The sequence below is a fragment of the Gordonia heveisoli genome (genome assembly GCF_030315745.1).
Taxonomy (GTDB): Bacteria; Actinomycetota; Actinomycetes; order Mycobacteriales; family Mycobacteriaceae; genus Gordonia.
The window spans coordinates 1-57,671 of sequence record NZ_JASXSH010000017.1 but is presented as its reverse complement, the minus strand read 5'-3'; the positions used below and the strand labels follow the sequence as shown (position 1 = coordinate 57,671).

General features: G+C 66.7%; 50 protein-coding genes (1 of these 50 running past the window's edge). 17 read left to right on the top strand and 33 right to left on the bottom strand.

Annotation, left to right across the window (positions count from 1 at the left end):
* The 3 genes in view from QSJ18_RS15110 to QSJ18_RS15100 are tightly spaced (at most 48 nt apart) and all read left to right on the top strand, a layout consistent with a single transcriptional unit that may run on beyond the window.
* Positions 1 to 1,005, top strand: the end of a protein-coding gene (locus QSJ18_RS15110; protein ID WP_286327383.1) for a branched-chain amino acid ABC transporter permease/ATP-binding protein. It extends 1,764 nt beyond the left edge of the window; 1,005 of the gene's 2,769 nt are visible here — the last part of the coding sequence; its start codon lies beyond the left edge, outside the window; it ends in the stop codon at positions 1,003 to 1,005.
* On the top strand, positions 1,002 to 1,769 hold the full coding sequence (locus QSJ18_RS15105; RefSeq protein WP_286327382.1) for an ABC transporter ATP-binding protein: 768 nt from the start codon (positions 1,002 to 1,004) through the stop codon (positions 1,767 to 1,769). Before QSJ18_RS15110 ends, QSJ18_RS15105 begins: the two co-directional genes overlap by 4 nt.
* A 48-nt stretch (positions 1,770 to 1,817) precedes the next feature.
* Positions 1,818 to 3,068 carry an ABC transporter substrate-binding protein gene (locus QSJ18_RS15100; protein WP_286327381.1) on the top strand — a complete coding sequence of 417 codons (1,251 nt, stop codon included), beginning with the start codon at positions 1,818 to 1,820 and terminating at the stop codon, positions 3,066 to 3,068.
* Between the two features lie 96 nt (positions 3,069 to 3,164).
* Here QSJ18_RS15100 and QSJ18_RS15095 read toward each other — a convergent pair whose 3' ends face one another.
* The 8 genes from QSJ18_RS15095 to QSJ18_RS15060 all read right to left on the bottom strand — a co-directional run bounded on the left by QSJ18_RS15095 (position 3,165) and on the right by QSJ18_RS15060 (position 12,786).
* Positions 3,165 to 4,322 (bottom strand): acyl-CoA dehydrogenase family protein, encoded by a 1,158-nt coding sequence (locus tag QSJ18_RS15095; RefSeq protein ID WP_286327380.1) that lies wholly within the window; start codon positions 4,320 to 4,322, stop codon positions 3,165 to 3,167.
* Positions 4,323 to 4,378: 56 nt separating this feature from the next.
* Entirely contained in the window at positions 4,379 to 5,530 is a 1,152-nt protein-coding gene (locus tag QSJ18_RS15090) for a thiolase family protein (RefSeq protein ID WP_286327379.1), read from the bottom strand.
* Positions 5,531 to 5,612: 82 nt separating this feature from the next.
* Positions 5,613 to 5,801 (bottom strand): ferredoxin, encoded by a 189-nt coding sequence (locus QSJ18_RS15085; RefSeq protein WP_286327378.1) that lies wholly within the window; start codon positions 5,799 to 5,801, stop codon positions 5,613 to 5,615.
* 42 nt (positions 5,802 to 5,843) lie between these two features.
* Positions 5,844 to 7,073, bottom strand: a complete 1,230-nt coding sequence (locus tag QSJ18_RS15080) for a CaiB/BaiF CoA transferase family protein (protein WP_286327377.1) — start codon at positions 7,071 to 7,073, stop codon at positions 5,844 to 5,846.
* A 114-nt stretch (positions 7,074 to 7,187) separates the two neighbouring features.
* On the bottom strand, positions 7,188 to 8,336 hold the full coding sequence (locus QSJ18_RS15075; RefSeq protein WP_286327376.1) for a thiolase family protein: 1,149 nt from the start codon (positions 8,334 to 8,336) through the stop codon (positions 7,188 to 7,190).
* A gap of 26 nt (positions 8,337 to 8,362) precedes the next feature.
* Complete coding sequence (locus QSJ18_RS15070) at positions 8,363 to 9,868, bottom strand: class I adenylate-forming enzyme family protein (protein ID WP_286327375.1); 1,506 nt, start codon at positions 9,866 to 9,868, stop codon at positions 8,363 to 8,365.
* A gap of 186 nt (positions 9,869 to 10,054) precedes the next feature.
* A complete protein-coding gene (locus tag QSJ18_RS15065; RefSeq protein WP_286327374.1) occupies positions 10,055 to 11,245 on the bottom strand; it encodes an acyl-CoA dehydrogenase family protein in 1,191 nt (396 codons plus the stop codon).
* 26 nt (positions 11,246 to 11,271) lie between these two features.
* Positions 11,272 to 12,786: a class I adenylate-forming enzyme family protein gene (locus QSJ18_RS15060; protein WP_286327427.1), complete on the bottom strand. Its 1,515-nt coding sequence runs from the start codon at positions 12,784 to 12,786 to the stop codon at positions 11,272 to 11,274.
* A 160-nt stretch (positions 12,787 to 12,946) separates the two neighbouring features.
* Here QSJ18_RS15060 and QSJ18_RS15055 point away from each other — a divergent pair, with 160 nt between their 5' ends.
* The gene (locus QSJ18_RS15055; RefSeq protein ID WP_286327373.1) at positions 12,947 to 13,705 is read left to right on the top strand and encodes an SDR family NAD(P)-dependent oxidoreductase; all 759 of its coding nucleotides are present in this window, start codon (positions 12,947 to 12,949) and stop codon (positions 13,703 to 13,705) included.
* A gap of 72 nt (positions 13,706 to 13,777) precedes the next feature.
* Here QSJ18_RS15055 and QSJ18_RS15050 read toward each other — a convergent pair whose 3' ends face one another.
* The 11 genes from QSJ18_RS15050 to QSJ18_RS15000 form a co-directional block, all read right to left on the bottom strand.
* Positions 13,778 to 14,563: a FadR/GntR family transcriptional regulator gene (locus QSJ18_RS15050; RefSeq protein ID WP_462476091.1), complete on the bottom strand. Its 786-nt coding sequence runs from the start codon at positions 14,561 to 14,563 to the stop codon at positions 13,778 to 13,780.
* Between the two features lie 85 nt (positions 14,564 to 14,648).
* Positions 14,649 to 16,301 (bottom strand): thiolase C-terminal domain-containing protein, encoded by a 1,653-nt coding sequence (locus tag QSJ18_RS15045; RefSeq protein WP_286327371.1) that lies wholly within the window; start codon positions 16,299 to 16,301, stop codon positions 14,649 to 14,651.
* 113 nt (positions 16,302 to 16,414) lie between these two features.
* Positions 16,415 to 17,221, bottom strand: coding sequence for a FadR/GntR family transcriptional regulator (locus QSJ18_RS15040; RefSeq protein WP_286327370.1), 807 nt, complete (start codon positions 17,219 to 17,221; stop codon positions 16,415 to 16,417).
* A 59-nt stretch (positions 17,222 to 17,280) separates the two neighbouring features.
* Positions 17,281 to 18,342 carry an acyl-CoA dehydrogenase family protein gene (locus tag QSJ18_RS15035; protein ID WP_286327369.1) on the bottom strand — a complete coding sequence of 354 codons (1,062 nt, stop codon included), beginning with the start codon at positions 18,340 to 18,342 and terminating at the stop codon, positions 17,281 to 17,283.
* Positions 18,343 to 18,503: 161 nt separating this feature from the next.
* Positions 18,504 to 19,568 (bottom strand): 4-hydroxy-2-oxovalerate aldolase, encoded by a 1,065-nt coding sequence (dmpG, locus tag QSJ18_RS15030; RefSeq protein WP_286327368.1) that lies wholly within the window; start codon positions 19,566 to 19,568, stop codon positions 18,504 to 18,506.
* Positions 19,565 to 20,470, bottom strand: coding sequence for an acetaldehyde dehydrogenase (acetylating) (locus QSJ18_RS15025; RefSeq protein WP_286327367.1), 906 nt, complete (start codon positions 20,468 to 20,470; stop codon positions 19,565 to 19,567). Before QSJ18_RS15025 ends, dmpG begins: the two co-directional genes overlap by 4 nt.
* A 51-nt stretch (positions 20,471 to 20,521) precedes the next feature.
* The gene (locus QSJ18_RS15020) at positions 20,522 to 21,307 is read right to left on the bottom strand and encodes a 2-keto-4-pentenoate hydratase (RefSeq protein WP_286327366.1); all 786 of its coding nucleotides are present in this window, start codon (positions 21,305 to 21,307) and stop codon (positions 20,522 to 20,524) included.
* A 190-nt stretch (positions 21,308 to 21,497) separates the two neighbouring features.
* Positions 21,498 to 22,001 (bottom strand): nuclear transport factor 2 family protein, encoded by a 504-nt coding sequence (locus tag QSJ18_RS15015; protein WP_286327365.1) that lies wholly within the window; start codon positions 21,999 to 22,001, stop codon positions 21,498 to 21,500.
* Positions 21,998 to 22,876 carry an LLM class F420-dependent oxidoreductase gene (locus QSJ18_RS15010; protein ID WP_286327426.1) on the bottom strand — a complete coding sequence of 293 codons (879 nt, stop codon included), beginning with the start codon at positions 22,874 to 22,876 and terminating at the stop codon, positions 21,998 to 22,000. Before QSJ18_RS15010 ends, QSJ18_RS15015 begins: the two co-directional genes overlap by 4 nt.
* A 13-nt stretch (positions 22,877 to 22,889) precedes the next feature.
* On the bottom strand, positions 22,890 to 23,696 hold the full coding sequence (locus QSJ18_RS15005; RefSeq protein ID WP_286327364.1) for an SDR family NAD(P)-dependent oxidoreductase: 807 nt from the start codon (positions 23,694 to 23,696) through the stop codon (positions 22,890 to 22,892).
* 144 nt (positions 23,697 to 23,840) lie between these two features.
* Positions 23,841 to 26,840 carry a hypothetical protein gene (locus QSJ18_RS15000; protein ID WP_286327363.1) on the bottom strand — a complete coding sequence of 1,000 codons (3,000 nt, stop codon included), beginning with the start codon at positions 26,838 to 26,840 and terminating at the stop codon, positions 23,841 to 23,843.
* Between the two features lie 233 nt (positions 26,841 to 27,073).
* On the opposite strand from QSJ18_RS15000, the gene kstD reads away from it, so the two are divergent.
* From kstD to QSJ18_RS14985, 3 genes are all read left to right on the top strand, one after another.
* On the top strand, positions 27,074 to 28,822 hold the full coding sequence (gene kstD / locus QSJ18_RS14995) for a 3-oxosteroid 1-dehydrogenase (protein WP_286327362.1): 1,749 nt from the start codon (positions 27,074 to 27,076) through the stop codon (positions 28,820 to 28,822).
* Positions 28,823 to 28,825: 3 nt separating this feature from the next.
* Positions 28,826 to 29,689, top strand: a complete 864-nt coding sequence (locus tag QSJ18_RS14990) for a MaoC/PaaZ C-terminal domain-containing protein (RefSeq protein WP_286327361.1) — start codon at positions 28,826 to 28,828, stop codon at positions 29,687 to 29,689.
* Between the two features lie 145 nt (positions 29,690 to 29,834).
* The gene (locus tag QSJ18_RS14985; RefSeq protein WP_286327360.1) at positions 29,835 to 30,266 is read left to right on the top strand and encodes a DUF6918 family protein; all 432 of its coding nucleotides are present in this window, start codon (positions 29,835 to 29,837) and stop codon (positions 30,264 to 30,266) included.
* Positions 30,267 to 30,281: 15 nt separating this feature from the next.
* Here QSJ18_RS14985 and QSJ18_RS14980 read toward each other — a convergent pair whose 3' ends face one another.
* Entirely contained in the window at positions 30,282 to 30,422 is a 141-nt protein-coding gene (locus tag QSJ18_RS14980; RefSeq protein WP_286327359.1) for a hypothetical protein, read from the bottom strand.
* A gap of 168 nt (positions 30,423 to 30,590) precedes the next feature.
* Here QSJ18_RS14980 and QSJ18_RS14975 point away from each other — a divergent pair, with 168 nt between their 5' ends.
* Positions 30,591 to 32,264: an MFS transporter gene (locus tag QSJ18_RS14975; RefSeq protein ID WP_286327358.1), complete on the top strand. Its 1,674-nt coding sequence runs from the start codon at positions 30,591 to 30,593 to the stop codon at positions 32,262 to 32,264.
* A gap of 115 nt (positions 32,265 to 32,379) precedes the next feature.
* On the opposite strand, the gene QSJ18_RS14970 is transcribed toward QSJ18_RS14975, so the two are convergent.
* The 7 genes from QSJ18_RS14970 to QSJ18_RS14940 form a co-directional block, all read right to left on the bottom strand.
* Positions 32,380 to 34,023 (bottom strand): AMP-binding protein, encoded by a 1,644-nt coding sequence (locus QSJ18_RS14970; RefSeq protein WP_286327357.1) that lies wholly within the window; start codon positions 34,021 to 34,023, stop codon positions 32,380 to 32,382.
* A gap of 77 nt (positions 34,024 to 34,100) precedes the next feature.
* Positions 34,101 to 35,273 (bottom strand): lipid-transfer protein, encoded by a 1,173-nt coding sequence (locus QSJ18_RS14965; protein ID WP_286327356.1) that lies wholly within the window; start codon positions 35,271 to 35,273, stop codon positions 34,101 to 34,103.
* Positions 35,273 to 35,701: a MaoC family dehydratase gene (locus tag QSJ18_RS14960; protein ID WP_286327353.1), complete on the bottom strand. Its 429-nt coding sequence runs from the start codon at positions 35,699 to 35,701 to the stop codon at positions 35,273 to 35,275. The genes QSJ18_RS14965 and QSJ18_RS14960 overlap by 1 nt, the downstream gene beginning before the upstream one ends.
* Positions 35,702 to 35,705: 4 nt before the next feature.
* On the bottom strand, positions 35,706 to 36,779 hold the full coding sequence (locus QSJ18_RS14955) for a bifunctional MaoC family dehydratase N-terminal/OB-fold nucleic acid binding domain-containing protein (protein ID WP_286327352.1): 1,074 nt from the start codon (positions 36,777 to 36,779) through the stop codon (positions 35,706 to 35,708).
* 34 nt (positions 36,780 to 36,813) lie between these two features.
* Entirely contained in the window at positions 36,814 to 37,977 is a 1,164-nt protein-coding gene (locus QSJ18_RS14950) for an acyl-CoA dehydrogenase family protein (RefSeq protein ID WP_286327351.1), read from the bottom strand.
* The gene (locus QSJ18_RS14945; protein WP_286327350.1) at positions 37,967 to 39,088 is read right to left on the bottom strand and encodes an acyl-CoA dehydrogenase family protein; all 1,122 of its coding nucleotides are present in this window, start codon (positions 39,086 to 39,088) and stop codon (positions 37,967 to 37,969) included. The genes QSJ18_RS14950 and QSJ18_RS14945 overlap by 11 nt, the downstream gene beginning before the upstream one ends.
* Before the next feature lie 108 nt (positions 39,089 to 39,196).
* Positions 39,197 to 41,380 carry an acyl-CoA dehydrogenase gene (locus QSJ18_RS14940; RefSeq protein WP_286327349.1) on the bottom strand — a complete coding sequence of 728 codons (2,184 nt, stop codon included), beginning with the start codon at positions 41,378 to 41,380 and terminating at the stop codon, positions 39,197 to 39,199.
* A gap of 131 nt (positions 41,381 to 41,511) precedes the next feature.
* Between QSJ18_RS14940 and kstR the strand changes: the two genes are divergently transcribed.
* Both kstR and QSJ18_RS14930 read left to right on the top strand, forming a co-directional pair.
* On the top strand, positions 41,512 to 42,177 hold the full coding sequence (kstR, locus tag QSJ18_RS14935; protein ID WP_286327348.1) for a cholesterol catabolism transcriptional regulator KstR: 666 nt from the start codon (positions 41,512 to 41,514) through the stop codon (positions 42,175 to 42,177).
* An 83-nt stretch (positions 42,178 to 42,260) separates the two neighbouring features.
* Positions 42,261 to 43,706 (top strand): phosphatase PAP2 family protein, encoded by a 1,446-nt coding sequence (locus QSJ18_RS14930; protein WP_286327347.1) that lies wholly within the window; start codon positions 42,261 to 42,263, stop codon positions 43,704 to 43,706.
* An 8-nt stretch (positions 43,707 to 43,714) separates the two neighbouring features.
* Here the strand turns inward: QSJ18_RS14930 and QSJ18_RS14925 are convergent, their stop codons facing one another.
* From QSJ18_RS14925 to QSJ18_RS14915, 3 genes are all read right to left on the bottom strand, one after another.
* A complete protein-coding gene (locus QSJ18_RS14925) occupies positions 43,715 to 44,692 on the bottom strand; it encodes an alpha/beta hydrolase (protein ID WP_462476090.1) in 978 nt (325 codons plus the stop codon).
* A 219-nt stretch (positions 44,693 to 44,911) separates the two neighbouring features.
* Positions 44,912 to 46,513 carry an HNH endonuclease signature motif containing protein gene (locus QSJ18_RS14920; RefSeq protein ID WP_286327346.1) on the bottom strand — a complete coding sequence of 534 codons (1,602 nt, stop codon included), beginning with the start codon at positions 46,511 to 46,513 and terminating at the stop codon, positions 44,912 to 44,914.
* 168 nt (positions 46,514 to 46,681) lie between these two features.
* On the bottom strand, positions 46,682 to 47,629 hold the full coding sequence (locus QSJ18_RS14915; RefSeq protein WP_286327345.1) for a helix-turn-helix transcriptional regulator: 948 nt from the start codon (positions 47,627 to 47,629) through the stop codon (positions 46,682 to 46,684).
* Between the two features lie 93 nt (positions 47,630 to 47,722).
* Here QSJ18_RS14915 and QSJ18_RS14910 point away from each other — a divergent pair, with 93 nt between their 5' ends.
* The 5 genes from QSJ18_RS14910 to QSJ18_RS14890 all read left to right on the top strand — a co-directional run bounded on the left by QSJ18_RS14910 (position 47,723) and on the right by QSJ18_RS14890 (position 52,635).
* The gene (locus QSJ18_RS14910) at positions 47,723 to 48,322 is read left to right on the top strand and encodes a TIGR03086 family metal-binding protein (RefSeq protein ID WP_286327344.1); all 600 of its coding nucleotides are present in this window, start codon (positions 47,723 to 47,725) and stop codon (positions 48,320 to 48,322) included.
* A gap of 76 nt (positions 48,323 to 48,398) precedes the next feature.
* The gene (locus QSJ18_RS14905) at positions 48,399 to 49,691 is read left to right on the top strand and encodes an MFS transporter (RefSeq protein WP_286327343.1); all 1,293 of its coding nucleotides are present in this window, start codon (positions 48,399 to 48,401) and stop codon (positions 49,689 to 49,691) included.
* A 37-nt stretch (positions 49,692 to 49,728) separates the two neighbouring features.
* Complete coding sequence (locus tag QSJ18_RS14900; protein WP_286327342.1) at positions 49,729 to 50,244, top strand: SRPBCC family protein; 516 nt, start codon at positions 49,729 to 49,731, stop codon at positions 50,242 to 50,244.
* Positions 50,245 to 50,380: 136 nt separating this feature from the next.
* The gene (locus tag QSJ18_RS14895; RefSeq protein ID WP_286327423.1) at positions 50,381 to 51,955 is read left to right on the top strand and encodes an LVIVD repeat-containing protein; all 1,575 of its coding nucleotides are present in this window, start codon (positions 50,381 to 50,383) and stop codon (positions 51,953 to 51,955) included.
* Positions 51,952 to 52,635, top strand: a complete 684-nt coding sequence (locus QSJ18_RS14890) for a DUF305 domain-containing protein (protein ID WP_286327341.1) — start codon at positions 51,952 to 51,954, stop codon at positions 52,633 to 52,635. Before QSJ18_RS14895 ends, QSJ18_RS14890 begins: the two co-directional genes overlap by 4 nt.
* A gap of 13 nt (positions 52,636 to 52,648) precedes the next feature.
* Here the strand turns inward: QSJ18_RS14890 and QSJ18_RS14885 are convergent, their stop codons facing one another.
* Entirely contained in the window at positions 52,649 to 53,146 is a 498-nt protein-coding gene (locus QSJ18_RS14885; RefSeq protein WP_286327340.1) for an HNH endonuclease, read from the bottom strand.
* 502 nt (positions 53,147 to 53,648) lie between these two features.
* On the opposite strand from QSJ18_RS14885, the gene QSJ18_RS14880 reads away from it, so the two are divergent.
* Positions 53,649 to 55,103: an acyltransferase family protein gene (locus QSJ18_RS14880; RefSeq protein WP_286327339.1), complete on the top strand. Its 1,455-nt coding sequence runs from the start codon at positions 53,649 to 53,651 to the stop codon at positions 55,101 to 55,103.
* Between the two features lie 5 nt (positions 55,104 to 55,108).
* Here QSJ18_RS14880 and QSJ18_RS14875 read toward each other — a convergent pair whose 3' ends face one another.
* The gene (locus QSJ18_RS14875; RefSeq protein ID WP_286327338.1) at positions 55,109 to 55,492 is read right to left on the bottom strand and encodes a hypothetical protein; all 384 of its coding nucleotides are present in this window, start codon (positions 55,490 to 55,492) and stop codon (positions 55,109 to 55,111) included.
* 92 nt (positions 55,493 to 55,584) lie between these two features.
* On the opposite strand from QSJ18_RS14875, the gene QSJ18_RS14870 reads away from it, so the two are divergent.
* Positions 55,585 to 56,646 (top strand): SGNH/GDSL hydrolase family protein, encoded by a 1,062-nt coding sequence (locus QSJ18_RS14870; protein ID WP_286327337.1) that lies wholly within the window; start codon positions 55,585 to 55,587, stop codon positions 56,644 to 56,646.
* 18 nt (positions 56,647 to 56,664) lie between these two features.
* Here QSJ18_RS14870 and QSJ18_RS14865 read toward each other — a convergent pair whose 3' ends face one another.
* The gene (locus QSJ18_RS14865) at positions 56,665 to 57,507 is read right to left on the bottom strand and encodes an enoyl-CoA hydratase-related protein (RefSeq protein ID WP_286327336.1); all 843 of its coding nucleotides are present in this window, start codon (positions 57,505 to 57,507) and stop codon (positions 56,665 to 56,667) included.
* Positions 57,508 to 57,671: the final 164 nt, after the last annotated feature.

Here is a 57,671-nt window from a genome sequence, read left to right as displayed (position 1 = left end):
GGCATCATGGGTGCGGGCGGCATCCTGTTCATCTTCCTCGACCGCGTCGCCAACATCGGTTCCTACTACCCGGTGATCACCGGCATCCTGCTGGTCATCACGGTCATCGCCCAGCCCGAAGGCATCGTCTCCGACATCTACAAACGCCTCGACCGGCTGCGCGCACGATTCGGCAAGTCCGAGTCGGCACTCGGCACGCATCTCGATGTCACGCTGTCCGACGCCGAGGTCTACCAGGGCAAGACGCCCGAGCTGGGCAAGGTCGTCCTGTCGGCCAAGGGAATCGGCGTCCACTATGGTGGCGTCACCGCACTCGACGACGTCTCCTTCGACGTCCGCGAAGGCGAGATCATCGGTCTCATCGGCCCCAACGGCGCGGGCAAGACCACCTTCATCGACGCCATCAGCGGCTTCGCGGCCGCCGACGGCACGGTGGCGCTGGCCGGTGAGCAACTGGAGCGTCGTCGCGCGTATCAGCGCAGCCGGGATGGTCTCGGACGAACATTCCAGGGCATCGATCTCTACGACGACCTGTCGGTCCGAGAGAACGTATCGGTCGGCACCACCGCATCGCGGCACCGCGGATCGCACACACCCCCGTTGGACGACACCGAGATGCAGAAGCTGTTCGAGGTCCTGCATCTGGACCGGGTCGCCGACCGCCCGGTGCGGGAACTGTCCCAAGGCCAGCGACAGCTCGTGTCGGTCGCGCGGGCCCTGGCCGGCCGCCCCCGTGTGGTGCTGCTGGACGAACCCGCAGCCGGGCTCGACAGCACCGAGAGCGAATGGCTCGGACATCGCTTGCGCGCCATCCGCGATGCGGGCACCACGATCATCATGGTGGACCACGACATGGAACTGGTCCTGGAGGTGTGCGACCGGATCGTCGTACTCGATCTGGGTAAGCGCATCGCGATCGGCACGCCCGACGAGGTCCGCACCAATCCCGAAGTCACCCGCGCATATCTGGGCGCAACCCACAGCGGACAGGAGCTGACCGTATGACCACCGTGCTGCGTTGCCGAGGACTCGACGCCGGATACGCGAAGGGCAGGCCATGTGTACGCCAGCTCGATCTTGAACTGAAGTCCGGTGAGGTCCTCGCCCTCCTGGGACCGAACGGGGCCGGTAAGACAACCGCGCTGCTGACCCTCACCGGGCTGCTGCCCAGCCTCGGCGGCACCGTCGAGATGGCAGGCAAACCCATCAGATCCGGCCATGCGCGCGCGGCGTCGCGGGCGGGTCTTGTTCTGGTACCCGACAACCGGGCGCTCTTCACCACGCTCACGGTGGAGGAGAACCTGCGGCTGGCGGTCAGCGGCAAACACAAGTGGAAGGATGAGCGCGACGTCATCCTCGGCTACTTTCCCCGACTCGGCGAGCGACTGAGAGTCGCGGCCGGAGCGCTGTCGGGCGGTGAACAGCAGATGCTGGCCATCGGCCGCGCGTTGGTGCAGCACCCCAAGGCGCTGCTCATCGACGAACTGAGCATGGGCCTGGCCCCGGTGATCGTCGAGAGTCTGCTGCCGATCATCCGGCAGGTCGCCGACGAGACCGGGACGGGTGTCATCCTCGTCGAACAGCACGTCGCTCTCGCCCTCGAAATCGCCGATACAGCACTGGTGTTGCGGCATGGCCACAACGTCTTGCAGGGCGATGCGCGCAGGCTGTCCGCGACTCCTGAACTCATCGAGCGCGCCTACCTCGGCGGGCACGGCGACACCGACGAACACTGGGAGCCGGTTCTGGCCACTCCCGACGTCTCCTGACCCCACCCAAGATTTCCCAGAGTAATGAGTCCGAAAGGGAACCCACAGATGAGAATCCCCAATAGCGCAGTTACTGCGCGAGTGTTCGCCGCGGCAGCCGCTGCGGCCATGCTCGTCACCATGACTGCCTGTAGCAGTGACGACGAGTCGACGGAGAGCGCCGATACCAGCGTCGCACTGCCGGCCGACGCCTTCCCCGGCACAGCGGCCACCGGCACGCCGATCAAGATCGGGCTCATCAACAACGAAGACGGACAGGCTGTTTCACAGCCGGAGAACCGTGAGGCCGCTGAGGCGGCGGCCACCTACGCGAACGAGAATCTCGGCGGGATCGCCGGACACCGGATCGAACTGGTCACGTGTAAACAGCAGGAGGATCCGACCTCCGCGGGCAATTGCGCCCGGCAGATGGTCGAGAACAAGGTGGCCGCCGTCGTCGTCACCAGCACCGGTCAGTCGCAGGTGATGACGCCGATCATCACCGGTGCGGGCATCCCCTACGTCACCTCCGTCGGCGGTGGCATCGCCGATCTGACCGGTGACAACTCCTTCGTCTGGACATCGGGAGCCAGTAGTTCGCTCGCGATGGCAACCCACGCCAAGAACAACGGCTACAAGTCGGTGGTGGCGTACTCGATCGAGAATCCGGCCGCCATCGGCGCCCTGGAGACGATTGCCAAGCCCGCCTTCAACGCCGTCGGTATCGACCTGAAGATCGTTCCGATCCCGTTCGGGCAGGCCGACGCGACCCCGCAGGTTACCGCAGGCCTCAAGGACAAGCCCGAAGGCGTGATCGTCTTCGGCGAGTCGACCGTCTGCACCTCGGTCCTGAAGTCCCTCAACACTCTTGGCTCCACCGCGCAGGTCATGACACCGCAGCCGTGCGCCGCCCCCGAGGTCGTGGAGTCGGTAGGTACGGCCGGCGTCGAGGGCATGCTGGTCTTCAGCAACGCCGACACCGTCTCCGACGACCCGGAGAGCGTGCTCTTCCGGGCGGTCATGCAGAAGTACGCCCCGAATACCTCCACCGCCGGATATGCGGTCACCGGCTATCAGGGCATGCTCGGACTGGTCCGGGCCACCGCCGGACTTACCGGCGAAGCCACTCCCGCCGCAGTCAGCAAGGCGATCAGCACCGCCGTCGCCGTGAAGCTGCCCGCCGGGGACGGGATCACCTTCACCTGCAACGGCAAGGCCGTCACCGGGATGAAGGCGGTGTGCAGCAACACGCTCATCGCGCTGACCATGAAGGACGGCAAGCTGACCAACCCTCAGAAGGTCACCTTGCTCGGTTCCTGAACCGACCGATACAAGGCTGCGGCGCCCGTGAGATTCACGGGCGCCGCAGTTTTCGTTGCCACCGCAGGTTAGGTCACGGGTGACGCGAAGGGTAGGTCACGGGTGACGCGAGGCGAGGTCGCGACCGATGATCTCCTTCATGATCTCGGTGGTGCCCCCGACAATCGTCTGGACCCGGGCATCGGCGTAGGCGCGTGAAATCGGGTATTCGTCCATGTATCCGTAGCCGCCGTGCATTTGCAGGCAGCCGTTGATGACCCGGTTCTGCAGTTCGGTGGTCCACCACTTGGCCTTCGCACCGAGGGTGGCGTCGAACTCGCCCGCATTCAACGCGTGGATGCCCTGCTCCAGGAAGGTTCGGGTGATCTCCACCTCGGTGGTCATCTCGGCCAGCTTGAAGCGGGTGTTCTGGAAGTCGATGATGCGCGTACCGAAGGCTTTGCGTTCACTCGTGTAGCGGATGGTCCAGTCGAGCGCGGCTTCCGCTGCGCACAGGGCACGCCAAGCGATGGACAGGCGCTCGAGCGGCAGTTGCGCCGTAAGGTGATGGAAACCGTGATCGAGTTCACCGACCAGGTTGTCCAGCGGCACCCGCACATCGGCGAAGGAGATCTCCGCGGTGTCCTGCGCGTGCAGGCCGAGCTTGCGGAGTTTGCGCCCGCGGCCGAAACCCGGCGTTGTGGTCGGGACCAGGATCAGCGACAATCGCGGCCGCCCGTCCTTCTCCCCGGTTCGAGCTGCGGTCAGCACGACGTCAGAGGAGAAGCCGCTAGTGATGAATGTCTTGGCGCCGTTGATGACCCACTCGTCACCGTCCCGGACCGCAGTCGTCTTCATGCCGCGCAGATCGCTGCCCGCGGCCGGCTCCGACATCGCGATCGAGGCGACCACGTCTCCGGTGGACATGCCGGGCAACCAGGCACGCTTCTGCTCGTCGGTACCCAGTTCGTTGAGGTAGGAGCCGACGATGTCCTCGTTGATGGAAAAGCCCGACGCCAGGGCGGCCGCGCCGACCCGGGCGAGTTCCTCCTGCACGACGCAGCGGAAACGATAGTCCACCGCGCCGCCGCCACCGTACTGTTCGGGGAAGCGCAAGCCCAGAATGCCGAGCGCGCCGGCCGACTTCCACACCTCGCGTCCGGTTTCGCGATCCTCTTCCCAGGTATCGAGATTCGGCGTCACGTCGCGGGCGACGAAGTCGCGCACCACCGACCGGAATGCCTCGTGGTCTGCGTTGTAAAAGCTCTGCGGCACAGCAGTTTCTCCTCTTCGGTGCATGCCGGGACGGCCGGGCGGCGACGATCGGCCGGTCAGTCGATGAGTTCGTACAGGGTTGCGTTGGCGGTGCCGCCACCCTCGCAGATGGCCTGCAGGCCGTAGCGGATCCCGTTGTCCCGCATGTGATTGATCAGACGGGTGGTGAGGATGGCGCCGGATGCGCCGAGTGGGTGGCCGACCGAGATCGCACCACCGACCGGGTTGACGCGGTCGGGGTCGGCGCCGAGTTCGATCTGCCACGCCAGCGGTACCGGCGCGAAGGCCTCGTTGATCTCCACCGCGCCGATGTCGTCGATGGACAACCCGGTGCGCGCCAGCAGCTTCTGGGTTGCCGGGATGGGGCCGGTCAGCATGAGTACCGGGTCGGCTCCGACGACCGTGCCTGCGACGATGCGCGCGAGCGGCTTGAGTCCGAGTTCCGCAGCCTTGGCCGAGGTGGTGATCATGACTCCGGCCGCACCGTCCGATATCTGAGATGCGTTGCCCGCGTGGATGACACCATTGTCGCGGAAGGAAGGCTTGAGTCCCTCCAGCTTCTCCGGAGTCGTACCGCGCCGCAGCCCCTCGTCGGTGGTGAACGTCCCGGCCGGGGTCTCGACCGGCACGATCTGCGAGTCGAAGGCGCCACGATCGATGGCAGCCGCCGACAGTTGGTGGGACCGGGAGGCGAACTCGTCGAGCATCAGCCGCGACAGACCCCACTTCTCAGCGATCATCTCCGCTCCACTGCCCTGGTCGAGCCCCTCGACGCCGTACCGGTCGAGCACCGTCTGGCCGTACGGGAAGCCGCTGGCACGGGTCGCGCCGAGCGGCACCCGCGACATCGTCTCGACACCACCGGCGACGGCGATCTCGTAGGCGCCGGAGATCACCGCGTGGGCGGCCGACTCGATCGCCTGCTGGCCGGATCCACACGCGCGGTTGATGGTGACGGCCGGTACCGACTCGGGCCAGCCCGCGGCGAGCACCGCGAATCGTCCGACGTTGCTGGACTGATCGCCGAGCTGGGTGACACAGCCCCACATCACGTCGTCGACGGTTTGGGGATCGATGCCGGTACGCCGGATCAGTTCCCGCAGGACCAGCGCCGACAGGTCCACGGCGTGGACCTCGGCAAGCGAGCCGTTGCGCTTGCCGATGGGAGTACGGACTGCTTCGACGATCACGGCGTCACGAGTCGACACGATGTGTTTCCCTTCTGCCTCGGCACATCAGCACCGGGCGGTTTCCCCTCAGAGTGTCCTGCGTCACCTTCCGACGCTAGCGTCAGCGGATGTGGATGGCCCGTTCGGGGCAGGATGCGACCGCTTCCCGAGCTTTGTCCTCCTGCCCGGGAGGGATCGCGATGTCGGCGTGCAGCGCATATCCGCTGTCGTCGAGATCGAACAGTTCTTCCGAGACCGCATAACACCGCGCATGTCCCGCGCACTTTTCCAGGTCGATGTGTACTTCCATCGGATTCTCCGTTTCGGCTGATGGGAGGGGGCGACAACGCCGCTATGTGACGGCACCGGCGATCTTGAGACCGAGCGATGCTTCCTCGTCGAATCCGAGTTCGGCGAGCACCTCGTCGGTGTGTTCGGCGAAGCCGGGAGCCCGCGTCATCTCGACGGGCTGGTTGTCGAATTTGACCGGGTTCGCGATGAGTTTCTGGGGGTTACCCTCGGCGTCGACGACGTCGGCGACCCGTCCGTTGGCGACGAGCGCCTCGTCGGTGCCGAGTTCCCACGAATCCTGGACGATCGCCCACTGACCCCGGATGTCCTTGAGTGCGGCCCGCCAGTGGTCGAGGGGTTGTGCGCCGATGATCTCGGCGAAGATGTCCATCGCCGCATGATGGTTGGTGTTGATCAGCGCGTCGGTGGCGAACCGTTCGTCGTCGATGAGTTCGTCATGGCCGATGGCCCGGCAGAACTCGGGCCAGTAGTGTCCGGCCTGCAGCATCGACAGTTGCAGCCAGCGTCCGTCGGAAGTTCGATACTGACCCGACAGCGGATTGGCCGCGCTCGCCGACCGCCGGTCCGCCGACTGGGCGGGCAGCGCTTCGCCACGGGCGAGTGCCATGTTGACGGTGAACTGGGTGGCCCAGGCGCCCACCGCGAGCAGTGAGACATCGATCTCCGATGTCTCACCGGTCTTTTCGCGTCCGTAGAGTGCGGCGGCGATGCCACCGGCGATGGTCATGCCGCCGATGTTGTCGCCGTAGGCGCCTGCGGGCATGAACGCCACCCGCTCGGAGCCGGCCGGGGTGACGCCGAAGGCGCTTCCGCCACGGGCCCAGAACGCCGTGGCGTCGTAGCCGCCCTTCTCGGTATCCGGTCCCTCCGAACCGAATCCACTTCCGGAGACGTAGATGATGTCAGGATTGATCTTGCGGATGTCCTCGAGGGTGATGCCGAGTTTGCGACGGGCCGCAGGCAGAAAGTTGGTCAGGAACACATCGCTGCGTTTGACGAGTTCTTCCAGGACGGGGCGGGCTTCGGGCCGCTCCAACGCCAGCCCGACGCTGCGTTTGCCCCGGTTGGGACCCTCCATGATCGGCGCGAAGGACGATTTCGTCGTGTCGTAGCCGAGCACTCGGACCAGACCTCGCTGGGCGTCCCCCTTCTCGGCGTGTTCGACCTTGACGATGTCGGCGCCCCAGTCGGCCATGACGGCGCCGGCCGCCGGCACGAAGGTGAACTGGGCGACCTCGAGAATTCGGACGCCTTCCATCGGGCGATGCATGTCGTCTCCTCGTTCCTGCACCGGGATCTGCGGTGCTGTCGTTCTCGGTTGTACGAGCTTTTGCCCACCGGGCGGGCGTGGTTCCCGGCGAGTGGGATCGCCGGGTTCACCCCGTCAGCGCGCCAGCAGCTCGATGATGGTCGCGTTCGCCTGGCCGCCACCCTCACACATGGTTTGCAGTCCGTAGCGAATTCCGTTGCGGCGCATGTGGTAGATCATGTCGGTCATGATCCGGGCCCCCGACCCGCCGAGCGGATGCCCGAAGGCGATGGCGCCACCGTTGGGGTTGAGTACCGCGTCGTCGGCCCCGATCTCGGCCTGCCACGCCAGCGGCACCGTGGCGAAAGCCTCGTTGACCTCGAACACCCCGATGTCGGCGACGTCGAGGCCCGACCGCGCCAGCGCCTTCTCGGTCGCCGGGATCGGACCGGTCAGCATGATGACCGGGTCGGCGCCGGTCACCACCGCGGTGTGGATCCGGGCGATCGGGTCGAGTCCGTACCGTGCGGCCGCCTCCTCGCTCATCACCAGGATGGCCGCCGACCCGTCGGAGATCTGCGATGCGTTTCCCGCGGTCACGACACCGTCGGCGGAGAAGGCGGGTTTGAGCCCGGCCAGCGTCTCGACGGTCGTACCGCGCCGGATGCCCTCGTCCGCGGCGACCACGCCATCGGGAGTGGTGACGGCCGTGATCTGGTCGGCCAGCCACCCGGCATCCTGTGCGGCGGCTGCTCGCTCGTGCGACCGGGCAGCATAGCGGTCGACATCGGCACGGGTGAAGCCCCACTTGTTCGCGATCATCTCCGCGCCAACGCCCTGGTTGGGGATGACGTTGTCGTAGCGGTCGCGATAGGCCTGACTGAACGGGCTGTCACCGACCGTTGTCGACGATCCCATCGGCACCCGGGACATCGACTCGACCCCGCCCGCGACGACGACGTCGTAATGTCCGGCGATCACACTGGCCACCGCGAAGTTGAGTGCCTGCTGCGACGACCCGCACTGTCGATCGACCGTCACCCCGGGGATGGACTCTGGCCAGCCCGCGGTCAGCACCGCGGTCCGGGCGATGTCGATGGCCTGCTCGGATACCTGCTGCACACAACCCCAGATGACATCCTCGACGATCTCGGGGTCGACCCCGGCACGCTCGGTCAGAGCGGTGAGGACGGTCGCGGACAGGTCCGCGGGATGGACCCCCGACAAACTCTTGCCGCGGCGTCCGACGGGGGTGCGGACGGCTTCGACGATGACTGCTGACATTTTCGGGGTTCTCCTTGATTCGCGGATCAGACCGCAGCGGCTTCGAGTTCGGCGACGAGTTCCAGCAACCGGCGGCGATCCACCTTCAGCGATGCACTGCGTGGCAGGGCTTCGACTGCGTGAATGACCACCGGAACCTCGTACGGGGTGAGGTGCTCACGCAGGAAGTCCTTGAGTTCGTCGGTGTCGACGGCCGTGGCCGTGTCGACGAGTTCGACGACCGCCACCGGAACCTGCCCCAGCCGGTCGTCGTCGCGTCCGTAGACGGTGGCGTCGAGGACCGAGTCGTGTTCGCGTAGTGCATTGGCGACGACCTCCGGCTGCACCTTGAACCCGCCGCGGAGGATGGCATCGTCGGCCCGTCCGTCGATGTAGAGGAATCCGTCGGTGTCGATATGTGCGAGGTCGCTGGTCCGCACCCAGTCCCCGGCACCGGTGCCGGTCTGACCGGAGCTGACCTCGAGCCGACCGGTCGCACCGTCACCGAGTGCCACGCCGGCTTCGTCGACAACGCGCAGTTCGACGCCGGGAAACGCACGACCGACGCTGCCCCGCTTACTCTTCCACCATTCGAGGTGCATCGGCTTGGTCCAGCCCGCCACCGCACCGGAGAACTCGGTGGCACCGTAGACGATGAGTACCGGGATCCGGTACCGCTCGATGAACTCGTCCGCGAGGTCCGGGCTGACGAAGGTGGTGCCCGCGGTGACCGCGCGCAGGCTGGAGATGCGTTCGGCCGGTACGTTCGCATTCAGAACCGAACGCATCGCCGCGGGCGGCAGGCTCGCGATCCGGGGCCGGTGCTCGTCTATCGCACCGACCCACCCCTCGACCGTGAACCTCGGCAACAGCACGAACGGCCGCGCCTCGGTCAGTGCCTGCAACACACCCCACATGCCGCCGATGTGCACGATCGCCAGCGTCACCAGCGCGACTCGACCAGTCAGCGGCGCCCGGGGTTCGCCGGCGGCGCCGGTGTGACCGTGGACGGCGGACATGGCCGCGTCGAGCTGCCGCCAGGTCAGCGGTACGCGTTTGGGCGGTCCGGTGGTGCCGGAGGTGAACATCTCGATGGCGACCGGATCCGAGGCCACGGCGACCTCGGTGCGACGGCCCGCCGCCGATCGAGCGGCCACCTCCTGGTCGATGGCGAACCCCGCGATACCCAGCTCTACCGCGGTGGCCGTGAACTCCGTTGAGTCCCAGAACTCTTGGGGGGCCAGTACGGCCTGCGGTGCGGTCGCCGCCAGGTCCGCCGTCACCCGCCCGATCGGCTGCATCGGGTTGAGGGTCGTGACGGTGCGCCCGTTGCCCAGCAGGGCGACCAACGCCGCGATCGTCTCCATCCGATTGCCGGCGACGACACCGATCCGAGCGCCTTCGGCCGCACCGATCGCGACGAGCGCCCGGTCGATGCGCTCGGCGAGGTGCCGGACCTCTCCCCAGGTGTACCAACGCCCGTCCTGCTGGATCATTCGAGCATCGTCGGAAGCCGTCCACAGCTCCCCGAGTGCCTGTCTGATTCCCGCCATACCGCCTCCGTTCGCGCGCCATCACCGTCGTGGGCGAAAGCGGTTCAGCGCTGCCTCATGTCGATGACACCGGTGCATGTCGCATAGGAGAACTCACCTCAACCCAACACCAAGGTATCTGACGTAGTTAACTAGGACAACCTATTGGCGCGTTGAGTGGGATGCAATCACCCGTCCGTGCGACGATCAGCGAGGGAGCCCCAGCCCGCGCTCGGCAATCAGATTCCGCATGATTTCCGAACTTCCGCCGGCGATCGTATAAGCACGCGCATAAAGGAATTCGTCTTGCCACCGGCCGCGGTCGACGGCGTGCTGGTCGCTACCGACCACAATCCCGGACTCACCGCAGAGATCCAGCGCGAAGGCCGCCACCTCGACGCCGAGCTCACTGAACATCAGCTTCGTCATCGGCGCATCGCTCACTCCCGGTTGCCCCCGCGACACCCGGGTGAGACTCGCATAGACCAGCGCCGACAACGCATGCGCCTGTGCGCTCAGGTCGCCCAGACGGTCGGCGATCGTCGGATCCTCGATCGCCGGACGCCCGTCGCGCTGCACTCGCCGGGCAAGGTCGACGAGATCCTCGATGTTTCGACGCACCCGGACCGCACTGGACGCGACCGCCGAACGTTCGTGCCCGAGACTCGAATTCGCGATCCGCCAGCCCCCGTTGAGCTCGCCGATCAGCGCCTCGGGGCCGACGACCACATCGTCGAGGAAGACCTCGTTGAAGTCGGCGGTCCCGGTCATCTCACGCAGCGGCCGCACGTCGACGCCCGCCAATGTCATGTCGATCAGAAAAGCGCTGATGCCCTTGTGTTTCGGGGCGTCGGGATCGGTTCGTGCCAGGAGATAGCCGAAGTCCGCCCACTGTCCGTTGGTCGTCCAGACCTTCTGGCCACTGATCCGGAACCGCCCATCGGGCAACCGGGTGGCGCGGGTACGCAACGATGCGAGGTCACTGCCCGACCCGGGTTCACTGAACAGCTGGCAGAAGATGTACTCCCCGGATCGGATCCCGGGCAGATAGGCCGCCTGCTGCTCGGAGGTGCCGAAATCGATGAGCGCCGCGGCCACCAGATTGGCCGCTCCCTGCACCGGCGCCGGCGCTCGATGACGGGCGATTTCCTCACCGACGACGACATCTCGCTCGAAGAGGTGATCGGGTCCGTTGCCGCCGTACTCGCGCGGCCACGATCCGCCGATATAGCCCGCCGCGAACAGCGTCCGGGTCCAGCCCTTGAGCAGGGCAAGCTCCTCGCGATCCTCGGCACTGCGCACGCCGGCCTTCGGTTCGATCCCCGGCGCATTCTGCTGCACGAAGTCCCGTACCTGAGCCCGGAAGCCGTCCAGTTCGCTCGTCGTTCCGTACTGCATGACCGACCGCCTCCCTTTCCCTCGGCTCAGACGCTCGGCGCCGCGGGCTCGGCCGTCGCCGCCAGCCGAGCCACCACATTCCGCCGGACCAGCTTGCCGGTCTCGGTACGCGGGACTTCGTCCCAGTAGATGATGCGATCAGGGGTCTTACTGCTGCGCAGCGCATCCCGCACATAGGCTCGCAGTCCGTCCGGATCCGGGATGGCCCCCGGACGCAGCACGACGACGGCCTCGATCCGCTGGCCCCACTCGTCGTCGGGGACACCGACGACCGCGACGTCGACCGCGTCCGGATGACGCAGGATGACATCCTCGATCTCGGCCGGGGCGATGTTCTCGGCGCCACGGATGATGGTGTCGTCTGCTCGACCGCCGACGAACAGGAAGCCGTCCTCGTCGAGGTAGCCCTGGTCACGTGTGTCGAAAAAGCCGCGCTCGTCCACCACGCGACCGACCCCGGCGTATTCGGCCGACACCTGTTCTCCTGCCACACAGATCCGACCGACCTCACCGGCACCGAGCACCGCACCCGACGAATCACGGATCTCGATCTCGACGCCCGGCAGCGCGCGTCCCACCGAACCCAGCCGGGCCCGGACGCGGTCATCGCCACCGGCCAGTGCCTCCCGATGATCGTCGGGACCGAGGACGGTGATCGTCGAACTCGTCTCGGTGAGTCCGTAGGCGTTGACGAATCCGACCTGCGGCCACAGCTGCAGCGCCCGCTCGATCACCTTCGACGGCATCGGTGCCCCGCCGTAGGCCAGGTTGCGCAACGACGGGATGTCCTTGTCCGCATCGGATTCCACGATGCGGGAGAGCATCGTCGGCACCACCAGCGCGTTGGTGACATGTTCGTCGCGGACCGTCTGCAGCCACTGCTCGGGGGTGAACTGTTCGAGGACCAGGGTGCGGCGCCCGGCATAGAGATTGCTGATCACATTCGCCACTGCCGCAATGTGGTACGGCGGAACACTCACGAGTGCGGCATCATCGTCGGCCGCGTTGGCGAATTCGACCGACCCGAAGACATACGAGGTCAGATTCTCATTGCGCAACAACACGCCCTTGGGGGCGGCGGTGGTGCCGGAGGTGTAGATGATGACCGCCGGAACCGAGGGATCGGCCGGTGCCGGATCCTCCGCAGGGGCTTGAGTGGCGTCCACTCGATCCAACCACTCCTCGGTGGTCACGACCTGCAAGCCGGCTCGCTCAAGGATGTGGGCGTGCTCGGGGTCGGCGATACCCAGCGCTTGCGGATGGTTGCCGAGCAGTGAGTCGAGTTGCTCGCGGCCCAGCCGGTAGTTGACCGGGACCAGCGGCACTCCGGCGCGTGCAGCCGCGAACATCGCGACCGGGAAGGCCGGGCCGTTGACCGCGAGGTAGACGACCGCATCCGCACCGGCTGCCCGGATGACCTCCGCACCGGACTTGGATTTGGCGTCGAGTCCCGCGGCGGTGATCCCGCCGGAGCGGCTGCCGATGACGACACGGTCACCGAATCCACCTGCGGCCATCTCCAGCAACAACCCGATGTTCATCGCAACTCCCCAGTCCTCGTCCACACCGATCTCGGCGTCCCGATCACCCGACATAGTTTAGTTAGTAGGATAAGTTAACCATAAAGCGGAGGGCCTCCGCGAGATCCATCCCAGATCTGCTCGCGCCCTTCCACACTCACCGAAGAGAGCAGTGAAAGCAATGGACATCCCAGGCAAGAAGGCCATGGTGGTGGGCGGCGCGTCGGGTATGGGTCGCGCCACCGCGCAGGCGCTGGCGCATGCCGGTGCCCGCGTCGCGATCCTCGACCGCGAGGGCAGTGACGGCAAGGATGTGGCGACGTCGATCGGCGGCGTGTTCCATGCGCTGGACATCACCGATTTCGGCGGCGCCGAAGAGGTCATCGAGGCAGCGGTCGCCGAACTCGGCGGCCTGCACATCGCGGTGAACACAGCAGGCGGCGGCAAGGTCCAGAAGACCTTGGGACGTCAGGGCCCCCACGACCTGGACCTCTTCCGCCAGGTCATCGACCTCAATCTGGTCGGCACCTTCAATCTGAACCGCTTCCAGGCGCTGCACATGAGCGCGAACGAACCAGAGGACGACGAACGCGGTGTCATCGTGAACACCTCGTCACTCGCCGCTTTCGAAGGGCAGATCGGCCAGGTCGCCTACGCCGCGGCCAAAGCCGGGATCGCCGGCAGCGCACTGGTGATGGCCCGCGACCTCGGTCCGCTCGGTATCCGCGTAACCGCCATCGCTCCCAGCCTGTTCTCCACCGGCGCGACATCGAAGTTCTCCGACGAGCAGGTCGCCCCGCTGGTCAAGGACGCTGCCTTCCCCAAGCGGATGGGCCGCCCCGAGGAGTACGCCAAGCTGGCCCTGGCCATCGTCGACAACCCGATGCTCAACGGTCAGTGCATCCGGCTCGACGCAGGCCAGCGGTTCGGCCCGCGCTGAGGCCCCCGCCCATCGTTCGTAGTACGACACCGCGGTTTTCGCGGTGTCGTACTACGAACACGCGATCGGGACCTAGTCGAGCAGGTCGCGCACACGCAGGTCTTCGCGGCCGAGCATGACGAACTGGCGGGAGACGACCATATGCTTCTGCCAATGGGTGAAGGCTCCCGCACCGTCGCGGGCACGCAGCAGCTTGATGAATTTGCGCTGCGACCGGACGAACAGTTTGAAGTTGGCCTCGTGCTGGGCCCGATCGGTGTTCACATGCTCCTGCGCGAAGGCGACGTGGTTGCGCTCGAAGATCTCGTGCACCATCCCCGAGACCAGTGCGAGAGTCGGACTCCCCGACAGCTGCACCATCCGAAGGTGGAATCGGGCGGTGGCACGACCGAACTGGCCTGCGGCGAATTCGGCGGGCACGACCTCGTCGACGAACTGTTCCAGCTCGTCGAAGGCTGATTCCGGCCCCTCTTCGGCGAGAAGCCGTGCGGCGGACGGCTCGACGGCCTCCAATGCCCGATACACGTCGGCGACGGTCGCGCCGGACAGTTCCAGCAGCAGGGACGCCGGGCGGGCCACGACCTCGGGACCGGGGACGCACACCTTCGCGCCGGATCGCGAGCCACGGCGAACCTCGACGAGCCGTTCGGCCTCCAGAACCCGGATGGCCTCGCGCAACGTCGGCCGGCTGACCGAGAACAGCTCCATCAGCTCGGCCTCGTTGGGCAGGTGGTCGTCGGGTTTGAGTTCTCCGTCGACGATCATGCCGCGAAGCTTGCGGGCGACGAGTTCGGCGGTCTTCGGCGTACGGATCCCACGATCGGCGTCGTTGCGCGGCGAGAACACCGGCACCACCATCGAGTTCTGGGTCACGTCGGCGTCCTCTCGTCAACAACGTTCACTTGTCTAAACTACCGCACCTACACAGCCGGCCCGGCGCGTGTCAGCTGCGTAGCAACAATGCACCCGATGGCACACCACCCCCGGCGGTGACCACTGCCAGCCGCGCATCGGCGACCTGGCGACCGACCGCCTGATGACGTAGTTGGAGCACGGCCTCTCGGAAGAAGCCGTAGCCATGCAGCCGTCCGGCCGACAACTGTCCGCCGTGCGGGTTCACCGGCAAGCGGCCCCCCAGTGCGATGGCCGCACCATCGCCGATGAAGTCGCCCGCTCCGCCGAACTCGCAGAATCCCAGCGCCTCCAGCCAGGACAGCGCGTTGAAGGTGAAGCCGTCGTAGAGCAGCGCGACGTCGACATCGTCCGGGCGGAAGTCGGTTCGGGTCCACAGGTGCGCGGAGGGTCCGAGTGACTGCGGCAGGTGGGTCAGCGTCCCCTGATCCCAGGACAGCGTCTCGGTGATCTGTGTGCCGACGGCTTCGACGAAGACCGCTGGATGCGGCCGGTCGACGGCTGTCTCCGCCGCCGACACGATGACCGCGACCGCACCGTCGACCGGCACGTCACAGTCGTAGAGTCCGAACGGACTCGAGACCATCCGCGCGGCGAAATAGTCGTCCAGTGTGATCGGATCCCGATACACCGCTTCGGGATTGGCCGCCGCATGGGTTCGCGCGTTGACCGCGATCGCGCCCAGCGTCTTACGATCACCGCCGTAGGTGTGGAAGTAGTTGCTGGCGCACAAAGCAATCCAGTTGGCCGGCGACATCGCGCCGTATGGTGCGCGATGTTCGAGCATGGCGGTGGCGCGCGCCGACGACGCCTCCCATCTCCCGTCGCGGACCAGCGCCGCATGACTGGACTCCCACACCGTGCGATAGCAGAGCACGTGTCGGCACAACCCGGACGACACCGCCAGCATCGCGGCCATGATCGACCCGTTCTGCCCGGGAAACTCGTTGCCGCCACTGACCCAGGTCGGACGGATGCGCAGCACTTCCTCGACGGCCATCGTGCCGCCTTCGGTCAGCCCGCCACCGATCGCCCCGCCCGGGTAGGTTGCCAAACCGTCGATGTCGGCGAAGCTCAGGCCCGCGTCGGCGATGGCCGCCTCGCATGCGTCGACGGTCAGCGACAGTGGATCGACCATGAGCCGACGACCGACCCGGGACTGCCCGATGCCGGTGATCGCCACGTCGGCCTCGAATTTTCGTGGAGATGCCATCGGCCGCACGCGCGTGGCGACATCCTCCGGTTCAGGTATCGGCCCCGGAACGGTCGCGTCGGGATCCAGTTCGAAGAGCGGGATCCAGATGTCGTCGGCCCCCTGCTCGAACACGACCCGGACGCGCGCACCGATGTGTACGGCGTCCGCCTCGCAGCCGACGATGTCGGTAGTCAGCCGGGCGGCCGAATCTTCTTCCAGCGCAACGATTGCGATGACGTAGGGCGGCTTCATCGTCGGCAGCCACTGCTGTTCGTTGACGGTGACCGCGACTACAGTACCCCGGCCGGACACCGGCGTCATGATCACGTCGCGACTTCGGCAGTGCGGACACATCGCCGGCCGTGGGTTCGTAAACCGGCCACACGCCTGGCATTTCGCGATCCGTAGTTTGCCATCGGCACCCGACGCCCAGAACTCCGCCGATCGCAGTGTCGGTTGGGGTAGTGGTCGACCCGACGCGCTCGTCACCGATCCTCCTGGTCTTCCGGTGGCGCCCAATCCGCCGAGGGCATTCACCGAGTTATATATCCAAGTTAGCGATTCCCGGGTCCCGTTGGGACCATCGGGGGATTTCGTCCCACTCAGTCGACAAGATTGATGATGGTATTCCGATCCTGGTTGCGGAAGGTCAGTTCCGCGGCGCGCAGCAGATGCTCACGCCAGTGGCGTTGTGCGCCGGCACCGTCGCGAGCTCGAACCAGCTCCAGCAGCGCCGCATAGTCGGCGATCACCTCGGCACCGGTATCCGGAGAACTCGGCCGGAAGTTGGCCGATCGCAGACTGATTCGATAGTGCGCACGCAGAATCTCCCCCAGCGCCCTGGCCTGCACGGCAAGCGTGTTGTTCCCACAGTTCTCGGCGATCAGTTCGTGAAAATTCCGCGTCAGGTCCACCCAGTCCACAAAGGCGGACGGCGAACCGAAGCCGGCCGCGGCGATGACCCGCATCGCAGCCAGACATTCCTCCAACTGCGCGAGTGCCGCGAGCGTATGCCGTTGTGCGAGTAGTCGTGCGCAGGTCGGCTCGAACTCGGTCCGCGCCTCGAGGAGATCGGCCATGGTCGTCTGCTTGATCTGCAGGTAGTAGCCGATCTGACGTGATGACGACGCGAGGTCGGGCATCTGCACCCGAGCACCGCCCCGGGCGCCGGTGACGACGACGATCAGACCTTCGCTCTCCAGAATGCGGAAGGCCTCGCGTAGGGTGGGCCGCGATACCCCGAAATCGGCGAGGAGTTCCTTCTCCGATTTGAGCATCGATCCCGGCACCACCTCGCCCCGGACGATCTGCCCGCGCAGGCGTCCGGCTATCTGTTCGGCGGCCTTCGGTGTCCGTACACCACCGTCGACGGCGAGAGTGCGGCGCAGTCGTTCCGGCTCGGTGGACACAACGACGAGCGTAGTGTGCCGCCCTCGTCGACGGCGCTCAGTGGGACGGGTGGCGCGGGTCAGCTCAGCGCGACCAGACGTCGGCGATGATCGGCGACCGAACCGTCGAGCAGTTCGTCGACCTTGATCCGGCGGATGAGCAGATGGACGTCGTGTTCCCAGGTGAAGCCGATGCCGCCGTGTACCTGCAACGCGAGTTGGGCCACCTGCGAGGTCGCCTTGCACGCGTAGGCGACCGCGGCCGACACGGCTCGCGCCCGGGTGCCCGCGCCGTCCGGGCCGTCCTCCTCGTCGAGTGCGACAGCCGCCGCCCACAGCACCGAGCGGGAGGCCTCGACGCCGAGCGCCATATTGGCGAGATGATGCTTGACCGCCTGAAATGATCCGATGGGCCGGTCGAATTGGGTGCGCTGCCCCGCATAGTCGACGGTCATCTGCAGCAGACGGTCGGCGGCACCGAGCGCATCGATCGCCCGGTGCGTGGCGAGCTGATCGGCCAGGCGGGACGATTCGCCCGCCGGGAGTTCCGCCCAGTCGGCGACGGTGCAGTCGAGGTCGGCGACACCCCAGGAACGGGTGAGATCCAGGGTGTCGAGCATCCGGATACCCGCGTCGGCCACCGGGATCGCCGCGGCGACGTCGGTCCCGTCGGCGGTACGCGCCAGCAGGACGATCCGCTCCGCATCGGCCAAACCGGCGGCCGGCGCCGTGGTTCCACGGAGCCGCAGACCGCCGCCGACCACCTCCACGGCCAGCGAATCGGTTCGTGGCGACAACACCGGGATGGCAACCTGCTCTCCGGCCGCCACCTCCGCCCAGTGCGGATCGTCGATGGCCTCGAGCGCCGCGGCGGCGATCGCCAGTTCTGCGACCGGAAGCGCGCTACCCGCCCATCCGTGCGCTTCCACGATCACCAGCAGATCGACGTGTGTGGCGCCGACCTCATCGGTCAGCAGGCTCGCCAGCCCGGATTCGACGACATGTTTGCGGGCGGCGGCCGGGATGGGGGCCGGGACATCGTCGATCGACTCTCGCCGGGCGAGGATCGGATCGTGTTTGACCAGCCAGGAGCGCTCGGCGTCAGCCAGGTCCTGCTGCTCCGTACTCAGCGCGAAGTCCATCCCGCTCTCCCGTCGAAAGGTTATTACACGTAGTTAACCATGTGGATCCGAGGCTCGAAAGCCCGGAACCACTCTTCGGGAACGCGGCACCCGCGACAACAAGAGAGGCCGATGCCGGATGGCGTGGGCCATCCGACATCGGCTCAACCGGTGCGGCGAATTCATACCCCGGCGTTGGCATCCTGCTTCTTGCGCAGTTCCAGGGCGATGTCGATGAGCTGATCTTCCTGCCCGCCGACCAGTTTGCGGTTGCCCGCCTCGATGAGGATCGCCGCGGCTGGGACACCGTACTTCTCGGCGTGGCCTTCGGCGTGCTTGAGGAAGGAGCTGTAGCAGCCCGCGTACCCCATCATCATCGCCGAGCGATCGACGAGACATTCCGACGGCATGACCGGACGGACCACATCCTGCGCGGCATCGGCGATCTTCATGAAATCGATACCGGTCTTGATGCCCAGCTTGTCGCAGACCCCGACGAATGCCTCCGTCGGCGTGTTACCCGCACCGGCACCGAACCGGCGGATGGAGCCGTCGATCTGCTGTGCGCCCGCACGGATCGCGAGAATCGAGTTGGCCACCGCCACATCGAGATTCTCGTGACCGTGGAAGCCGATCTGGGCATCGTCGCCGAGTTCGGCGCGGACCGCGGCCACCCGGTCGGAGACCTGTTCGAGTACCAGCGCACCCGCCGAGTCGACGACGTAGACGCACTGACAACCGGCGTCGGCCATGATGCGGGCCTGCTTGGCGAGCACCTCGGGCGGCTGGCTGTGGCTCATCATCAGGAAGCCCACCGTCTCCAGCCCGAGGTCACGTGCCAGCCCGAAATGCTGGATGGACACGTCGGCCTCGGTGCAGTGGGTGGCGATGCGGCAGATCTGCCCACCGTTGTCCTGGGCGGCGCGGATGTCGTCCTTGGTGCCCAGGCCGGGCAGCATCAGGAAGGCGATCTTCGCCTGCTTCGCCGTCTCCGCGGCAGCCTTGATCAGCTGCTGCTCCGGCGTTTTGGAGAATCCGTAGTTGAACGACGACCCGCCGAGACCGTCACCGTGGGTCACCTCGATGACCGGCACGCCTGCCGCGTCGAGCGCACCGACGATGCTGCGGACGTCCTCCTCGGTGAACTGGTGACGCTTGTGGTGGCTGCCGTCGCGCAACGACGAGTCGGTGATCCGGATGTCGAGAGTGTCGGAGAACGTGCGCGCGTTCGACATGAGGTCGCTCATACCAGTGCTCCCAGCTTCTTTCGGGCGATCTCCTCGCCCACCTTGGTTGCGGCCGCGGTCATGATGTCGAGGTTGCCCGCATACGGCGGCAGGAAGTCGCCCGCACCTTCGACCTCGACGAAGATGCTGACCCGTGCCATGCCGCCGTTGATGGCGCTCGGCGGATCGAACTGCGGGTCCTGCAGCAGCCGGTAGCCGGGCACGTACTCCTGGATATCCTTCTCCCGCTGATGGATCGACGCCGCGATCGCATCGATGTCAGCATCCTCGGGGATCGCGCAGAAGATGGTGTCGCGCATGATCATCGGCGGATCGGCGGGGTTGAGGATGATGATCGCCTTACCGCGTTCGGCGCCACCGATGGTCTCGATACCACGGGAGGTGGTCTTGGTGAACTCGTCGATATTCGCGCGGGTACCGGGGCCTGCCGACTCCGAGGAGACCGACGCGACGATCTCCGCATAAGGGACCGGTACCACCGAAGAGACCGCGTGCACCATCGGGATGGTGGCCTGGCCACCACAGGTGATCATATTGGTGTTCGGCGCGTCGAGATGTTCACGCAGGTTGGCCGGCGGGACGACCGCCGGACCCACGGCCGCGGGAGTCAGGTCGATAGCGGTGATGCCCGCGGCCTCGTACTTGGGCGCGTACTCGCGGTGCACATAGGCCGAGGTCGCCTCGAAGATGAGGTCGGGCTTCTCCTCGGAGGCGAGCAGTTCGTCGGCACCCCCGCTCATCGTGATCAGGCCATGATCGGCGGCACGCTTCATGCCCTCGGACGCGGCGTCGATGCCGACCATCCATCGCGGCACGATCACGTCGGATCGTTCCAGCTTGTACATCAGGTCGGTGCCGATATTGCCCGATCCGATGATTGCGGCGGTGAGCTTGTCAGCCATCCGCGCCTCCTCAGGTTCGTGTGGTTGAAGTCTGTCGAAAACTGTTTGCTGTCAGGTGAAGTCGAGGGTGACCCGACCCAGGTCGGCGAACTCCGCGACGAAGTGGTCGCCGGACGCGATATCGAAGGCCTTGGTCGCGGTGCCCGGCAGGATCACGTCACCCTTGCGGAGCTGCACCCCGAACTTCCCCACCGTGCGGGCGAGAAAGAACACCGAGTTCAGCGGATTGCCCAGCACTGCAGAGGAATTGCCCTTGGCCACGATCTCGCCGTTGCGTTCCAGCGTCGCGTCGATGTTGCCCACGTCGAGGTCGGCCAGCGGCACCCGCTCCTGACCCAGGATCCACCCGCAGGACGACGCGTTGTCGGCAATCGTGTCCGGCAGCGTGATCTTCCAGTCCTTGATCCGGGAGTCGATCAGCTCGATCGACGGGACCACCCACTCGATCGCGGCGACGACGTCCTCGTTGGTGCAACCATCCGACGGCAGATCCTCCCCCAGGATGAAACCGACCTCGACCTCCACCCGCGGGAAACACAGCGTCGCGGTGTCGATCGGCCGATCTTCGAAGTACTTCATCTCGTCGAGGAGATGACCGTAGTCGGGTTCGTCGACGTTCATCATCTTCTGCATCGCCTCGGAGGCGAGTCCGACCTTGTGGCCGACGATCTTCGCACCGGCATCAAGTCGACGGCGGATGTTGATCAGCTGGATCTCATAGGCGTCGACGACGTCGAGATCATGTGAGTCCGACGGCCTGTCGATGGCCTGCGCCGTCCGCTCCGCCTGCCACAGGTCGGCCGCGATACTCTCGCGAATTGCCTGGTCGACCGCCATTTCTGCCTCTCCTTAACGGGGTGAACGTGTTCTAGTTTAGGGCATGGGGTCACGATTGGGGAGGGACCGGCCACCGTTGGGGCGGACCGTGCGCTCGCCAGCGACCCTACGAGGATTCAGCACCGCGCGAACGGCACCTGTCCACACACCGGGACGCCAAAGTCATCGGCACGACATCGGCACGCCGGACTCATCCGGCCCGATCCGGCCACGGCACCGACTCCCCACGCACCGCGGCCGCGCCGAGCGCGTGCGCGAATTCCTCACCGTCGAGCGCACGGCTGGTGCGGGCCACCGCTTCCCAGCCGTCCGCTGAGCGGGACAACTCCCAGTGATGGGCGGTCGCCCGTGCCACCCCGAAACCGTCGGGCCGATGCACGATCAGCAGGGAGTAGCCCGCCGCGGTGGCCGCGTCACCGGAGACGGTCACATGGACCGGCCCCTGGAAGTGGGCACAACCGCGCGCGATGAGGGTGCGATGGGGATCCGAGCGAACCATCTCGGCGATCTCGCCACGCCCCTCCATGCGGTAACCGTCGACGTCGTAAACACCGTCCGCCGACCACAACCCGGCCACCTCGTCGGCCGCTCCGTCATCGACGAGCGGACCGTAGGAGGAGATCAGGTCACGGATGGCGCGTTCGTCCTCGAGTGCCCCCAGCCGGGCTTCGAGTGCGGCCAGTCGATCGTTCATGACGCCACCCCCGGGCGGATCGGTGCGGTCAGGTCGACGAGTTCGGCCAGCGCGGCCAACTGTTCGCGGTAGTGCCCGGCCGAGGTGGCGCGCAGGCCTGCCGCGACGGCGGTGGCACCGGCCTGCGACAGGGTTCCGAGCCGGTGACGGGTACGGTCGGCGTCGGCGATCGGATCGAGATCGCTCGCGGTGAGGACGACGTCGAATCCAGCCGGGAGTTCACGGTCGGCGAGCATCGCGGTCAGCTCGGTCCGGCCCAGCGCGAAGGGCACCCAACCATCGCCGAGTTCAATTGCGCGGCGCAGGGATCGGGCACTGCGCCCACCCACCCAGAGCGGCACCCGCGGCGCGAGAGCATGTGGTCGTACGACGATGTCGTCGAACTCGTAGAACTCGCCATGATGACTGGGCTCGGGCTGGGACAGTGCCGCCCGGAGCGCGACCATCGCTTCGTCGGCCCGTGCGCCGCGACCGTCGAACTCGGCGCCGAGCAGATCGAATTCGGCACGCAACGACCCGACCCCGACACCCAGGACCAATCGCCCACCAGAGATCAGGTCGAGGGTTCCGTAGCGCTTGGCGATCTCCAGGGGATGGTGATAGCCGAGCACCAGCACCTGGGTGGCGAACCGGATACGACTGGTCCTCGCGGCGAGGAAACCGAAGGTGGACAACGGATCCCAGTAGGTTCCTCCCCGAGTGGCGGCCACCTCGGTCGGTACCGCGACATGTTCGCTGCAGGTGAGGAACTCGTAGCCGAGCGCGTCCGCGTCGGCCGCGATACCGGCGAGTTCGGCGATACCCGCGTCGGCCTCCCAATCGGCATGGGCGCCGGGGAACAGGGTGACGATCGGACTCACGATCCCCACCCGCATCGAGGCCCCCGACTCAGCCGGCATGTGTCGTCGCCTCACGCGGCAGCAGCTTCTTCATGTGCTCATGCGTACCGAGGACCAGTGCCGCCCGGTCCGGACCGCTCTGACGTTGCGCCTGCCGGGCGTTGTCACCGGCGACCCACACCGGCCCGTCGGCGAGGTGCGCGAGCCCTTCCCGCGCGACGTCGTCGGGTTCGGCGATCTTCATTCCCGGGATGTCGAAGTTGAGTCCGGCGCGTTCCATCGCCGGGGTCCGTGTGACGCCGAGGACGAGTTCGAGCACATCGACGCCGTGGTCCCTCAATTCGAGCCACAACGACTCGGCGAAGATCCGGCTGAAGGCCTTCGATCCGCCGTACACGCTCTGGGCATAGCCGCCCATATATCCCGACAGCGAACCGACGAGCAGGATGCCACCGCGACCGGCCGCCCGCATCGCGGTGCCGAAGTGGTGGGTCAGCGCCAGCGGGGTCTTCACGTTGAGGTCGATGGCCGAGACGAAACCGTCGAAGTCGCGGTCCAGGAATCCGCCGCCATGACTGTTGGCACCCGCGTTGTAGATAAGCAAGCCGACGTCGAGATCGGCGGTGGCGGCGATGATCCGTTCGACCGCGTCGTCGGCCGTGAGATCAAGGGACAGGGCGCGAACCTCGACCCGGTCGGCGAGTTCGTCGGCGACCTCGGCCAGCGGACCCGGTTTGCGGGCGATGAGCACGAGGTTGATCCCCGCGTCGGCAAGTCGGCGGGCGAAGGACGCCCCGACACCTTCTGAACCGCCGGCGATAACCGCCCACGGACCGTACTTTCCGAGATCACCCACGTCGCACTCCTTGCCACTCGAGACCGCCGAACTCCGGACGGAGCGTCGGCGAGCGAGGCGAGCGGGACGGTGACGTGCACGAGCCGCGCCCACCCCGGAGCCAATAGTAGAACACGTTCTAATTTTGCGTGCGGGGGGGTTTGCCTATGAACCGGACGCCGTGCGGCCGGCTGCGACTCTGATCCGCCGCGAGCGGCTACGTTGCGCCCACCACCTCGACCCGTCATGCGGTCTCGCGATGGCGTCGGCTCCCATCACCCGGCCCAGCTCGGTATAGGCCGCGAACTGCGCCTCCCCGAACCACTGGTCGGTCGTGGAATCGTGCGGGAAAATCGGATTGGCCGCCGCATAGCGCAGCATCCACCCGGGACATGTCGGCGTCAGTACCGACTTGAGGTAGATGAGCGTGCCCGTGCGCTGATCGGGCGGCAGACCGGACGCGGCCGGAAAGCGGATCTCCCCGACCACGACCGGACTCTGCGCGATACGCCCCTTGAGCTTGTCGCCGACGCCACCCACGCCCTCGGGCACGTGGTCCCCCGGGACCACCGCGGCCAGATCGTCGACATGCAGATCGATCTCGACACCGAGTTCGAACCTGGCCAGCCGTATCGCCTCGTGCAGGGTCGTCAGCGTGGCCGGCGGATCCCCCGACGCGTCCACGCAATAGATGAGGCGGCAACGGCGACGCAACGCCTCGACCAATCCGAGGTTCTCGTAGTGCCCGCCATCGGTCACCTGCACCAACCGAGCCAGTGAGTTCTTGATGCCGTAGATCTCACGATAGAAGTAGGACGCCGCCCGGAACAACGGTAACCGTTGCGGCACAGTGATATCCCGTAGGGCGTTGGGCAGCGCGTGCGCCGCCTGCGCCGCGCGTACGAACTGCGGATTGGGCAGCCAGGTCCCCAGCCGGGCACCGGACACCGCGAGGAACTTCTCGAACCATGCACCCTGCCGCCCCATCGACGACGCGAACGCCGCCCCGCTCGTCGCCATCGCCGCCTGCACCGTCAGATCGCGGGAGATCCGCGGAGTCGCGCGCCGAATCATCTCCGAGGTGCGCACGTACCCGACGTCGGGGCCACCGAGGTAGTCGGCCGTCATCGTGTACGAGAACGCGTTGAGCCCCGGCGGAGGCTTGTCGACGCCGGCGACTGCGGCCGCACCGCAGAATACGAACTCAGGCTGACCGGGGAGGGTCTTGCCGTATGTGTCCAGAAAGGTATCCACCTCGTATCGGTACGGCGCGGCGGCACCCCTGGCACGACGCACCGCAAAGGTCCGGGCGAGCTGACGACGGTAGAACGGATGCAGGCTGACCGAGGTGACGTCGAAGAGACCGAAGACGACGGTTCCGAACAGCGCCACGCCCACCACCCAGATGAACGCCTGCTCACGCCAGATGATCGACCATCCCATCTGTCGTGCGGCGATGTCGTAGAAGATCGCCCCGGCAGTTCCGAAGGTGATCAGCCACGCCGCGGCGAGGACGACCAGCGACAGCACCGTCGTCACCAGCGGCACGACCCCGCGTGGAACCGCACCCACCACCACCCCGGACTGCCCATCCCGTTTCACCAGCTGCTTGAGGCGCGCGATCCAGCTCACCCGCTTCTTCCAGAACATCGCGACGAGAGCACCACCGAACTGCAGGACGAAGATCAGCGTGAAGCCGCCTAGGTATCCGCCGGTCCCCGGGCCGCCCGACGACGAATGGGTCATATTCCATCCGGTGCGCATGATCGCCGGTATCGCGATCGTCGCGAACGCGATCGCGAAGACGAATGCGCCGCAGGCCTGCACGACCCGCAGGCCACGTTGATTCCGGCGCGTCGCCCGTGTTCCGGTGCCGACCAGTTCTGCGCTGGTCGCGTACAACATGCCCAACGCCCCGATCGCAATGGTCACCGCGATCGCGATCCCGACCGCATAGATGCGATCGTCGATCACCCAGGCCCCGGGCGACCTGGGTGCGATCGCATTGATCGGAATGACCCGCAGCACAACGCCGCTCAGCGTCCCTATCAGGACCGCAGGCGCCAACAGGGTGACCATGGCGATGAACAGATTCCGCAGGATCACACCGAGTGCCGTCAGGAAATTGCCCGCGGAATCACCGAGGAAGCTCGAGTTGCGCCGAATGTGCTCGAACTCCGGCGAACCTTCCGTGAATCGTTCCGACAGGAGTGCCGACGACGGTTCGGCGCAGCCGTCATCGCGCCCGGCCAGCAGATGCGCACCCGCACTGTACCCGCCACCCGAGACGGAGATGATGTAGTCGAACGAGTCGAGAGCCTTACGCGGCACGGCCTGGTCGTCGGCGTCGGCGGTCACCACCTCGCTCTGCCCCAATGTCTGCATCACCCCCATCGCGACGCAGGCCGCGCGAATCCCACCGCCGGACAGGCAGAGCGCCGCACCCAGTTGCCCGGCGGCAGGACGGCCCAGTCCGGGTACCTCGTAGGCGCGCGCCCAGCCCTGTTGGTCGTCGGGTGCGGTACCGCGATCGAGACCATGCACGATCAGCGTGCCCGGCACATCGACGCGATTGCGAGCGAGGAAGTCGGCGAGACGCCGAGGCACCGGCGGCCGACCGGTCGCGCAGTACCGACAGATCTGTCGCGCCACCACGACGACGACACCGAAAACGACCGGCAGCACCGCCAGCAACGCCACGTACTTGATGACGGCCGCGACCGCCATCGCCATCCGCCAGTCGGTGAAATAAAAGGCGACCTGAGTGAGGTCCGCGGCCAGTGCGACCGAAGCCAACGCGAGCGCACCGAGAGCCAGGTCACGCATGATCTTGGTGAACGCGTAGACGTGCACCATCACCGCGCTGACACCGAGCAACACCGCCCAGGCAGCGGCGGCGACGATCTCCCACCAGATGACATGCGAGACGTCGGGTGCGGGGGTGTCCGGATTCAGCTGGTAGACCGCCAGATGCCGATGATCGGTCGAAATCGTCGCCCCGACGATGACAGCGACCGCGCAGGCCGCGAACAGCAGGAACAACAGCACCGGCCAGAACGCCGACCGGTCCCGCATCCGGTCGACCCAGCGAGTCGCCGGCTGCGATGGCAGGTCCGCCGCGGGGCCGGCCGCCGGCCGACTCACACGGATATCGCCGCGCGTCATGATCAGTCCCATCGTCGGGTGCGGCCCCCGCACCCTCCATCGTCAACCCTGGTCAACCGGCCGACACGGGTAATGCGCTACTCGACTTCGGCGAACGACACCGACATCGTCGCCGACCCGTACCCAGGTCACCGGGGAATACGTCCGCACTACCTACTGGCGAACCATTTCTGAAACGTGTTCTAATTCGTGGGTAGAACACGTTGCACCCCGTGGCGCATGAAGGGACACCCATGGCCGGCTCCACCGAACCAGCACAGCAGGATGACAGCAGCGCGACCGAGACCTACGACGTCATCGTCGTCGGAGCCGGTGGCGCCGGGCTGAGCGCAGCGATCACCGCCGCGAACAAGGGCCTCAAGACCGTCCTGATCGAGAAATCGCCCTACTGGGGCGGTTCGACGTCACGCTCGGGCGGCGGCGTCTGGATCCCCGGCAACTCGGTACTCCAGCGTGACGGCGTACCCGACGATCGCGAGCAGGCGCGCGAGTACGTTCACGCGATCATCGGCCCGCATGCCCCGGCCGACCGGATCGACGCCTACATCGACCGCGGCCCGGAGGCCCTCGACTTCCTCATCGCGCACGCACCCCTCGACCTGGAGTGGGTCAAGAACTACTCCGACTACTATCCCGAAGCCCCCGGTGGCCGTCTCGGCGGCCGCTCGGTCGAACCGCGCCCGTTCGACGCCCGCAAACTCGGCGACGACCTCAAGACGCTCCATCCGCAGTACACCAAGGCTCCGCTGAACATGGTTGTGCTGCAATCGGATTACCGCTGGCTCAACACCGGTCTCCGGCACTGGCGCGGTCCGCTGCGGATGGCCAAGGTCGGCGGCCGGTTCTTCTGGGCGCGTAGCCGCGGCAAGAAGCTCATCGCCATGGGCGCCGCCCTCACCGCGGAACTACTGCTCGGTCTGCGCTCCGCCGGCGTCCCGCTGCGCCTGAACACGGGGCTCGTCGACCTGATCACCGAAGACGGTCGGGTGACCGGCGTCGTCGCCGAATCCGATGGCAAGCGATTCGAGATCAACGCCCGCCACGGCGTGATCCTCGCGTGCGGCGGTTTCGAGCACAACGCCGAGATGCGCAAGAAGTACCAGCGCGACCCGATCGGCTCGGACTGGACCACCGGCGCGCCGAGCAACACCGGCGACGGGATCGAGGCGGGCCTCAAGATCGGCGCCGCCGTCTCGCATATGGACGACGCCTGGTGGGGCCCGACGATCCCCCTTCCACGCGGCCCGTGGTTCGCGTTGTCGGAGCGTTCGGTGCCCGGCACCTTCATCGTGAACACGCGTGGCGATCGGTTCATGAACGAATCGCTCCCCTACGTCGAAGCCGTCCATCAGATGTACGGCGGCGAATTCGGTCAGGGCGACGGGCCGGGTGAGAATGTCCCGTCCTGGCTGATCTTCGACCAGCGCTGCCGCAACCGCTACCTGTTCGCGGGTATCAACGCACGTCAGCCGCTTCCGAAGAAGTGGTACGAGTCGGGTGTCGTCGTCAAGGCCGGCACCATCGCCGAACTCGCCGAGAAGATCGGCGTGCCGGTCGAGAAGCTGATCGCCACCACCGACCGGTTCAACGGGTTCGCGCGCAAGGGCGTCGACGAGGACTTCGGTCGCGGCGACAGCGGCTACGACCACTACTACGGCGACATCACCAACAAGCCCAACCCCAGCCTCGGCCAGGTCGCCAAGGCGCCGTTCTACGCGGTCAAGATGGTGCCCGGCGACCTCGGCACCAAGGGTGGCATCGACGCCGACGCCGCGGGCCGCGCACTGCGCGCCGACGGTTCGGTCATCGACGGGCTCTACGCCGCGGGCAACACCAGCGCACCGGTGATGGGCCACACCTATGCCGGCCCGGGCGCCACCATCGGGCCCGCGATGGTCTTCGGCTACCTCGCCGCACTCGACTGCGCGGACAAGGCGGCCACCACCAAGGCCGACGCGACGGCCGGCCCGAAGGGAGCCTGAGTCATGCCCATCGATCCCAGTGTCGCGCTCGGGGCGGAGCTGCCCGAGGTCACCTTCTCGTGGACTGCGTCCGACGTCGCGCTCTACCACCTCGCGGTGGGTGCCGCCGCCGACCCGATGGATGCGGCCGGGCTCGCCTACGTGCACGACTCGGCACCCAAGGTCCTCCCGACCTTCGCCACCGTCGCACCGAGCTTCCACGCAACCGAACCGCCGAAGGTTTCCTTCCCCGGCGTCGACATCGACCTCGCGAAGGTGGTCCACGGTAGTCAGCAGGTCACCGTCCACCGGCCGATCCCGGCCGACGGCAAGGCCACCACGCGTACCCGTATCGCCGAACTACAGGACAAGGGTGCGGCCGCGGTCATCGTTCAGGAGTCCGTGACCACCAGCGACGAGGACGGTCAGCCGCTGTGGACGTCGCGCTCGTCGATCTTCGCCAAGGGCGAAGGCGGCTTTGGCGGCGAACGCGGCAGTTCGGCGAAGGTCGACTATCCCGACCGGGCACCCGACCACCGGTTGCGGGCCACCACCCTGCCCCAGCAGGCCTTGCTGTACCGCCTCTGCGGCGACCGCAATCCGCTGCACTCGGATCCGGACTTCGCCAAGGGCGCGGGGTTTCCGCGCCCGATCCTGCATGGGCTGTGCAGCTACGGCACCGTCTGCCGGACCGTCACCGACGCGCTTCTCGACGGCGATGTCGGTGCGGTCGGCGACTTCGCGGCATCGTTCGCGGGCATCGTATTCCCCGGTGAGACGCTGAACGTCAACGTCTGGGAGGACGGGGCGCGCCTGCTGATCACCGCCACGGTCGCCGAACGCGACGATGCGCCGGCGCTGGGCAATGTGGTGCTCACACGAGCCTGACCGACTGTCGAACCAGTTGGTTGCGGCCCCACCCGGATTCCGGGTGGGGCCGCAACCAATAAGTGCCGCTAAGCTTCTCGTGCACCACGCGGAGATTCACTCCGCGCATCTTTGCCGAACCACCACTGAGGGAGAACCCACCGAGATGAGCGATTCGCTGACGCCGTTGCTGGAGAACAACCGCCAGGCCGTCGTCGCCGACCTGGTCGGCGTGATCGAGGCCGAGGTCGCCGACCAGAAGGGACTGAGCGGTACCGCGGTCAAGGCCGGTTTCGCCGCTGCGCAGAAGGTCAAGCCGGGCGTCGTCCATCACGCCACCGATGTGCTGCTGCCGGACTTCTTGACCGCACTGGCGCCGTTCTGGGACAGCAAGCCTGCCGGTGTCGCGTTCGGAGATCACCTCGCCGCCAACGGCGATGCCGCGGCCGAGGCCCTGCTGACTGTCACCGACGATCAGGCCGAGTCCGCGAAGCCTGCGCTGGCGAAGATCTATGGATCGCTGCGCGGCAAGGCAAAGACGTATGTCGTCGCCGCACTGCCGCGGGTCGGTGCCGCGATCGAGCGACACGCGGCCTGATACCGTTCGCCGCCCTCAGGCAGCGGAGGTCACGATGAGCAGCAATGCGACGACCACGCCGACGAGGGCGGCGAGCATCGACAGCACACGCCAAACATGTACCCGCGCAGGTGAGCAGTCGGTACGTTGAGAAGGAGCGACCTGGGGTGAGGCCATGACCTGTCACCACTTTCGGTTATCCGGAGCAACGGGGGCCGCGGGTTCCACGGTCACCGCGTTGGTACTGCAGTGATCAATGTGTCACATGTTGCACTCTGAGAGTGAGATGTGAGACACGCGTGTCGGATAACGAAACAGCATCATGATGATACAGGGGATTCCGCGATGAACCAGAAGACCGATGACCGGATGGATCTACGGTCCGCATGGCTCATCTTCATCTCCTGCTGTGCGGTGAGCATGGTCGTCGCCGCGATGGCCGCACTCAACACCGCGCTTCCCGACATCGCCATCGCCACCGGCGCCGACTCCGGTCAGATGACGTGGATCATCGACGGGTACACCCTGGTGATGGCGGCACTACTGTTACCCGCCGGTGCGATCGGCGACCGCTTCGGCCGACGCGGGGTCCTCATCGTCGGCCTCATCCTGTTCGCCATCGCCTCGCTCCTGGCCATCTGGGTATCGGGGCCGACCCAACTGATCGCCACCCGCTGCTTCGCCGGTCTCGCCGCCGCACTGATCATGCCGACGACACTCTCGCTGATCACGTCGGGAGTGCCACCGACCAAACGGCCGTTCGCGATCAGCGTCTGGGCTGCGATCGCGGGGGCCGGGGCGGTCGTCGGGCTCTTCGGCACCGGAGTCCTACTCGAATTCTTCTCGTGGGAATCGATCTTCATCGCCTTCGCCGGCTCCGCCACTCTGATGGCCGCCCTGTGCCTGACGATCGGCACCTCCAAGGACCGGCATCCCGATCCCTTCGACTTCCCCGGCTCGGTCACCTCGATCATCGCGGTCGCCGCGATCGTGCTGGGACTACTGGAGGCGCCTCACCGGGGCTGGGACGACGCCCTGGTCATCTGCGGCCTGATCCTCGGCGTGGCCTGCGCGGCGTTGTTCGTGTTCATCGAACTGCGTCGGCGCCATCAGCTGCTGGACGTCCGACTGTTCACCAACCGGGCCTTCTCGGCAGGCTCGCTGTCGGTGTCCTTGCAGTTCTTCGCCTCCTTCGCGATCTTCTTCCTCTTCCTCCAACGACTACAGCTCGTCTTCGGTTACAGCGCACTACAGTCGGCGATCGGCCTGATCCCGATGGTCACCGCGACCGTCGCCTTCGGACTGCTCGGCAACTGGGTGGCAGTGCGATTCCACTCGCTGCGTTTCGTTCTCGGTGGCGGCATCCTGCTCGCCGGTATCGGCATGATCCTGCTCGGCACCGTCGACTACCACACCTATTGGGGATCTATCTGGTTGATCGCGCTGTGCGCCACCGGTATCGGCCTGGCCACCGCCCCGTCGACGACGGCCATCATGTCCAACACCCCGCTGGACAATCAGGGCATCGGTTCCGCGGTCAACGACACCGCACGCGAACTCGGCGCCGCCATCGGCATCGCCCTGGCCGGGTCGATCCTGGCCGCCGGATACACCTCCCGCATCCGCGAGACCGCAGACCTCGCCCGCGCACAGCTCACCGCGGCCGGCCAACCTCAGGCCGTGGCCGACGAAGCCGCCGAACATATTTCGAGGTCACTGGCCGAGGCCACCGAGGTAGTCGCCCAGTTGCCCGCACAGGCCGCCCCGCTCGCACAGCGCATCAGTGAAGGTGCGCAGCAGGCCTTCATCGAACCGATGAACCAGGCCTGCATCGTGCTGGGTTCAGTACTGGTGGTCGGCGCCCTGGTGCTGTTGTGGATCACGCCACGGCGGGTCACCGAGATCGACGAGGAAATCCTCGACGAGATCCCCGGCGACACCGATGATCCCGACGACGCCGACGACGCCGACGACGCCGTGGCGCGGGATCCCGAGGAGATCGGCGACCGCATCAACTGATCGGCCGCACAAGGACTCCCCGCGCGAGGCCCCGCTCCTCAGCGCATCACGACAACAGCGCCGCGTCGGGCCTTCGGTCCCGACGCGGCGCTGTCTCGTCGCTATATGTGGTGGATCAGGCGGGTGCGCCGGCGGATTCGGCCGCGTCGGCCGCAGTCGCCTTCGCCCAGCGGTAGTCGGCCTTACCTGCCGGGGTTCGCTTGACCTCGTCGACGAAGACGATCGTGCGCGGCACCTTGTACCCGGCGAGCGTCTGGCGGCAGAAGTCCTGGATCTCACCGAGACTCGGCTCGGTGGCACCGTCGGTCAGCCGGGCCACCGCAGCGACCCGCTGCCCGTACTTGGGATCCGGCGCGGGCACGACGAGCGCATCGGCCACCGCGGGATGTGCGTGCAGGACCGCCTCCACCTCTTCGGCGTAGACCTTCTCACCGCCGGTGTTGATGCATTGCGAACCGCGGCCAAGGAAGACGATGCTGCCGTCGGCTTCCACGGTGCCCATGTCACCCAGTACCGAGATGCGGCGGCCGTCCGGCAGCGTCGGGAAGGTCTTGGCGCTCTTCTCCGGATCCTTGTAGTAGCCCAACGGCACATTGCCGATACGTGCGATGTAGCCGACTTCGCCGGACCCGGCCTCGATCTGGTTCAACCGCTCGTCGACAACCATCATCCGCTCCGACGGCGGCGACTTCAGACGACCATTCTCGTCCAGTTTGATCTCACCGTCATTACCGGACTCCGACGCCCCGAAGTTGTCTCGCAGCACCAGATCCGGCTTGACGGCGAGCATCCGCTCACGCACGTGCTGCGACCACAGGGCACCGCCGGAGGTGATGGAGAACATCGACGACAGATCGACCTCATCCTTGCGGCGTTCCATCTCCTCGACCAGCGGCATCCCCATCGCGTCACCCACGATGAGCACGATGTTGACCTTCTCCGACTCGATCTCGTTGACTATCGCCTCGGCGTCGAACTCGCGCTGGATGACCAACCGCGAACCCAGGTTGAAGAAGGTGAACAGCGAGTATGAGGCGGCTCCGTGCATCAGCGGCGCGGTCAGCGCGAAGGCCAACCCCGGGAAATCCTTCACCGCAGTAGCGATCTCGTCGAGATCCTTACGTGGTTCACCGTACGGATTGCCGCCCGAGAGCGGCTTGCGGAAGAAGTCGTCGTGCTGCCACATGACTCCCTTGGGGAAGCCGGTGGTTCCACCGGTGTAGATCAAGTACAGCTCTTCGCCGTTGCGCTCCTCGAAATCCCGTTCTGCCGACAGCTTCTCAGAATCGGTGAAAGCGATGATCTGAACCTTGCGACCGTCCGGGAGTGCGGCCGCCGCCGCGGTCAGCTCGTCGACGATCTCGCCGATCACGAAGACGACCCGCACAGTCGGGTTGTCGGCGAGGACGGCTGCCACACTGCGCTGGTGTTCCGGCAACTCGACGACGATCGCGGCCGAATCCGAGTTGTCGAAGATGTACTGGAGTTCGGCGTTGGTGTAGCGGTAGTTGACGTTGACCGGCACCGCCCGGATCTTCAGCAGCCCGAGCAGACTCGTGACATGTTCGACACTGTTCTTCAGGAAGAGTGCGACGTTGTCGAAGGCCCCGATGCCGGCACCCGCCAGTAGATGGGCGACCTGATTGGACATCTGGTCGAGTTCGGCATAGCTGATCTGGCGTCCCTGGTAGCTGACCGCGATCCGCTCGGGGACCGAATCAGCCACTGTCTCAAAGACATCGGCGAGGTTGAATTTCATCGTGAGATCTCCTTATCGACCCGGGGGCGTCGATTGTGAAACAACTACTGGGAAGCGGACTGACAATGGGGTCGAGTTCATGCTGTTAGCACCAAGCCACTTGTCGGAACACCGGTTCCGGCGGTGACCACAACGCGCTGGGCGTCGGGAACCTGATTGACCGAGTCTCCGCGCAACTGCCGGACAGCTTCGGCGATGCCGTTCATACCGTGAATGTAGGCTTCGCCGAGCTGGCCGCCGTGGGTGTTGAGCGGCAACCGGCCACCGACTTCCAAAGCGCCGGGTTCACGGACGAAATCCTTCGCCTCACCGCGGCCGCAGAAGCCGAGCTCCTCCAACTGCATCAGCGTGTATGGCGTGAAGTGGTCGTAGAGAATGGCCAGGTCCACGTCGTCGGGTCCCAGCCCGGATTGGGCCCACAACTGCCGACCGACCAGCCCCATCTCCGGCAGGCCCGCGAGATGATCACGGTAGTAACTGGTCATGATGAACTGATCGTCGGCGCTGCCCGCGGCCGCCCCGGCGATGATCGCCGGACGATGCGGAAGGTCCTTGGCGCGTTCGGCGGAGACCACCACGATCGCCACGCCGCCGTCGGATTCCTGGCAGCAGTCGAGCAGGTGCAACGGCTCGGCGATGTAGCGAGACTCCTGATGCTGTTCCAGGGTGATCGGCTTGCCGTAGAAGAAGGCGGCCGGGTTGGTGGCCGCATGCTTGCGGTCGACGACGGCGATCTGCCCGAAGTCCGCGCTGGTCGCACCGTAATCGTGCATATAGCGTTGGGCGACCATGGCCACGAAGGCAGCCGGGGTGGACAGCCCGTGCGGGTAGCTGAACGCATTGTCGGTGCCCGAGGAGTTCTCCTGGTTGGCGACCGCGCTGTTGACCTGGCCGAACCGCAGGCCAGACCGTTCGTTGAAGGCACGATAGGCGACAACCACGTCAGCGACGCCCGTGGCCACCGCCATCGCCGCCTGCTGAACGGTGGCGCAGGCCGCGCCGCCGCCGTAGTGAATCCGCGAGAAGTAGGTCATCTCCCGGATACCCACCGCCCGGGCGACGGCGATCTCGGCGTTGGTGTCCATGGTGAAGCTGACCAGGCCGTCCACGTCGGCTGGAGTCAACCCTGCGTCGGCGATCGCGGCGGACACGGCCTCGGCGGCCAGGCGGAGCTCGCTGCGGCCGGAGTCCTTGGAGAATTCGGTCGCGCCGATTCCGACGATCGCGGCCTTACCCGACAACGTGCCCATCAGCCCGCCTCCCCGATCACGGCACCGAGAGTGAGCTTCACGGTGGAGATCACATGCTTACCCAACGAATTGCTGCCCGTCACCGCGATCGTGACGACGCCGTCTTCGGCGATCTCGGTCACCTCGCCGACGAAGGTCACCGAATCGTAGGAATACCAGGGCACACCGAGTTTCAGTGCGATGGAACGGATCCGGGCATGGGGACCGGCCCAGTCGGTGATATAGCGCTCCACCAAACCGGTGTCGGTCAGGATGTTGACGAAGATGTCCTTGGATCCCTTGGCCTGGGCTAGGTCCCGGTCGTGATGGACATCCTGGAAATCTCTGGTGGCCAGCGCGGTGGCCACGACGAAGGTCGGTGTCGCCTCGATGGTCAGCGGTGGCAGTACATCAGCAACCGCGACAGGAGGCATGGCAAGACTCGTCATCGCGTCAGTGTCCTTCGGTCGCATCGGATTCGGCCGGCGTCCAGGCGTACAGGGTCCAGGCCGGATTTCCGGTGGCCTCGTCGGCGGGAAAGTCCAGGAATGTTGTGGTGACCGGCATGCCGATCGCCACCCGAGCCGGGTCGACGTCACGCAGCTCGCCGAGCAGCCGGACCGGATTCGCCAGGGACGCACCGGTTGCGTCGCGGTCCAGTTCGACCAGTGCCACCACGAACGGCAACTGACGTCCGGGCACCTTGGGGGCGCGGTGGACGACGAAGCTGTACACCGTGCCGGTACCCGCGGCGACCACATAGTCGGTCTCGGGGACGACTCCGTCCGCGGCGCGCGGCTTCCAGGTGGCGGGGATCGGCGGATGCCGTAACGAACCGTCCGCGGTCTGCTGGATGCGTAGTTCGTGTGCGGCGACGCCGTCCCAGAAGAATGCGGTGTCACGCGAGACGCTCGGCTTGAGCATTCGACTCGGATCGAGATCCTCGGGTACCGGGTCGAGTGTGCGCTCCGCCGCCTCCGACGTGGCCGAATCCTTCGCCGCCGGACGGAATTTCAAGATCCGGAACCGCATCTCGGCGACCACCTCGTCACCGACCGACCACACGTTGCGGGTGGTGAAGAACCACCCCTCGCCCAGGGCGGTGTTCTTGGGTCCGACGACCTCGACGAGTTCGGCCGAGATGGCGACCTCCTCGCCCGGACGCGTGTACCGGTGGTATTCGGTGTCGCAGTTGGTCGCCACCACCGAGGTAAAGCCGGCGGCGTCGAACAGTTCGGTGGCCCGCCCCAGCGGATCGTCGTCGGCCCGCACCCCGTGCAGACCACGCATCGTCCACACCTGCGCCATCGCCGGCGGGGCGACGATGCCCGGATGCCCGGCCGCGCGTGCCGCGGATTCGTCTGTGTAGATGGGGTTCTCATCCCCCATCGCCTCGACCCAGTTGTGGATCATCGGCTGGTTGATCGGATCACGACCGGCCTTGGGCGCGCTCGACCCGGAGTCCATGATGACCTGCGCGGCGGCGCGGATCTGCTCGGCGTCGCTGCGATCGTCGATGACGCTCATCGGTTGTCGTCCTCCATCGGTACCGTCCTCCGCATCAGCGCTTCGCCCGGGGTAGACCCAGACCCGCGGTCGCGATCATGTCGCGCATGACCTCGTTGACACCACCGCCGAAGGTGATGACCACATGCCGCTTCTGCTGGACGTCGAGCCAGTCCACCAGAGCCGCCGTCTCCGGGTCGGTGAAATCGCCGTAACGGCCGATGATCTCGTTGACCATCCGGCACACCGTCTGCACCCGCTCGGTCGCGAACACCTTGGTCGCCGCGGCGTCGGCCATCGAGATGGCCTCACCGGTCGAGGCGACCTGCCAGTTGAGCAACTCGTTGATGCGGGCGTAGGCGTCGATCTGAGCCAAGGCGCGCCGCACGTCGGGATGTTTGGCGATGACCGTGCCGTCCGGACCCGGGCGCTGTGTCCACTCCCGGATGCGGCCGGCCAGACCATCGATGCGTCCGGCCGGTCCGAGCATGACGCGCTCGTGGTTGAGCTGGGTGGTGATCAGCTTCCAGCCGCCGCCCTCCTCGCCCACTCGCATCGAGATCGGCACGCGCACATCGTTGTAGTAGGTCGCGTTGACGTGGTGGGCACCGTCGGCGGTGATGATCGGAGTCCAGCTGAACCCCGGGTCGGTGGTGTCGACGATGAGGATCGAGATGCCCTTGTGTTTGGGGGCCTCCTTGTCGGTGCGCACCGCCAGCCAGATGTAATCGGCGTCATGCCCGCCGGTGGTGAAGATCTTCTGGCCGTTGACGACATAATGGTCGCCGTCGCGAACCGCACTGGTCGTCAGCGACGCGAGGTCGGTACCGGCCTCCGGTTCGGTATAGCCGATCGCGAAATGCACCTCACCGGCCAGAATGGCGGGCAGGAATTTCTGCTTCTGCTCTTCGGTGCCGTGGACCTGCAGGGTCGGCCCGACGGTCTGCAGGGTCACCGACGGCAGCGGGACGTCGGCGCGAACCGCTTCATTGGTGAAGATCTGCTGTTCGATGTCACCGAAACCCTTGCCGCCGTATTCCTTCGGCCAGCCGACACCGAGCCAGCCGTCGCGACCCATGCGGCGAATGACCTCCCGGTAGGTGGGTCCATGGCGCTCGGTGAGCATCGTCTTCGCCTCGTCCGGCGAGACCAGATCGGCGAAGTAGTGCCGGATCTCGTCACGCAGCGCGCGCTGGGAGTCGGTGAGATCAATGAACATCGGACACCCCGGTGGAGTTGGCGGCGGGCGAATCGGAATCGGCCTCCAGCACGTCGGCGAGTTCGTCGAGGCGGACGGCTCCGCCCCCGGCCAGACGCGCGAGATCCTTGGCGATGGAGAAATAGCGGTGCAATGGATAGGAGATGTCCACGCCGACCCCGCCGTGCAGATGCGTCATGGTGCGGGTGGTGGCGGGCACCTCGTCGGCGACCCAGTAGGTGCCGATGGCCAGATCCTCACTGGGATCGAGCCCTTCGGAGAGCCGCCAGGCCGCAGCGGTGGTCGCCAGGTTCAGCGACCGGCCGACGACATAGATGTCGGCCAGCTGCTGCCCGACCGCCTGGAACAGCGCGATCGGTTTGCCGAACTGTTCGCGCGTGGACACGTGGTCGGCGGTCAGCCGGGTGGCTCCGGATACGAGGCCGTCGGCGTAGGCACACAGGACCAGTCGGTACCGGTCGCGCAGCACGGCGATGTCGGTGCCGATGACATCGTCGTCGGCGACCTCGACATCATCGAAGGTCACGGTGAATTCGCCCCAGCCGCTGGACGCGGGCGTGCGGGTGATGCGCACGCCCGGAGCGTCCGCGGACACCACGACGATCCCCGCGTCGCACGCGACGAGCAGGAGCGAGGCCCCGGCCGCATGCAGCACGCCGACCTTGGTCCCGGTGAGGCGACCGCCCCGCAGCGTGGTGCGCGGGGTGCCGCTGAGCGCATCGCCGTGTTCGCCGAGCGCGATGGCCGCGAACCCGCCACCGGTGAGGGCGGCACCGAAACGCTGCCACACCGCACCGTCGACCGCGGCGAACACCCCGGCCGCGGTGAGGGTGCCGAGGGCCGGGGTGACCGCGGCCGCCTCGCCCATCCGGCGCAGCAATGGGAGCACGCCGAGGATCCCGACGTCGTCGCCGTCGAACTCGGCGGGCAGGGGCAGCACCATCAGCCCGGCGTCCACCAATGCCTGCCAGAGCGCGCCGTCGAAACCGCCGTCGGGCACAGCCTCGCCGCGCCGTCCGAAGGTCGACTCCCAGTCGGGCGTGTGACGGGCGAAGACGTCGTCGGCGACGTCGCGGACCGCGATCGCGGTCCCGTCCAGGGCAAAGTCCACCCGGAGCCTCCTCGCTGAAGAATTAGAACCTGTTCTAGTTGTATCAGACTATCCGTGCACCGGCCGATTTCGGGTGCTTATCGGCACTTTCCACGCCGCGTTGAGCACTCACCCACGGGGCAAACCGAGAATGCGTTCCGCCGCCGCCGTGCGCAAGATCTGGGTCGTGCCGCCGGCGATCGACAAGCACCGGTTCTGCAGGACCGTGTCGGCGGCATCGGTGGCCGCCAGCCCTTCGGCACCCAGCAGAGCCAACGCGACCTCGGGCACCGCCTGCCGGTGCTCGACACCGATCAACTTCCGCACACTCGCCACCGCGCCCGGATCATGGCCGGCCAGTCGCTGCGTCACCGCACGGGCATCGAGGACCCGGCCAACGTGTGCGTCGGCGACCAGTTCGCCGATCTCCCCCAACTCGCCACCGGTCAGCTCCCGATCCATCCCGGCCACCTGACGCAGCAGCGACTCCATCTCCTTACCCAGCCCGGAGCCGCCCATCGCCACGCGCTCATTCGCCAGCGTCGTACGGGCCAGTCGCCAGCCGCCGTTGACCTCGCCGACCACGCAGTCGTCGGGAACGACAACGTCGTCGAGGAACACCTCGTTGAAATTCGCCCGCCCGGTCATCTCCCGCAGCGGCCGGATGTCGAGGCCAGGCGAGGCCATGTCGATGAGGAAGTAGGTAATACCCTTGTGTTTCGGCGCGTCGGCATCGGTGCGGGCGAGGCAGATCGCCCACTGGGCGTTGTGCGCCTGCGACGTCCAGATCTTCTGTCCGGTCAACTTCCAGCCGCCGTCGACGCGTACCGCCCGGGTCCGCAGCGCAGCCAGATCGGAACCGGCCTCCGGCTCGGAGAACAGCTGGCACCAGACGATCTCACCCGCAAGCGTCGGCGCCACGAATCGCTTCCGCTGAGCGTCGGTGCCGTGTTCGAGAATCGTCGGGATGGCCCAGCCCGCGATCACCAGATCGGGCCGGTTGACCCCGGCAGCGTCGAACTCGGCGTCGATGAGCAACTGCAACGCGGCGTCGGCGCCCAAACCGTAGGGTGCCGGCCAGTGCGGGGTCAGATAACCGGACTCGGCCAGCAGCCGACGCTGATCGTCGCCACCGGCTGCCGCGATCGCCGCCACCTGGGCGCGCACCTCATCCCGACGACCCTCGACCTCGGACAGGTCGAGGGTGAACCGCCGCCGGATACCGGCCAGACCGTCTTCGGCGAGTGCCACCCGCTGTGCGTGCCCCCGCCCCAGAGTCACCTGCGCCGCGAGCGCCGAGCGCAGATAGAGATTGGCGTCATGTTCGAAGGTGAATCCGATGCCACCGAGGATCTGGATGCAGTCCTTGGTGTTGGCGACCGGTTCGACGGCCACGACGACGTCGGCGGCCAGTCGGCTGACCCGCAACTGATCGACGGCATCGGCGGCACCGCCGGTGAGCACATCGTCGATCGCACCGGCCAGATCCCAGGCCACCGCGGTGACCCGTTCACTGCGGCACAGCATCTGCGCACAGATGTGCTTGATCGACTGGAAAGAACCGATCGGCACCCCGAACTGGGTGCGAACCTTGGCGTAGTCGACCGCGGTGTCGAGAGCCCAGCGGGTCACCCCACTCTGATAGGCCGCGATCGTCGCCGACAGCAGTCCGGCCGCGAGTTCCGCGTCGGCGGCGTCGATGCCGAGCAGGTCGGCGACCGCGATGCCCTCAACCGCGACCCGCGACACCGAGGCAGTGCCGTCCAAGGGCGCCTGCGGCACGACTTCGGCGACCCCGACACCCGGCGGGATGACCCACCAGCCGACGACATCGGCGACCGACAGCCGGGTCAGCACGGCGGCACCGTCGACATATCCGGCGACCAGGCCGAGGTCGACCCGACCGTCGGCGAGGCGGGGAACGTCGTCGCCCGCATAGGCGCGAACGGGCGTCACCGCGACGAGTTCACCGGCGGCGAGTCCTGCCACCAGAGACTCGGCGCGGTCGTCATCGGCCCGTCCGAGCAGGATCGCAGCGGCCACCGTCGAGCCCAGCGGCCCGGGGACGAGGCTGGAGCCGCACTGTTCGAGCATCGCCGCGACGTCGGCGAACTGCGCGCCGAGTCCGCCCCGGTTCTCGGCGACCGCAGCCGCAAAGACCCCGAATTCGGCGAGCTGGCCGAGCAGTCCCACCCACTGGTCACGCGGCTTGTCGATATCCGACCGAACCAGTTCGGTTGTCGTCACCCCATCGGCCCAGGTGGCGATGGCGTGACGGACGGCAATCTGCTCGGACGACGTGGCGATTGTCACGATAATTCCTCTGGATGTCGAGTTGTGACGAATAATTAGAACCTGTTCTAATATGCCATGAGGGGCTGCGATCCGGTACTGCCGGTTTCCCGCCCCACCCGACTTCGATACGTGAGGATGTCCGAGAGCACATGGCCCGTTCCACATCAGGCAATGCCGCAATCGACGCACCCGATCCGGCGGCGTCCGCACCCTCCGCATCCCCGGCATCGGGCACCGAGGCCGGTTCCGCCGCGCAGCGCGAGCGTCGTCGCCGCATTCTCGACGCCACCCTCGCGCTGGCTTCCAAGGGCGGGTACGACGCGGTGCAGATGCGCACCGTCGCCGACAAGGCCGACGTCGCCGTCGGCACGCTCTACCGCTACTTCCCGTCGAAGGTCCACCTGCTCGTCACCGCCCTGGCCAGGGAGTTCGAGCGGGTTGAGTCGAAGGTCGATCGCTCGCAGCTGCGTGGCGACGGCCCCATCGAGCGACTGCGGCACGTGCTGGACATGATCACCTTCTCGATGCAGCGCGACCCGCTGCTGACCGAGGCGATGACCCGCGCCTTCATGTTCGCCGACGCCTCGGCGACCGCGGAGGTCGATCAGGTCGCCGGGATCATCGACCGGCTACTCGCCGGCGCGATCGTCGGCACGGGCGACCCCAGCGACGAGGATCTGGCCATCGCCCGCGTGCTGTCGGACGTGTGGATGTCGAACCTCGTGCAGTGGCTGACCCGACGCGCGTCGGCCACCGACGTGACCAACCGTCTGGAGCTGACGGTCCGCCTCCTCCTCAAGGGCCGCACCGACTGACCCACCCACCGGAGACGAATTCTGTTCGACTGGCCGACACCGCGCGTTTACGAAAAAGCGAACGACCGTTAGCCTTTGATTTCGTGCTCATCCGTGATCCCCGCGCCACCAAACTCGCGCGGGTGGCGCGTGGTCACGTCCGTCTCGGTTCCCTGTCGATCCCGATCTGGCTGATCACCGCACTCCTCTTCGTCGCAGGCGTCACCATCGGCCTGCAGTTCATCGCGTCGAGCTACGACGTGCGCGGACCGATCGAACGGATCGCCAAGGACTTCTCCGGCCTGCCCGGTTCGGCGGAAACCTACTTCGCCGCGCTGGCCATCGCCCTGATCGGGTTCACCCCGCGGGTGCGCTGGATCTCGGTCGGCGCGATGGTCGTCATCCAGGCGGGCTTCGTCCTCGGGCGATGGTTGCGCCACGACGAGTTCGCCCTCGGCGACGGCCCGCTGTACGTCATGATCGGCCTGCTCGCCTGGAGTCTGTTCGGACTGTCGGGCGACGCCCGGGCCCGTGCGCTCAAGCCACTCGGCGTCGGATTACTCCTCGGATTCGCGACGAAGATCGCCGATTCGTGGCTGATCGTGTCCACCCGCGCGCGGCCGCGGGTCCTCGACGAATACGTGATGGTCGCCGACGAGGCGCTCGGCCAGCCGTCCTGGCGCGTCGGCCAGGTGCTCGATGCCCTCGGGCCCGTTCCGTCTGCCATCCTGCACGCGGTCTACATCGGATTGCCGCTGGGCGCGATCGCGGTCGCGCTGTGGCAGCTGCGGCATGTAGCCCGCGGATCGTCGATCTGGCCGAGCCACCACATCATCCGGTCGTTCCTCGTCGTCGGCATGCTCGGTCCGCTGATCTATTTCCTGTTCCCGGTTGTCGGGCCGATCTTCGCCTATGGCGACGCCAGCCACGGATACCAGATCGCCGACATCTGGCCCGGCCAACTACCGCTCATCCCGGCCACACCCGACTGGCTCGACTTCGACTCCGCGACGGCCCGTAACTGCATGCCCAGTCTGCACACCGCGTGGGCGACGCTGATCTTCATCCACACCCGCCGCTCACCGCGACCGCTGCGCTACGCGGGCACCTTCTGGCTGGTGGCGACCCTCCTCGCAACGCTCGGCTTCGGGTATCACTACGGCGTCGACCTCATCGCGGGTGCGACGCTGTCGCTGACCATCGACTCGGCGCTGCGCGATCCGCGGCGTGGCTGGGGCTCGTGGCGAATCCAGCTGGTCGGCTACGGATCGGCGCTGTTCGCCGCGCTGTTGCTGAGCTACCGATACATGCCACTGCAGTTCGCCGGCCATCCGTGGGTCTTCGGGCCGGTGCTGCTCGCTGCCCTCGGATTGCTGATCGCGATGTTCTACCGGGAGTTCTTCGCCGGCCACCGATCCGAGCTCGCGACCGGCGGCATCGATGCCGAAACGACGAATCCCGCACCGGGACCTGCCCCAACCCCTGAGCAGACCCCGGCGCGGGGTTCATCCGAGCCGGAGGACGATCTCAACCTGTCCTCCGAACGCTGAATCGCGACTCAGCGGAGATCGGCTGCGAGCAGCGGCCAGGTGGCGTGCAGGTCGTGCTCCCAGTACGCCCAGGAGTGCGTGCCGTTGGGACGCGTCAGCACCTTGTTCGGGATACGCAGTTGATGCAGCCGCGCCGACATCTGCTGCGTGCACTGGTTGACGGCCGCCTCGATGAGTCCGCCGAGGATCATCTGATTGCCCAAGGTGAACAGGTCACCGTTGACGAGCGGCGAATCGAGTCGGTCGTAGGGACCGGGCAAGCCGGTGCCGCTGGTCATGTACACCTTGGTGCCACGCAGCTTGGCCGCGTTGATGTAGGGATCGTTGTCGCGCCAGCCGCGCGCACCGGGCGGCCCCCACATGTTGTTCAGATTGCCCTGCCCACGGTCGGCGACGACCATCCGGATGTAGGCCTGACCGAGCGGATCGCTGGTCCGGGCGCATCCGCTGTAAGCGGCAACCGACCGGTACAGCTTCGGTGCGGCGATGGCCAGATTGAGCACCGAGGTGCCCGCCATCGAGATACCCGCGATCGAGTTGACCTTGGTGGTCTCGAACTCCTTGTCGATCAACGGCGGCAGTTCCTTGGTGAGGAAGGTGGTCCACTTGTTGCGGCCGAGCACCGGATCGTCGCGCTGCCAGTCCGTGTAATAGGAGAAGGCGCCGCCGATCGGGGTCACCACGTTGACGTGCTTATCCTTGAAGAACTCGACATAGCTGGTCTTCGCGGCCCAGGTAGCCGAGTCCTCGCCGCCGCCCGCACCGTTGAGCAGGTACAGCGTCGGCGCCGGTTTGCCTGCATCCTTGGGACGCAGCACATTGACCGGGATCAGCTTGTGCATCGCCGCGGAGTAGACGATGACGGTGGCCTGCTGCGGACCGTCGTGCACGACGGTGTCGATGCGTGCGACGTTCGGGTCGGCTTCCGGCTCGGCCGATGCGACACCCGCGGAGAGGCCGAGCAGAACACCGACGACGCCAAGCACGGATACCGCCCGAGTAGGCCATCGTTTATGCACCACATACCCCTTACGTCACATTGGTAACAGCTGTAACAGCGTATCGAGCGGGGGTCCCGATCCCCAACCCGAGGAATCCGCCGTTAGCCAGTTGTGATCGGGTCGTGGCCCAATCGACTGCCCGGCGGCGCTGCAGCTACGGTCGAGCCGGCGACCGGCACGTTGCCACCACCCGTTCCGGCCATGTCAGGACGGTGGTTCGCCGGATTCGGTGCGGCCGGGTTCGGTGCGGGCGGATTCGCGTTCGGCCCGGTTACGGCGTCGCAACGCCCGCCGCCGGGCATGTTTGTCCGCCGTGCGCGGTCGACGTCGTCGCGGTACCTCACCGCCACCCAGAACCCTCGGCGATGATGGTGGCTGGGCCGCCACGAACCGCACCCGCTGGAGCCCGGGGAACAGGTCCAGATTGTTTTCCGCCGGACCATCCACCACCACACCTTCCGGGGTGATCACCTCGATCCGGGTATGCCCGTCCGCATCCAGATACTGATCATCAACCCAATCACCGAACGTCTTGAGCAGATGATGAAACCGGCACTTGACATTCATGCCTTCCGGGCTGGTCCGCCCACCCGCAGCCGGATCATCATGGTCGTATTCGGTGACGTGATCACCATCAGCCTTCCACGCCGACCGCGTGCAGCCGGGCACCGTGCAAAAACCGTCCCGAATCTTGAGGAACGTGTCCAACGCCGTCGACGGCCGATACGGATCCGAGCGCAGATGCGGCGGAAGCGGATGGTCGGCGTCATCTCCACCCAACGGGCGCAGCACCGTGTCGTCGCGGGCCACGATCTCAGCGACGTGTTCCCCCGAGATGACGCCCACCCCGTCCACAAAACCAGGACGGTTCGCCTCGCCGGCGACGGTGCCCGCATCGGCCACCACATGCACCATCACCCGCGCATGAACACCCCGATAGTGCACCGGCTCAGGAATCTGGGCATCACAGTCGGCGCGATCACACTCACAGACGAATGGTTCACCGGAGAGCAGGGCGAACATCGCATCCGACTCCCGGGCCGGCTTACGCCGACGGTCGAACCGGCAGGCGGTGGCCGCCAACCGCACGACAGCGTCATGGGAGATGCGGGCATTCTCCGCCGACATCGACACCCCCACATGTGCCATCCCACCCTCAACCGCGGTGATCCACGTACCCCGATCGGCCAGGGCGGCGTCACGTTTGCGGCGGACCGCGTCCGGATCATGGCGGAACACAATCCGATCCACCATCGTCCGCAACCCCGCCACCGACCACCCCCCACGTGCGCGACGTAGCCGGTCGGCGATCCCCGCATCCACCACCGACATATGCTCACCATCAACCAGATCGGTGCGAGTCACGATCGCCGCGAACTGATAGCCGCCGATCAAACCATCCCGCAAACACGCCCCCACCACGGGGAGACGATCACGCATCGCCAACCCGGCCGCCAACAACCGTTCCGCCGCGCACTGGGTGATATGACGACTGACCGCGATACGTGCCGCGACCTGAATGGTGGTGTCCAACAAACGCGTATCCACATCGACGTCGACCCCGACACCCATCTCGTCGGCCAACACCGCATCATGCAACTCACCAATCAGCCGATACGACATCCACTGCACAAACGCCTCGGCCTGCGCACACACCGACAAACCCGCCACACCCGCCGCCGCCGAGGCGGCCGACACCATCACCGCCTTGGTCACCGCCGGCGCCACACACGCCCACCGCACCACACCCGACTCAACAGCACCCGACTCAACGGCACCCGACTCGACTGATTCGACTTCCGACACCACACCCACCCCACGATCTGATCGAACGTATGTGCTAACACTAGCCCGCACATCCGACAAGAACGGGGCCATGACCAGACCCTGTGGACAAACGCCAAAGTCCAAGGCGTTCATCGTTGTTGACAGGCGTCACGTCGGCTCGGTCTCCGCGGCTCGTCGCTGCGTTCCTCAGCCCTCGGCCGACTTCGAGTCGGCCTGCCTGCGTGCCGCGTTGGCGATTTCATCCCGCACCCAGTCGGGTTCGACCACGACATAAGGGAATTCGAGTGCGAGCAGCCACAGGGCGCGGACGGCGAATCGGCGGTCGCCGAAATCCAGCCGCAGCCGGACCCGGTCCCCCCGAGCGAGTTCGGCGTCGTCGAGAACGGTGGGCGGAGCCGGGATTCGCGTGGAATCCTTGGCGGCACATTCGATGACAACTTCAACGGGTTCGAAGTTCGACCGGAACGACTCCCGCCGACGCTGCCAGATCGCCTCCAAGTCCACGTCTGGGCTCCGGCGTGCGGGTTCGTCGAGGATCTCGACGTCCGACATCCGCGACACCCGGTAGATGCGCTCACCGCCATCGCTGTCGGCGACGAGATACCAGACATCGCGCGCGACGATCAGCCCCACCGGATCCACGATCCGTTCACGCGCCGACTCGGCCTGACGACTTCGATAGTGCATGCGGATGCGCCGCCCGTCGAAGACGGCCTGCTGCACCGGGGCCAGCGCATCCATTCGAGGCGGCTCGCTGACAAAACCCTCCGGGCGTACCAGGATCCGCTGGGCCGCCCGCACCGCCGACTCCCGGAACTGCTCCGGCAATGACGCCGCGACCTTGCGCATGGCGCTGGTCAATGCGGGCGAATCGATGCGGCCGGTACCGGCCACCAGCGACCGCGCCTCATCGAGCGTGAGCCCGGACAGATCGGTCCGATATCCGGGCAGCAACGCGAATCCGCCATGCCGCCCGCGTTCGGCGTAGACCGGTACCCCCGACAGCGACAGAGCGTCGATGTCACGCAGCACGGTCCGCTCGGAGACGTCTAGTTCGGTCGCGAGTTGCGCAGCCGTCATCCGACCATGCGTTTTGAGCAGCATCAGCACCGCGAGCAGGCGTTCGGCGCGCATGTCCCGATTGTGCCGGAAAAACATGACAGAAGATGTCAGGTATTTGAACTTCACTGATTCTTACCACCAACAAACATCGGCGAAAGGCACCTCATGACCGAGACCACCCTCAACGACCCTCGTCCCGCATATGCCGCCGCGACCGCCTGGCTGACCACACTGATGCGGGCGGTCACCCCCGACCAGCTCGACGATCCGACCCCCTGCACCGAGTACGACGTCCGCGCGCTGAGCGCGCATCTGGTGATGACCGCGCGCCGCGCGGCGACGATCGCCGAAGGTGGTGACATCCTCGCCGTCACCACCGACCCCGACGTCTTCGGCGCCCAGGATTACGCCGACGCCGCCACCCGCGCGGTGGAACTGTGGGCCGACGATGCTCTGCTCACCACCCCGGTCATCGTTCCGTGGGGTGAGGCGCCGGGAGCCGGCGCACTCTGGGGCTACGTCCAGGAAACCCTCGTCCACGGCTGGGATCTCGCGGTCGCGACCGGGCAGAACCCCGAAGCCGACCCGGCACTCGTCGCGCCCGCCCAGGTGTTCGCCGAACGGTTCATCCCAGCCGCCATCCGCGCCGACGAGGTGGTGCCCTTCGGCGCCGTCGTCACTCCGCGCGCCGAGGCCGGACCGACCGAACGACTCGCCAACTGGACCGGCCGCGAATCCCGGACCTGGGTCACCACATCCGCCTGACTCGGCGCAACCCTTCCGGTCGCGACGGTTCGCGGCCGGAAGGGTCTGGATGTCAGCGGGCATACGATGAAGGACGATGACCGCCGATCAGACACCGGAGATGGGTGAACCGCCCGTCAACACCCTCGGATCGTCGGCAAGCCGAAGCCGGTCGCGGCACCCCGTCTTCGAATCGCTGGGTAACCGCAACTACCGCATCTACTACGGCGGGCAGGCGCTGTCGCTGATCGGCACCTGGATGCAGGCCACCGCGCAGGCCTGGCTGGTGCTGACCCTGAGCGATTCGCCGTCGCTCCTCGGTCTCATCGTCGCCCTGCAGGCGTTGCCCGTCCTTCTGTTCGGCCCTTATGCGGGGGTGATCGCCGACCGCGTCGACCGACGGCGACTGATGATGATGTTGCAGTCGGTGATGGGGGTACTCGCGGCGGTCCTGGCGATCCTCACCATCGGCGGATGGGTGCAGGTCTGGCAGGTCGCCACGCTTGCGTTGCTCCTCGGCCTCAACAACGCCTTCGAGATCCCCGCCCGGCAGGCGTTCATCCACCAGATCGTCGGTCCGGACCTGATCCGCAACGCCGTCACCCTGAACTCGGTGATGGTCAACGCCGCACGGGCCATCGGCCCTGCGGTCGGCGGCATCCTGCTGGCACTCGTCGGCGCCGGATGGTGTTTCGCCTTCAACGCTGCCAGCTTCGTCGCGGTAGTCGTCTCGCTGAGCATGCTGCGCACTTCCGAACTTGTGCACGAGGAACCGGTAGCCCGAGCCAAAGGGCAGCTGCGCGAAGGTCTCCGATATGTGCGCGGCACCCCCGACCTGTGGGTTCCGTTGGTCATGATGGCCGTGGTCGGCACACTCGCCTACGAGTTCGCGGTGTCACTGCCGGTCCTGGCCCGCGATGTCTTCGACAGCGGACCGGAGGCTTTCGGGTTCATGACGTCGTCGATGGGGATCGGCGCCGTGTTCGGCGGACTCATCGTCGCCGCTCGCGGATCAACCGGTCTGCGCCCACTGACCTTGGCGGCGGCCGGCTTCGGCGTGACGATCGCCGTCACCGCGCTCGCCCCCGAACTGTGGATGGCGATCGTCGCCATGTTCTTCGTCGGCTGGTTGTCGGTCTCGTTCACCGCGATGGGCAATGCGACCCTGCAGTTGTCGGCAGCCGCGCACATGCGCGGACGGGTGATGGCCCTGTGGTCGGTGGCGTTCATGGGTTCGACGCCGATCGGCGGGCCACTCATCGGCGCGATCAGCGAACATGCCGGCGCCCGCATCGCCCTCGGCGTGGGGACGGGCGCCTGCTTCCTCGCGGCGACCCTCGCCTACCTCGCCTATCGCCGGCGGCAGGTCCGACCAGGTCGTCTACCGTGAAGACACCGATCTGTCCCGCACGATCCGAGGAGTCCTGATGCGCTATCGCGACGCACCCACCGTCGAGGTGTCGGAGAAGCTCGGCGACGTCGAGCCGCGCAGCGTGTGGGAGATCGTCACCGACATCGCGCTGCCCACCCACACCGACGGTGAGCTCGTCGGTGTCGAATGGGTGGGACCGGCGCAGCAGATCGCGGTCGGCGCACGATTCCTCGGCACCAACTCGTCCGAACTGCGCGGCACCTGGACGGTGGAGTGCGAGATCGTCGAGGTCGAGCCGGAACGCCGATTCGTCTGGACCGCGGGCAGCGCGACGACCGGCCCGTGGGCCACCTGGGCATTCGAGATCGACCCGACCCCGCGCGGGGTCGTCGTCCGCCAGTGGGCGCGGCTGGGGCCCGGATCGTCGCCGCTGGCCGAGATCATCGCCACCCGACCCGACCGGGAGGCGCAGATCATCGCTCGTCGCATGGGCGACTGGCGGGCCAGTATGCAGGCCAACCTCGATCTGGTGAAGCAGCGGCTGGCGGTCGATACGCCGCACGTCGGCTGACCAGCTGCGTCGCTCTGTCGGCGAGCGCACTTTCGGCGAACCCGCCCCGGCTGTCGGAGGCGAAGCCTAGGCTGTGATCCCAGTCATATCCGACTGATCGTGGGGGTGGGGTTTCATGGGGGAATTTGTCAGGCTGATGCCAGGGGTGTCGCCGAATCACAGCCGCCGGAAACGTCGGCCACTGCGCACCCTCGGCGTCTTCGTCGTCGGCGTCGCGCTCACCGCGACCACCCTCAGCTTCTCCAGCGCCCCGGCAGACGCAGGCAACCACTTCTTCCCGAACATCTCCGAGACGGCAGTCCCGCGTGCCGACTGCGGTCCCGGCTCGCTTCCCGAACGCGGTCTGCAGGGAGATGTGAGCGCCGAGGATCGCAACTCCGGCCGCAGCCGCGCCGGCTACCGCTGCAATATGACCAAGGTCGGCAATGTCCGTGGTTCCGGCGGCGGCATCGTGTCGGCGACCTTCGATCACTGCAGCTACACCGGCAGCCTCTTCCCCGGCGACAATTTCATGTCGCAGCCGGGCGTGCAGGTCGTCGACTCGTCGAATCCCCGCGCCCCGCGGATCGTCGGCTCGCTCAAGGACACCGCGATGCGCGGCGGTACCTGGGAGACCCTGAAGGTCAACAAGAAGCGCAAACTTCTCGCCGCGACATCCGTCCCACTGCTGTGGGGCGGCGGCTTCTTCGCCGTCTACGACATCTCCGACTGCGCGCATCCGCGTCTGCTCAACAAAGTCGTCGGCACCCGGACCCCGCTGCCGTTCACCTCCCACGAGGGCGGCTTCTCCCCCGACGGGCGCACCTACTGGGCGTCGGGGATCTGGCCGGGGCATCTGTCGGCGATCGACATCGCCAACCCCGCCGTCCCGCGCGTCATCTGGCAGGGTCTGCAGGCGTTCGTCGGACACGGCTTCGGCATCACCCCGGACGGCAACCGCATGTACATCTCCAACGCGGCCGGGGTCACCGTCCTCGACATCAGTGCGGTGCAACGCCGTGCCCCCTACCCGCAGGTACCGCATGTGGCCGCGTACCTCTGGCCCGACGGTCAGGTCAACCAGCACACCATCCCGGTGACCTACCGCGGTCGGCCGCACATCGTGACCGTGGACGAACTCGGATCCGGCGGCGTGAAGATCTTCGACGTGACGAAGGTGAACAAGCCCGACTACGTCGCCCAGATCAAGCTGGAGATCAATCTGCCCAAGAACCTCGACACCAACTTCCGGTCAGGGATGGGCGGCAGCGTGTTCAACAGCAATCCGCACTACTGCACCGTCGATCGCCCTGACGACCCCACCGCCCTGGCCTGTTCGTGGGAATCCTCGGGCATCCGGGTCTTCGACATCAAGAATGTGCGCAAGATCCGCGAGATCGGCTACTACAACCCGCCGGCCCAGAAGGGCGCGACCGTCGCCCAGCTGCCCAACTCACCGCATGTGCTCGGCTCGCTCTCCGGAGTACCGGCTGTCGAATTCCTGAGTCTGGGTATGGCCATCCTCAACGGCAAGGTGTCGTTGCCGCAGATGATCGGACCGCGTGTCGGGATGGTCGTCGGCGGTGACATGGCCACCGACTGGTGTTTCTCACCGCCGACCTGGCACGGCAACCAGATCTGGACGACCTGCTCCGACGGCGGCTTCTACGCCCTGAACCTGAGTCGGCGGGTGTACACACCACCGGCGAATCAGGACACCACGATCGGATGAGCGACACCTCGATACCCAATCTGCTCCGCGGGGCCGGCGTCGCCGTCGTCGCGGTGCTGGTCCTCGCGATCGGCGCGGTGGCCGGCGCGGCCTGGCAGAGCCACCAGGCCGACCACCCGCCTGGCCTGAGCAACGTCGACATCGGTTTCGCCCAGGACATGTCGACCCACCACGATCAGGCACTGCTGATGGCCCGCACCGTTTCCGGACTGCCGGGTGTCTCGGAGGAGATTCGGGTCTTCGCCGACCGGCTGGTCCTCACCCAGACCGCCGAGACGGCGACGATGCGCGGATGGCTGCAGTTGTACGACGAGCCGCTGACCCCGACCACCCCGATGGCATGGATGGCCGACGCCGCGCCTGCGGGCAGGCACCAGCATGGCGCGCCCCAGCAGGCCGTCACCGATCCGGACGCACCGCCGATGCCCGGGATGGCCAGCATCGACGATCTGGGTCGATTGAGTTCGTCGACCGGCCGGGACGCCGAGGTCTGTTTCCTGCAGCTGATGATCCGGCACCATCGTGGCGGTCTGAGCATGGCCCAGGCCGCCTACAACAGCGACCAGGCGGGCACCGCGACCAAACAGCTCGCACTGACGATGATCGGCGATCAAGGCAACGAGATCGGTCAGATGACCCTGCTGCTCAAGGCCCGCAACTCCGACCCGCTGCCGACCTGAGCGTCGAAGGGGCTCAGGCAGTCGCCGGCCGCAGGGTGAACAGTTCCCACACTTCTTTCTGGTCCGCGGCCCATGGGTCATAGACGAACGGTGCGTGCCGCAGCGCCATCCCGGCCTCCCGTGGGGTGCGGTCGGCCTTGAATCCATTGCACGACCGGCAGGCGGCGATCTGATTGCCGTAGCTGCTGGGTCCGCCACGCGACCGCGGCATGATGTGGTCGACCGTGTCGGCCGGCCCCTCGCAGTAGCCGCAGATCCACTGGTCACGTCGCAGGATCGTCGGCGACGACGCGTAGGAATCCATCGATTTGCCTGCGTAGGGCCGGTAGGCGTTGCGTTTGATCGCCACCACCTGGTGGATCGGCAGCGTGAGAGTGGGCGAACGCACCACCCGCACCAGCGGAGTTCCCTCGACGTTGCGGGCGACCTCGGTGGTCAGCAGGACGGCGGCGCGGCGCCAGGTGACACGCGCAAGTATCTGCAATCCGGCGTTGGTGACGAAAATGGTCATGACTACTCCTCGAGAAGGTGGCGAACTCCTGGTGCGCCGCCCCTCGCCGGATCAGTCGTCGATGACCGTTCCGAGGAGGTCGGCGTGGTGGGCGCGATTCGTCTGTTGTGACGACCGGTCGCCCAGATAGACGTGTTCGTCGAGATCTCGGTGTTCGCAGGTGGACACGGGCGCCTCACCTCCTCTCTCTGTGTGTCGTGCTCGGTACTTGCTGTGGTTGATGTCTAGTTGTTGTGTGACGCCTTGTTGTGTGACGTCTTGTTGTGTGAGGTCGGAACCAGGACGATCCTCGGTCCGGGCGATGACGCTAACGAAACGCCCAGGTCAGGGACAAGTGAATTTCGGCAGACAATTTCGACAGGTCCCCGGGAATCGTCACCGTCCTCCGACCTGTCGATCCGCCCGGCCGCCGTTGCGGCCGGGGACCTGAGAAGACGCTCACAGCTTGACGGGGTAACCTTCCCGCGAGCTGTCCGGGGGATGAACATTTCCCAGGTTATGAGTGGAGCGGAGGCCGGTCATCGTCACCGAACAAGTTGCGACGGCTCCCGACGACGACCCCGCACAATCCACCGTAGCGGCGAATACCGACAAGTCGACGAACCCCGGGCGCGTGTCCACCGCGACGAGCACCGACGCGGTCAAGCAGACGCCGAAACCGGATAAGCACCTCTACCAGATCGACTTCGTCCGGCTGGTTACCTTCGCGTCGGTCATCCTCGACCACATCATTCTGGTCGTCCCGGCCTTGGTGACGATGTCGACCGGCGCGCTGGGCATGCTGCTGCGCTACACGCGCGACTCATTCTTCGCCCTGACCGGCTTCGTGCTGACCTACCAGTACCGCGATCGCGAGCTGAAGGCGACGACGTTCTGGCGTCGCCGCTACAAACTCATCGGCCTGCCGTTCGTGACCTGGACGTTCTTCTATTGGTTCTACAACCGCTACCTCGGCGGCGGATGGGCCGATCTTCGCGCGATCGCCGATTCGGCCGCGACCATCACCGAGGCGATCAAGAGCATCGGCTACGACCTCGTCCTCGGTCACGCGATGTACCACCTGTATTTCCTGTCGGTGAGTATGCAGATCTATGCGGTGTTCCCGCTGATCCTGTGGGTGCTGCGCCGAACCTGGGGTTACCACCGCTACCTGCTCGCGGCCGCGGCCGCATTCCATTTCCTGCTGCTGCACGCCATCACCGGCCCGTGGCGGTGGCACCTCATCGACAGTCCGCTGCGCGTCGTCGTCAATCACATCGAGGTGACGATCCTCCCCTACATCCTCTACATCCTGGTCGGCTGCGTGGCCGCGATGCACTTCCCCGCCTTCCAGTCGTTCATGTCGCGGTTCCGGTGGCCGGTGATCGCGTCGTCGCTGGTCGTCGTAGTCGCGACGGTTGTCTACTTCGTGCACGAAGTCGACCTCGGCATCGACATCGAGCGCGCCTCCAATGTCTTCCTCGTCCACAACGCCTTCGCCTACATCGCGATCATCGCGATCTTGTACTGCCTCGGAACGCTGTGGCAGGACCGCAGGCGCCCCGGGTCGGTCGCCGACAATTTCATGCGCACCGCCGCCGACCGATCCTTCGGCATCTACCTGGCGCATGCACTCGCGCTCAGCGCACTGCTGCCGACCATCGACGCCCACCTGAACATCGCGCCGTGGCCACGCATGCTGCTGTCCTTCGCGATGACAGTGGTGCTGACCGTGTTCATCGTCGAAGTACTGCGACGCAGCCCGATCAGCCTCATCACCACCGGCCGGGGCACCCTGGACTGGCGGGCGCAGAACGGGACACGATCACTGCTGGTCGGTGTCGGCGCGCTGGTTGTCGGTGTGGCTCTACGCCTCCTGGATCAGTCGCTGCTCGGAAACGTCGTCATCGCGACCGCACTCCTGCTGATCGTCTCGGCCGCCGTCGTGTTGCGCAAACAAGCCGCCGCGGCCGCCTGAGCTACTCACACCGGGCCGGACTGAGCCCCGATCACCATGACGATCGGAATCATCACGAGCTGCGCCACACAGAACAGCGCCGCCATCGGGCTGGCGCGATGGCCGGCGCGCAGGCGGCGGACGATGACATAGGAGCACGCGATGAGTAGGATCGTCGCACTGATGCCGCCGGTCCACACCGCTGCCCGGATCCAGCCGTCCCCACCACATGACGCATAGCCGTCACCCTCGAAGGTGCTGCAGTTCGACGTCCCCATCACGGTGATCGCGGCAGCCGGAACGGACAGCACCCCGACGATCGCCTGCACCACCCACAGCAGCGCCGACGCCACGATGTCGGCGATCGACGCAGCGGCGCGTGGCTGCTCGGCGTCGGACGATCGGGTCACGAAAGTCAGTCTATGGCCGACGTGCGCCACACCACCCATCCGTCGGGGTACGCGATCGGCGCAACCCACCCCGGATGTGTGAAACTTGCGGGATGACATCTCCGCGGGGGCGATCGACGTATGCCATCGTCATGGCCGTGCTGGCCGCCGTACTCGGCGTCGTCATCACCTCGTCGTCGGTGATCCCGCAGTCGAGTCCGCCGGTGCGACAGGTGGTTTCGGCCGCCGACCTGGCGCCGCTGATCTTCGCCGGGCAGCAGTATGTTGCATTGGGTAGTTCCTATGCCGCCGGGCCGGAGCTGACGACCCCGCCGAACCCGTGCCAGCGCGCCCGGGACAACTACCCCCACCAGGTGGCGCACGCGCTCGGCATGCGCCTGGCCGATGTCACCTGTTCGGGTTCGCGCACCGCCCACATCCTGCGGATTCCGCAGCGGCCGCTGGCCGCACACCGGCAGATCGATGCCGTCACCCCCGACACCCGGCTCGTCACGATCACCACCGGCGGCAACGACATCGGTTACATCGGTCGGCTGCTCGCACTCGGCTGCCTGAATGCGACGCCGGGATCACTGGCGCCGGCCACCGCAGCGGCCTGTGCGCGGGGCCGCACGGTGCGGCCCGAACCGACCGCCGCCGGATATACGGCCGTCGAGCGATCGATCGTCGCGATCATCGACGCGGTGCGCATGCGCGCGCCCCGAGCCCTGGTGGTCGTCGTCGACTATCTGCCCGTTCTCGGTCCGCACGACCGTAGTTGTCCCGGACTGGCGCTGACGTCCGCGGAGGCCGCCGCCGCGCGACGCGTCTTCGACGGGCTGGCCGCGGCGACGGCACGTGCCGCGACGAACGGTGGGGCGAATCTGATCCCGGCGTCACGACTCGGCCGGATGCACGGTGTGTGCTCGGCCGCGCCGTGGATCAGCGGGTTCGGGCGCGGCTCGGCGTCGTATCACCCGAATCTCGCCGGCAAGACGGCGCTCGCCGACGCCGTGCTGCGACTGCTGCGGCAACCCGCGATCACGGCGAAGGCGCTCGCGTTGAGCACGGTTCCCCTGCCCGCAACCCAGTTGACCCCGACTCCCCCGACCCAGACTCCCCCGGCCCAGACTCCCCCGACCCCTACGACGATCGGCCCTGGACCCGGCCGCTGACCGTCGCGACCGACGGCATCAGAAGATGTCCGGCAGATCCTGCGAGACCGTCTGGCCGAAGGCGGGTGGCCGCTTCTCCAGGAACGCGGTGACACCCTCGTAGACGTCGGAGCCCTGCCCGCGGTAGTAGATCGCCTTGGAGTCCGCCGCGTGCGCCACCTCCGGGCTGGGTGCACCCGCCATGCGCCACAACAACTGTCGAGTCAGCGCCACGGACACCGGCGAGGTGTCGGTGATCAGTTCCCGCGCCGCCTCGATGGCGGCAGGCAACACCTCGTCCTTGGGAACCACGCGCTGCACGAGGCCCTGTTCCAAGGCCTCGGCGACCGGCACCATCCGGGCACCCATCGTCCAGCGGAGCGCCGTGGGCAGGCTGACCAGTCGCGACAGGAACCAACTCGACGCCGCTTCCGGCACCAGTCCGCGTTTGGTGAAGACGAAACCGAACTTGGCGTCCTCCGAAGCGATTCGGGCGTCACCGGGCAGGGTCATGGTGACGCCGACGCCGGCGGCCGGGCCGTTGACGGCGAAGACGACCGGCTTGAGCGAGCGGAAGATCCGGAGGGTGAGCCTGCCCCCCTCGTCGGCAGGCACCTCGGTGGGCGCGAAATCGGTGTAGTCGAAGGTGTCTGCACCACCACCGAGGTCGGCGCCCGCACAGAAGGCGCGGCCGGTGCCGGTGACGACCACCGCGCGCACCGTGTCGTCGGCGTCGGTCCGATCGAAAGCCGCGATCAGCGCATTGCCCATGTCGGTGGTGAACGCGTTGAGACGGTCGGGCCGGTTGAGTCGGAAGATCGCGATCTCGCCGTCACGTTCGACGGAGATCGTGGATTCGGGGGTGGCATCGGTTGCGGTCACTCACCCAACCTATCGGACTACCGAGCGTTCGCTCTGCACTTGGTGATTATTGATACCCACGAACGCAGTCGGGGGGGGGGGGGGGGGGGGGGGGGGGGGGCGGGCGGGGGGGGGGGGGGGGGGGGGGGGGGGGGGGGGGGGGGGGGGGGGGGGGGGGGGCGGGG

What these genes read in the sequence shown, in the direction of transcription:
- QSJ18_RS15065 (WP_286327374.1), bottom strand. Translation starts at nt 11,245, where the DNA reads ATGCAGTACGGAACGACGAGCGAACTGGACGGCTTCCGGGCTCAGGTA.
- QSJ18_RS14955 (WP_286327352.1), bottom strand. Translation starts at nt 36,779, where the DNA reads ATGAGCGTCATCGACGATCGCAGCGACGCCGAGCAGATCCGCGCCGCC.
- QSJ18_RS14980 (WP_286327359.1), bottom strand. Translation starts at nt 30,422, where the DNA reads ATGGCCTCACCCCAGGTCGCTCCTTCTCAACGTACCGACTGCTCACCT.
- QSJ18_RS14910 (WP_286327344.1), top strand. Translation starts at nt 47,723, where the DNA reads ATGACCGAGACCACCCTCAACGACCCTCGTCCCGCATATGCCGCCGCG.
- QSJ18_RS15085 (WP_286327378.1), bottom strand. Translation starts at nt 5,801, where the DNA reads ATGGAAGTACACATCGACCTGGAAAAGTGCGCGGGACATGCGCGGTGT.
- QSJ18_RS15050 (WP_462476091.1), bottom strand. Translation starts at nt 14,563, where the DNA reads ATGGTGGTGCCGGTGTTCTCGCCGCGCAACGACGCCGATCGTGGGATC.
- QSJ18_RS15015 (WP_286327365.1), bottom strand. Translation starts at nt 22,001, where the DNA reads ATGAACGATCGACTGGCCGCACTCGAAGCCCGGCTGGGGGCACTCGAG.
- QSJ18_RS14905 (WP_286327343.1), top strand. Translation starts at nt 48,399, where the DNA reads ATGACCGCCGATCAGACACCGGAGATGGGTGAACCGCCCGTCAACACC.
- QSJ18_RS14985 (WP_286327360.1), top strand. Translation starts at nt 29,835, where the DNA reads ATGAGCGATTCGCTGACGCCGTTGCTGGAGAACAACCGCCAGGCCGTC.
- QSJ18_RS14885 (WP_286327340.1), bottom strand. Translation starts at nt 53,146, where the DNA reads ATGACCATTTTCGTCACCAACGCCGGATTGCAGATACTTGCGCGTGTC.
- QSJ18_RS14915 (WP_286327345.1), bottom strand. Translation starts at nt 47,629, where the DNA reads ATGCGCGCCGAACGCCTGCTCGCGGTGCTGATGCTGCTCAAAACGCAT.
- QSJ18_RS15070 (WP_286327375.1), bottom strand. Translation starts at nt 9,868, where the DNA reads ATGGCGGGAATCAGACAGGCACTCGGGGAGCTGTGGACGGCTTCCGAC.
- QSJ18_RS14890 (WP_286327341.1), top strand. Translation starts at nt 51,952, where the DNA reads ATGAGCGACACCTCGATACCCAATCTGCTCCGCGGGGCCGGCGTCGCC.
- QSJ18_RS14975 (WP_286327358.1), top strand. Translation starts at nt 30,591, where the DNA reads ATGAACCAGAAGACCGATGACCGGATGGATCTACGGTCCGCATGGCTC.
- QSJ18_RS14900 (WP_286327342.1), top strand. Translation starts at nt 49,729, where the DNA reads ATGCGCTATCGCGACGCACCCACCGTCGAGGTGTCGGAGAAGCTCGGC.
- QSJ18_RS15025 (WP_286327367.1), bottom strand. Translation starts at nt 20,470, where the DNA reads ATGGCTGACAAGCTCACCGCCGCAATCATCGGATCGGGCAATATCGGC.
- kstD (WP_286327362.1), top strand. Translation starts at nt 27,074, where the DNA reads ATGGCCGGCTCCACCGAACCAGCACAGCAGGATGACAGCAGCGCGACC.
- QSJ18_RS14970 (WP_286327357.1), bottom strand. Translation starts at nt 34,023, where the DNA reads ATGAAATTCAACCTCGCCGATGTCTTTGAGACAGTGGCTGATTCGGTC.
- QSJ18_RS15055 (WP_286327373.1), top strand. Translation starts at nt 12,947, where the DNA reads ATGGACATCCCAGGCAAGAAGGCCATGGTGGTGGGCGGCGCGTCGGGT.
- QSJ18_RS15060 (WP_286327427.1), bottom strand. Translation starts at nt 12,786, where the DNA reads ATGAACATCGGGTTGTTGCTGGAGATGGCCGCAGGTGGATTCGGTGAC.
- QSJ18_RS14960 (WP_286327353.1), bottom strand. Translation starts at nt 35,701, where the DNA reads ATGACGAGTCTTGCCATGCCTCCTGTCGCGGTTGCTGATGTACTGCCA.
- QSJ18_RS15020 (WP_286327366.1), bottom strand. Translation starts at nt 21,307, where the DNA reads ATGGCGGTCGACCAGGCAATTCGCGAGAGTATCGCGGCCGACCTGTGG.
- dmpG (WP_286327368.1), bottom strand. Translation starts at nt 19,568, where the DNA reads ATGAGCGACCTCATGTCGAACGCGCGCACGTTCTCCGACACTCTCGAC.
- kstR (WP_286327348.1), top strand. Translation starts at nt 41,512, where the DNA reads ATGGCCCGTTCCACATCAGGCAATGCCGCAATCGACGCACCCGATCCG.
- QSJ18_RS15080 (WP_286327377.1), bottom strand. Translation starts at nt 7,073, where the DNA reads ATGCATCGCCCGATGGAAGGCGTCCGAATTCTCGAGGTCGCCCAGTTC.
- QSJ18_RS15035 (WP_286327369.1), bottom strand. Translation starts at nt 18,342, where the DNA reads ATGGACTTCGCGCTGAGTACGGAGCAGCAGGACCTGGCTGACGCCGAG.
- QSJ18_RS15000 (WP_286327363.1), bottom strand. Translation starts at nt 26,840, where the DNA reads ATGACGCGCGGCGATATCCGTGTGAGTCGGCCGGCGGCCGGCCCCGCG.
- QSJ18_RS15105 (WP_286327382.1), top strand. Translation starts at nt 1,002, where the DNA reads ATGACCACCGTGCTGCGTTGCCGAGGACTCGACGCCGGATACGCGAAG.
- QSJ18_RS14950 (WP_286327351.1), bottom strand. Translation starts at nt 37,977, where the DNA reads ATGTTCATTGATCTCACCGACTCCCAGCGCGCGCTGCGTGACGAGATC.
- QSJ18_RS14895 (WP_286327423.1), top strand. Translation starts at nt 50,381, where the DNA reads ATGCCAGGGGTGTCGCCGAATCACAGCCGCCGGAAACGTCGGCCACTG.
- QSJ18_RS15075 (WP_286327376.1), bottom strand. Translation starts at nt 8,336, where the DNA reads ATGTCAGCAGTCATCGTCGAAGCCGTCCGCACCCCCGTCGGACGCCGC.
- QSJ18_RS15010 (WP_286327426.1), bottom strand. Translation starts at nt 22,876, where the DNA reads ATGCGGGTGGGGATCGTGAGTCCGATCGTCACCCTGTTCCCCGGCGCC.
- QSJ18_RS14965 (WP_286327356.1), bottom strand. Translation starts at nt 35,273, where the DNA reads ATGGGCACGTTGTCGGGTAAGGCCGCGATCGTCGGAATCGGCGCGACC.
- QSJ18_RS15100 (WP_286327381.1), top strand. Translation starts at nt 1,818, where the DNA reads ATGAGAATCCCCAATAGCGCAGTTACTGCGCGAGTGTTCGCCGCGGCA.
- QSJ18_RS14870 (WP_286327337.1), top strand. Translation starts at nt 55,585, where the DNA reads ATGACATCTCCGCGGGGGCGATCGACGTATGCCATCGTCATGGCCGTG.
- QSJ18_RS14990 (WP_286327361.1), top strand. Translation starts at nt 28,826, where the DNA reads ATGCCCATCGATCCCAGTGTCGCGCTCGGGGCGGAGCTGCCCGAGGTC.